A 57671-nucleotide genomic window follows, 5' to 3' on the forward strand; every position below is an offset into this window, starting at 1 on the left:
ATTTACAGCATTTATGGGCACCGACATAAAAAGGACGCTTTTATGAGTACCTCGCTAGTTCAGTCTCTTGAGCAACATTTTGGTTTTAATCAGTTTAGAGCAGGGCAACAACAAACCATAGAGCAGCTGCTAAATGGCCAATCATCACTGGCAATATTTCCTACAGGATCGGGTAAGTCGTTGTGCTATCAACTCACCGCGTTACATTTACCGCATTTAACGCTGGTGGTATCGCCGTTATTGGCCTTGATGAAAGATCAAATTAGCTTTTTAAATAGCAAAGGCATCTATGCCGCCAGCCTCGACTCAAGCCAAGACCAAATGCAAAGTAGCACTGTAATGAACGACGTACGAAGTGGTAAAGTTAAAGTGTTAATGGTGTCGGTTGAGCGCTTTAAAAACGAACGCTTTAGGGAGTTTATAAGCCAAGTGGCGCTTTCTATGTTGGTTGTTGACGAAGCGCATTGTATATCTGAATGGGGGCATAACTTTAGACCCGATTACCTAAAACTACCTCGTTACCGTGAAGAGCTAAATATTCCGTTAGTGCTACTATTAACCGCTACCGCCACTAAAAAAGTAAAACGCGATATGGCCGAGCGCTTTGCTATTGAGCCACAATGTATTGTGCAAACGGGGTTTTATCGCGCTAATTTAGATTTAAATGTGCTGAGTGTTAAAACGGCGGATAAAAACAATGAGCTTACTAAAATTGTCCGTGCGCAAACCGGCCCCGGTATTGTGTATGTCACGCTGCAGCAAAGTGCTGAGCAAGTGGCTAATATGCTCAGCGCGCAGGGCCTACAAGCAGTGGCGTATCATGCAGGGCTTGAAGATACCCTACGCGGGCAAATTCAAGACGATTTTATGGCAGGCAAAATAAATGTAGTGGTTGCTACCATTGCCTTTGGTATGGGGGTTGATAAATCAGACATACGCTTTGTAATTCACTACGATTTACCTAAATCAATAGAAAACTACAGCCAAGAAATTGGCCGCGCAGGGCGTGACGGCAACCCATCAAATTGTTATACCCTGGCTAATTTAGATGGCTTAAATACAGTAGAAAACTTTATTTACGGCGATACTCCAGAGCTCAGCGGTATTGAATATGTTATTAACGATATTCGCCAAGCTCAACAGCAATGGGAAATGCAAGAATATAGCCTTTCAAGCGAGAGTAATATTCGCCAGCTTGCCCTTAAAACCTTGCTGGTACAGCTTGAAATGCAAGGCGCAATAACGCCGCAGTATGCCTATTATGCCGATTTTAAGTATAAATTTTTGGTTGATAAAAATGAGTTGCTTAGCCAGTTTGATGAGCAGCGCCAAGCTTTTTTAACACAAATATTTAGTCATACCGACTTTAAAAAAATATGGGGTACACTTAATTTTGACTCCCTAACGCAAGCCGCGCAGGTTGACCGTAAACGTGTGGTAGCCGCGCTTGATTATTTAGCTGAAAAAAACCTTATCACGCTTGAAACCAAACGTATTACTCACGTGTACAAAGTGCATAGCGAGGTGATTAATAATCCTGCACTTGCCCAGCAGTTACACGATTATTTTACCGATAAAGAGCAAGCGGAAATAAAACGGATTGCTGCTTTGGTGCGCTTTTTTGAGCTGCAATCTTGCTTAAGCTATAACTTAGCCCGTTATTTTGATGATGCGAATGCGCCACAGCAGTGTGGACATTGCTCGGTGTGTCGTGGGGATTCGGTTAAGCTTGAATATTCAATTCCCCCTGCAACGATTGATACAGCGCTTATATGCCAAAAGGTCGATGAGTTTTTAGCCCACATGGCAACTAAAGGCGTGCACAATGTGGGCATTGAAACCCAATGCCGGTTTTTAGCGGGAATGAGCGTGCCACTGTTTGCGCGTAATAAAGTACGTCAACTAAGTGGTTTTGCACTGTGCGAGCAGCAGCGCTACAGCGAAATAAAAGCGACATTACTGCAGTGCAATTGATCGTAGTTCCTGTATCCTAGTGGCTTATCCTAAAAAGTAAGCCACTATGTCGCACACCGTTATTCCCGTTAAAAATATAAACTCAACGCCAGAGCCCGTAACCTGTGCTAATTGCCAAGCATGTTGCTGCCAATTAGAAGTACGCATAGTGACCGACACTGGAGTGCCATTTAATTTTATTGCCTATGATAAATGGGGCAGTGAAGTAATGAAACGCGCTGATGATGGCTGGTGTGAAGCACTCGATCGTAACACGCTAATGTGCTCTATTTACGAAAACCGCCCACTTACGTGCCGCGAGTTTGAAATGGCCTCAAATGAGTGTATTACAGAGCGCGAAATAGCGGGTATTTAATACCAATCCGTAATAATACTTAATCGTTTTCAGGGGTTAAACGTGCCACTATTTGCGTTAAAAAATTCTCATTTAGAACAACTAAATAGCGAATTTTTTGCCTTGCTATCAACACGTTTATCCATCCTCAAAATAGATCACTTAATTATGCGGATTGGCATAATAAAAACATACGTACAAAAAAAGAGGCTTAAAAAGCTCCTTTGGTTTATCTGTGTTTTGTACTTAAGCTAATTAATCGTATTTAGCTTCTAGCTCATTAGCCGTATGAAACTTCTCGTGGCTTTGTAATTGCTCATCATACTTTACAAGGTGTTTAAAGTGCGCAAGCTGGCCTGCATTTTTAACGATTTCAACAATAAACGACATCATAAAATCGGCACCGGTTAGGGTTTCGCCCACTAAATAACGTTTGCCTTCAAGACGGCTGTTAAAGTAGCTAATCACTTTAGCGGTTTCAGCATCAGCATAGCCTTCTAAAAACTGGGTTTTAGCGCCATCTTTTTGCACAAACATTTTAAGTAAAAGCGGTAAAATTGCTGAGCTTTCTGCAAAGTGTAACCATTGCTGGTAGTCAACGTAATCAGGGGTGCCTGCTTTTGGGGCAAATTTACCTTTGCCATATTTAGTGATCAGGTAATCTGTGATAGCGCCAGACTCGGCAATCACTAAGCCGTCGTCTTCTATAACTGGCGATTTACCCAGCGGATGCACATTTTTAAGCTCATCAGGGGCTAAAAAAGTCTCAGTGTTACGTTGGTAAGCAACAATTTCGTAATCGACCTCAAGCTCTTCTAGTAACCAAATAATACGTTTAGAGCGAGATTTATTTAAATGGTGTAGTTTAATCATTTTCTTCCTTATTGAGCTGTGTTGAATTACAACACAGCCTGAATGTTATTATAGTGGGCTGTTAATCTTTACTACGGTTTTACCAAAGTTCTTCCCACTGATCATGTCGTTAAATGCATTGATGGTGTTTTCAATGCCCTCTACCAGATGCTCGCGGTATTGAATTTTTCCGTCTTGTAGCCATTTTTGCATGTCTTGTGCAAATTCGTCATAGCGGTGGCCATAATCATCAAAAATAATAAAGCCTTGCATTTTGATGCGCTTAGTTAGTAATTGTCCCATTAACATGCCCATTCGGTCTGGTCCCTCAGGCAGGCTGGTCGCATTATATTGCGATACCAAACCACAGATAGGCACACGCGCTGAGGTATTAAGCAAAGGTAATACGGCGTCAAACACTTTTCCGCCCACATTTTCATAATAAACATCAATGCCTTGGTCACATGCTTTTTCTAATTGCTCGGCAAAGTTATCGGCTTTGTGATCAATACAGGCATCAAAGCCTAGCTTTTCAACGGCATGAGCACATTTTTCGCTGCCACCGGCAACCCCTACGACTTTACAGCCTTTAATTTTAGCAATTTGGCCAACCGTTGCACCGACAGGCCCTGTTGCAGCAGCAACGACCACGGTTTCTCCTGCTTTAGGGGCGCCAATATCGAGTAAACCCATGTAGGCGGTAAAGCCAGGCATACCCATAATTCCCAATGCGTATGAAGGGTTTGTTGGCTCTTTACCTAATGACATTAAGCCCTCGCCATTTGAGATGGCGTAAGTTTGCCAACCTGTGTACGCTAATACCCATTCGCCTTCGCTAAATTTATTGTTTTTAGATGTTTCTACTTGGCACACCGTTGCACCAACCATTACATCACCAATTTCGACGGGGTCGGCATACGATTTAGCATCGCTCATACGGCCACGCATGTAGGGGTCTAGTGATAAGTAAATTGTACGCAGCAGTACTTCGCCCTCTTTTAACGATGGAAGCTCTTTGCTTTTAAATTCAAAGTTTTCATTGGTAGGGGCGCCATGTGGGCGCGAGGCTAAAGTAAATTGACGGCTAGTTGTAGACATAAAAATCTCCAAAATAAAGTGAAAAAACCACCTATTACCGAATGTTTAAGCTTTAAAACAATACACGGCTCAACAATAATGCGCGGATAGGCAGATAAAATTTGTACCTTGATACACGAGCTTTGGGCGAGAGGGGGTTAATTCAACCTTTGCCAACATTTAATTAGAATAATTACTCTGTTTTTAGCATGCTAAATATATAGCTATCAAAATAGTGACCATTTTTATAAATTGCTTGTTTTAAAATAGCCTCGGTATTAAAGCCACTTTTAAGCAACGCCTTCATTGAGCCAGCATTACCAGCAATACAGCCGCATAAATACGGTTTAAATTAGTACTTTTAAACACTTCTTTAGAATGGCTTGGGTGATAATACCTTGCCCCCAATATTGCTAACTAAGCCAATAGCCTATTTTCGCCACTGCGGCTATACTCAAATTCACCAAGGGTAATACCAATACACCCAACGCACAGACCGTCAACTTCGATGGCTTTAATGATGCCACATTTTGCTCCCTGGTTTACCCACCAATTCGCATCTGCCTGCGTATACGGAAATGGAATTTTAGAGGATAAATAGCGTGCTACTTGCTGAACGTTCAAAATGGTTACTATTTGAAAGGTATCGTGTTGCTTGAACTCACGTAAAATCATCATATGGTAAATAAGTTTATTATTATCAACCAATAACCTAGCAAGCTTTAGGCGTTTAAACAATGAACCTATCTTTTTAAAATTAAAGTGTATACAGCTATAACTTTGCTTTAAACTCTTTTAAAATATAGTAAAAAGTACCTACACAGAGTCACTATGCATCCTCATATCGCCGCCCTTTATAACAGCGCTCAAAAGTCCAGTCGATTAATTATTGGCCTAATGAGTGGTACCTCTTTAGATGGTTTAGATGTGGCGCTATGTAAAATAACCGGAGCGGGTTTGCATACCCAAATAGAGGTATTAAAATTCACCACGGTTGAGTACAACGACGAGTATAAAACTAAAATAAAACAGGTGTTTGCTAAGCGCGAATGCGATTTAGAAGTGCTGACTTTGTTACATCCGTGGGTAGGTAAACTCCATGGTGCTATGGTTAATCAGTGTTTAGCACTGTGGCAAGTAAATCCAGCCGATATTGATGTAATAGCCAGTCACGGGCAAACTATTTATCACTGCCCGCAATCCCAACATAACCACCACGATTTTAACAATGGCACGCTACAAATTGGTGACAGTGATCAAATAGCAGTTACTACAGGCATTACCACGGTAGGTGACTTTAGGCAAAAGCATATTGCTGCTGGTGGTGAAGGCGCACCATTAGCTGTGTATGGAGATTATTTGTTTTTTGCCAGCCCAAATGAAAATCGTATTTTACTCAACATGGGGGGCATTGCTAATTTAACATTTTTACCTAAAAACGGCGATACTGGAGCGGTCTTTAGCTCTGACATTGGCCCTGGCAATACTATTATGGATGCTTATGTACAGCATTATTTTAAAGGGCTGCATTATGATGAGGAAGCTAAACTTGCCAAAGCTGGTAAAGTGAATACAAAGCTTCTTGCTGCGCTTACAGATAACGCGTTTTTTAAATTACCACTGCCTAAAACAACCGGACCTGAGGTGTTTAATTTAGCTTATTTACGGGCGGCACAAATGCATTCAACGACACAAAGACTAAATCACGAAGATGTTTTAGCGACTTTAAATGCCCTTTCTGCCACTACGATTGCTAAGGCGTTAAATGGCTGTGCTCAACATACTCAAGACTGTGTAGTGTATGCCAGTGGTGGAGGTATTCATAATCCGTTATTAATGGAGCAATTACTAATACATTGCCCAAACATTAAGGCGTTCAAAAACACCGAGAGTTTAGGCGTAAATCCTGATGCCAAAGAGGCCGTGCTGTTTGCTATTTTGGCAAATGAATGTTTGGCAGGGCAACGTCAAAGCTTAAATAATAACAACCAAGGTATTTTAGATATCACTATGGGTAAAGTGAGCTTTGCTGATTGAGTAATAAAATCAATAGAAAATTGTGCGCCAATAACTAAAAAAACGAAAGTAAAGCTGTTCCCATATTAGCGAAATACTGACGTACCCGATGCGGCTTAGGCGGTGCTAAATAAGTTGCAGGTGCAGTATAACCTCTACCAAATTGGTTAATATGCATATCAAACTGCAAACTATTTTTTAACGTGCCGTGTTTACCATGCAAAATCATTTGCATCACAAAATCATGACTATGTGCTATTTGACTCAAAGTCAGGTTGACTCGCCTTTGTTCTAAATCAGATAAATTGAGTGTTTTTTCTGTGTAGTATTGAGCCGCTCGTGCATTTGGTAAAGTTGCGCTTAGTGAAATAATATCACTTTCATGGGCCGCTTCAGGTAAAACGCATTGCAGTGTGATTTGATGCTGACTGTTAGCATCCTGCGATAGCGTTTCAAATTCCATGCTGTGGCTCATTGCCGCAGACATAGGATCTTCAAATGACGGTAGTGCAAAGGTTAATTGCACCATAGATTCGCTCATGAGGGTCTTATAAAGCTTTGTTGACTAATAATGCAGCTATTATCACTGATGATTATTGCAAAATTGTGACTAAACTAAAGCGCTTGATGCAAGGGTTAATTTGGCTTGCAGTTTATAACTAAAGCTATTGTTTTAAATCAATATTATATTTAATAACTAAACTATAATAGTCGCTCAATAATCTCTGCGATAAACGTAAATACAGTTTACGGGGTTCAAACGTATACGAGCCTTGTCTTAACAATAAAATAAAACACTTACCAACTTTATTGTTAATTTATTTTATTTTTAATGTTAAATAGTGGTCATTTATTTATGTGTTTTTGTCAACTTTGCAATAAAATAGCTTGAAAATAAACCAAGCTAGCCATAAAGTGCATTTAAGGGCCCGAATACATAACACACTACCAAACGGGTTGTGAGAAATTAGATGGCACTAATAAAAAATAATTTATGGAAACTCTTTTGTTTTTTGCTATTGGGCGGTCTAGTCCTATTAAGCGTTTTGTTGGCTTATGAATGGCGAAATATCGAAAAAGAATACCGCACAAGCTCCCAAAACCGTGTCGAGTTTTCTGCGCAAGCACTTAAAAGTACCCTTAGAAATAAAGAGCTTATGCTGGATCTAATTGGCAGAGACATCCTTTCAAACAATAACTTAACCGAAAAAACATCAACAATTAAACTTCTCGACAATATTTTACTAGAAAACCCTGTGTTATTAGGCTTTGGACTGTTTAATCCCCAAGGGGAAATTATTTACTACAGCTCAAATTTAAATGCCTCAACAATGATTAATCTGAAAGAAAATGAAAAAAACCGCCAAACTTTTTCACAAACCCTTAGCTCAGACAAGATGGTGTTAGGGCAAACTTATTTTAATCAATCGTTACAAGAATGGGTTATTCCAATAAGAAAGTCATTACGAGACAAAAGTGGCACTGTAATTGCCGTAATGACTGCAGGGATGGCGGTATCAAGAGGCGCTAAGTACCTCAATATTTTGCAAAGTAATAGTGACGATTACATAATGCTAGCAAGAGAAATCGATGGTTTTATTCAATACATTTCCGTAAAAAATGCAGATATAGCTAGCTATACAAAAACCAAAATTAAGCAGGCATTAGGGTTATCTGATAATGCTTTGATAAAGCAAACGGGCAAGGATAAAGAAATATTTAAATCCTCAGAAGAGGTGTTTACTATTGATACACATGTAGGTGGTAAGCCTTATTTAACATCTGCAAAATTTGATAATCGCTATCAATTATGGACACTCTCAAATCGGGCAATGCAGCCAATAAAAAGCGTTTTTTATTGGAAGGTATGCTGGTACTTTTTAATCTATTTACTAATTTGTACGCTCTTATATTTTGGTTTTAGGTTTATTGCTCGTGCTGAGCAAAAACGAGTTGATGAACTGTTTTACCTTTCTCGGAACGACGATTTAACAAAGTTACCCAATCGAAAAGCACTGCGTGATAGCTTTGAAGAAAAAAAAGACACATCTTTTAGTCTAGCAATCATAAACATTACCAATTTACGCTCAATGAATAATCGCTTTGGTATGGAGTATGGCGATAAGGCAATTAAAGCCTATGCCGCAATGTTGCAAGCTACATTCGCAGCTCCATACCTAGTTTTTAGAAACAGTGGTAATGAGTTTTGCATTATTACACCGCATTTAGCGGATGAGCAAAATAGGCGCGCTTTTGAACAAATATTAGCATCTTCTATTGAACAATATGAAACCAAAAATACCGAACGTCCTTTAAATATGAGTGTTGGTGTGGCCAACTACCCAGAGCATGGTATAACCAAAAGTAAGCTGGTCCGCAGTGCGCATTTGGCTAATCAATGGGCAAAAGATACAGGGCAATGGCTGTGCCATTACCATGCAGATATTAAACAAGCTTATTTGCGCCGTTTAAAAGTAGAAGAGCGGCTTAATATGGCGTTAAACGAGCAGTCATTGTTTATGGTGCATCAGTGCCAAGTAAATGAGCAGGGTAAAATTCATGCTATTGAAGCACTTATTCGTTGGCAGGATGATGAGCTTGGTATGGTATCTCCCGCTGAGTTTATTGCTATTGCAGAACAAAGTGATTTAATTTTTAAAATTGGTGACTTTGTTTTAGCGCGATCTATTGGTGAGTTTGCAAAAATGCAGCAACACAGCGATCCCCCTCTTGAATTGGCAATAAACATTTCAGTAATGCAATTTCAAAGTAGTGTATTTATTCCTACATTATTACACAGTTTAGAGACGCACAATGTAGCTCCACACAGTATCATTTTAGAAATAACAGAATCCCTCTTTATGGATAATATTGAGCATGTGATTGATACGATAAATAGCTTAAAATCTAGAGGGATACGCTTCTCGATGGATGATTTTGGTACAGGTTATTCATCACTAAGTTTATTAAGGCGCTTACCTATAGATGAACTGAAAATAGATAAAAGCTTTGTAGATGATATTTTGGTGGACTCTAAATCAAATAGTATGGTGCAAAGTATTATTGCCATTGCCAACAGCCATAACTTAAGTGTTATAGCTGAAGGCGTGGAAGAACAGGCACAGTTTGATATGTTAGTGGATATTGGCTGTAAACGTTTTCAGGGGAATTACTTTTATAAACCAATGGCAGCAGCCACTGTTATTGAATACCTAACGGTTAATTAACTTATCCTGCAAATACTGTGGTGGCACGGCTAAGGCGGTCATTCACAGCCCCCCACTTACTGCTTACTGGCGGCTTTTCGATATAAATATTCATCGGTGTTGTCTTATCGATATAATGCAGCGTTTTATACATGTTTTTAGCATACTCAACAGGGCAAGCACTGAGCTTAGTAATATGTTCGGATGGAATGTCGCTCGCTAATAATTGCTGTTGCACTTGAGTCGAATAGATTAAATAGTGACCTTTACCCTGAGAGTTTTCACTTAAAATTTTAGCGAAATCTTCAGTATTAGCCAACATGGCTGGTGCATGAGGCTGATAATGCGCTTTTACATTACCCGGTACCACTTCGTTATGTGAATGTGGCGTGCTGACATGCAGTCCGGTTTTTTGCAAAATATCAGCTGCTGAAATTGGCCCTGGGCGTAATATGCGTAACTGCTCTGAGCTGGCATCAACAATGGTCGATTCAATACCCACATCACATTGACCACCCTCTAATACCGCACTAATTCGGCCATTTAAATCGCGCATAACATGGGCTGTGTTTATTGGGCTTAGTTGTTTGTAGCGATTAGCTGAGGGAGCTGCAAGCCCAAATTGCTCGCCTGTGAGTTCACATGCGCGCTGAGCTTTTGTCAGTGCCGCTGTGTTGGCACTGCCATGACGTTGTACTTCGTGACTAAACATCCCAAGTGTATCGGTATCAAATAAATCAGTAGTGAATACCTTAAAACCAAGTGGCTCTAGAGCAGGGGCCACTAAAGGTGCTTTTTTATGTTTCGTGGCAATGACTATCTTTGGCATAGCTTATATTTGTTCATTAGAGGCTGAAATAGTTGAGAAATATCCATTTTCGAACTGCTCGAGAGTATTATCATCGCCCCAGCGAATGAGAGTGAGCCAATGGTTATCAATCAGCTCCTTCACCATCGTATGCTTGTTATAAATTGCCGCGATTGCAGATTGCGGTGCAGCAATATATACATTAAGGCGAATCGGTTCGTGCATCCATTTATCCCCGTTGTGCAGTGATTGCATGGCTAAGCCAATACGAAGGTCACCGCCATTACCTTCAAATAATCCAATATTACCGCCAACTGCATTGTGGAGTATTTTATTACCACTGCCGTATTTATGGTTGTCGGTAACCGAGGCATTATATTGACTATTGATCCAATGGGTTACTATCATGGGGGCGGTCATGATCAGTTCTAATACCGCAAATTCGTTATCGTTTTCCCATTCATAATCATGTAAAAAGCAGCGTCCTTGTAAGTTAACACTGCGAGTCCATGCTCGTGGTGCAACAATAAAGGCGGCGTTATTAGCAAGCCCCCATTCTGGGCGTACTTGCGACCAATCGCGGGCACGTTGATGATAAGCATGGTTAATTTCATCTGCGGTTTTATTAACTAACTGTGGGTCGATATTTATTAAACGTTCTTGCTGAGCGGTTTGCGTGGCAACGGTTAGCCATTTTTTTAGATTGTCATTAAGCTCGGTATCGTAAGCGGTGATGACATCCGTGGTTGTGTTATGAATAGCGGCAATAAATTGCGTGCTCTGTGCCAGTGTTAGCCCTCGCTCTTTAAGCGCTTGGCGCACTTGGGTATCGTTTAGTAAGTTTGCTAGCACGCGTACATTAACTTCGCCACTTTGCCCTCCACAGGCCCCACATTCTAGGCCAGCGCTGTGCAAGTTATTAGTTGTATGGCTGGCGTGGCCCACCAACATAACATGCGGCGCAAACTCTTTTATTCCTAAGGTGTTAAGCACTTTTTGAGCTAAGTCGGTTTTGTCTTTTAGGGTCAGTTGTTGCTGGTTTTGTGTTAATTGCCAGTTGGTGGTTGCGCACTTTTTAGCTTTACCTTTAGATAAAAAGGTATTTTTTATTAATTTAAATGCATACAGCCAGCCTGCTGATTCAACCATAGAAAACGATGAGGGGGCTGATTTTGACCAACTTTGCCATGTAGCACTATTTTGGCGTGATGCTTCAAGTGTAGCGTCTCTGTGAGTTTGCGTGGCATGTATAGCCGGTTTAAGTAGCCCAGGGAGCTGTGGGCGAGTAATAGCACTACCATTTTCTTGATATTCTAGTGGCAATCCAAAAAAACCGGCAAAGCCGAAGGTTTCTATATTTTTACTTTGCGATTCAAGCGCGCGGCGAATAACCTCTGAGCGTACATCAATACAAAACACCGCTTGTAATTGAGCGTTGTTCACTGGGGTTTTAGTGGCGCTTTGCAGTGCATGATTAAGCGGGTATTGATAGCTTAGCTCCAGTGCTTTTGCCCACACCCATAATGGCTTTTGTGCTAATTTGTGTGCATGCAGGCGCTCAACTACGAGTGACTTTTCTTGCTGCCACTGACTTTGTAGTTGTTTAAATGAAGCACTATCATGATCTGCCAGATACTGCCAAATAACCAAGTCCCATGCCATTCGCATGGCCAGTAGCTGTTTCATATCATCTTTGGGTTTAGCGTAAAGTTGGCCTTGGAATCGCAAATACGCCAACCACGATGCCCAACCGTTAATATCTAAGAGCAATGAGTGCGCGTATAACTCTAACGAGTCGTTATCTATGTTAAGCGTTGAGAGTGTTAGTGCAATCAGTTCATCAGCGCAAGTGGGCAGTTGTTTAAAGTAGCCATTTAAATGCTTTTCATCCATTACAATACTAATGCCTTTATCCGCTTGTATAACGGTTAACCAATGGCGATATAAAGGTGATTGTGGTGATGTGTCATCACCATGAAGCATTGGGCCAAGCTGCTGATAATGCGCGGCACAAAACTGGCTCAATTGATGGGTAATTTCATCATGCCAAGCCATTTTATGTTTATTGCGCTGCTGGTCGAGTAAATCTGCAATGTTGTGCCAATCCACTAAAGGAACATCAATGTGAAGGGTTTGTATGAGTTGCTCATGCGTAAAGTGACTGTTAAGTAACTTGGCTGCATCGGCTAAGTGGTTATCAGTAATAATGCCGTTGTCGTACTTGTGCTGATAAAAGTCTTTAGGCATTAGCATATTGGCATTACATAAGGTATCAATGCGTGCGCTTACATCTTCAATAGGCAGGTGGCGCATTTCCCAAAATGGGTTAACGGCAATCATCTGATCTAAAGGCCAGTTTGGTGCTATGTAACCGCATACTTTATTAAGTATGTTGTTTTCAGTGTCACTTAACGATAAAGCCGTGTGATTTGAATGCGTTTGATTGCTCATTTTGATTCCTCAACGGTGATTCCAGCTGCATGATTTTTTAAATCGGTGTGGCCATTATTAGGTAAATTTATCGGCCATATTTTTAGGGTTAACCGCGTAAACCACTCATCTAAATACAAACCTGCAAATAATAGGGTGGAAAGTGATTTAACCTGTGGTCGCCAAGACTGGTAGCGTAAAAAGTAGCTGGCAATCATTAACGTTAAAATAAGGGCTATTACCCAGCTATCGGCGAGGCTAAATGCAGCTTCGCGCCACTGCTCAAGCTCTAGTGCTAAAGTAAATATATTTTTAGCAACCACATAACTAATAACAACTAATAGTGCGACTAGCAGTTTTTTACTGTAAGTTTGCACGCTAGAAGCGCCATGTTGGTTGGCCAGTAAAATAGTTAAAGCCGATGCTAAAAGTAGCCACACACTGACCGCGCCTTGATAGCCGCTAATGGTCCAAGCAGCGCTAACTAGGGTAATCGACACCAATGCCCCCATTAACCAAGCAAAGCACGTGGGTGATTGTTTTGGAATGTGGCGGCGAATCAGATCTTCGTTTACACCGTTGCCTGAGTTTAAAAATGCAAAGGCTTTATAGGTTGAATGAGTAACAAGGTGAAGCAGAGCCAGTTCAAATAATCCCAGCGCACATTCTATGAGCATTAATCCCATTTGCGCACTAGTAGACCAAGCAAGCCTTACTTTAACGCTTATTCGGGTAGTCATTATTAATGCGCTGATCACTGTGGTTAAACCAGCAATAATTAAAATTAACCATTGTGCTGCGCTAGCTTGAATAAACAAAGGCGCAAATAAAATTAATAAAAAGCCTCCTAAATTAATGATTCCGGCATGTAATAAAGCGCTCACCGGTGTGGGTACTTCAACCACTTTGATTAGCCAGCCATGCATAGGCAACTGAGCACATTTGATTAAAGCTGCAAAAGCGATTAAAAAGGCCGCGAGTTGTTCAGCCAAAGATAGCGGTAGTGTGGTGGTGTGATAAAAAGTAGTGATATCGCTAATGTATAGGCTATTGTGAGTAACCGATAAAATAATAAATGCGACGAGTAATAAGGATTCGGCAACACGTGCCACAATAAACTTTTTATGAGCGGCGAGTACCGCACGAGGGCGCTCAGGATAAAACATTAATAGTTTGTGCAGTGCTAAACTTATCGCCACCCAGCCTAGCCAAAATAGCGCTAAGTGGTTGCTCATAACCACAACTAATACGGCAGTGATGGTAAGTAATAGCCATCGCCAAAAGTAGTTTACGCGTGGCTCACCTTGCATATAGTGTTTGCAAAACCGAATTAATATCAGCGTTATGAACAGGATTAGTCCTAGCATAATGGCGCGGGTCACTGAGAGCGATAAGAAACTCAGTAAATCAAAGGCATAAATACGATAAAGTGCAACGGCACTGATAAATGCAACACTATTTAGTAGCATCACTTTAAACAGTACATTGCCATTTGAGGCACAAGGTTGTCGGCCAATTAACCACGCCGCTAAGAATGTGCTTAATGGCATCATTAGTAATAACAACGAAATAATATACTCGCTCATTCAGTGCTCCTTATTTAGTTATTGGAGTATGACAAACTATATAACTAAATAAAAATAGATATAATGCATATAAACGTTCTATAAAAGAGAACAATAATGAGCCGTTTAAATTATCATCATTTATATTATTTTTGGTCGGTTGCTCGTATTGGTAACTTAACCCAAGCGGCGAAAGAGCTGCATTTGTCGCAGTCAGCGCTCTCTACGCAAATAAAACAATTAGAACACACCATTAATATTGAGTTATTTGAACGTAAAGGCCGCACACTCGCATTAACCGATATGGGAAAGCGGGTGCAAATGTACGCCAACGATATATTCACCAAAGGGGAAGAACTGTCTTCTTTTATTCACAAAGGGCTGATTTCCCAAACCCAGCATTTATCAATCGGGGTGCTTAATACGCTCTCGCGTAACTTTATCGAAGAGTTTATAAATCCCTTAATGAGCAATGACGAAGTGCGCTTTTCGCTGACTGCAGGGCGTATGGATGGGCTGTTAAATGGCTTGGCCGAACACGAACTGGATTTAGTTTTAACCAATAAACCCATCGGACTTGAGCACTACGATCAACTGTGGCAAAGCCAGTTGGTATCTCGTCAGCCATTAGCCATAGTGGGTCCAGCAGATAAAAAAACACGCGGTCAATTTCCTACCGGTTACACAGGTGCACAATGGGTGCTACCCAGTAAAACCTCCGCCATTAGAGACTCATTTAATGCTTTGTGTGCCCGCTGGCAATATCAGCCAAAAATAAAAGCAGAGGCTGATGATATGGCTATGCTGCGATTACTTGCTCGTGATAGTGGTGCACTATCGGTATTGCCATCAGTTGTAGTAAAGGATGAAATAGAACAAGGCCTATTAGTTGAATACCAACGTTTACCCGATGCTTTCGAACACTTCTATGCCATTACCGCGCAGCGAAAATTTGTACCAGACATATTAAAGTCGCTGCTTGCCAAAACCTGCTAATTACTTTTAAAGAATGTTTTTTGCGTAAATACTTTATTTTTAAATAATAAAAACGAATTAAAGCTTTTAATTCGTTGGCCGATACCGTATTTGTATTGTACTGAAGATTAAGGATAATCATGGTTAATAAACTACAAGGCAATTATGCTAACCTAAATGCGTTGCTTGCCCAATCAGTCAATAATTCAAACCAAACCAGTATGCCCACAGGTTTGCAATCGCGTGCTCACTTAGCGCCAAGTTCGGCAACAATCACTGATGAAATGCTTAGTCAGTTTAGTGACCAACAAGTCGATGAAATACTTAATCAGCAATTATCCTCGTTACTCACGATTTCCAGCGCACCCAGTGGCTCAAATTATAAACTCTCCAGTGAAGAGGTTGCGCTGCGAACGGTTATCAGTTCTCAGCAAGAGGGCCTATTAAAAAATGAGCGTAGTGATCAGTTAATTGAGCGTTTAAACAGCTCGGTAAAAAATATTCAGGGCGCTTATGCTAACACTAGCGATATTTTATCAAACTTGGGGCAGCTTGGGTTCAATCAAAAAACCTTTTTAGCGTCTAGTCAGCAGCGTGTTGAACGCTCGCTAGACCCCTTTATGGAAACTTTTAACCGCGAGCGATATGAGGATGATGATAACTATGGGTTTGAGCTGTCGGTAAAAACCAAAGAAGGTGATGTTATCAATATCGCCTTTCATTCTGCGCAAGGTTATGATGAGGAAACAGGCGAAACCACTGACGAATTTAGCATAAGTTATGAAGTAGATGGCGACTTATCTGAGACTGAACACCAAGCATTAACGCAAGTACTTTCTGGTGTTGGTGAAATGGCGGATGAATTTTTTAAAGCTAAACAAAGCGCTTACAGTCGTTATGTACCCGCAAACCAAACTGATTTAGATTTAAGCTTTTTAAGCAATTTTGATAATAAACAGCTTTCGGGTTTTGATTTGTATTTTTCAACGTCAGAGGGAAATACTGCCGAAGCTGATGGAGCGCTCCTTGGAATAGATAATGAGCTTAATTTAAGTTATACCCTTGATGAGGATTCTGAGCAGCAACTACTCGAGTTTGAATCGGTAAACGGACAAAACAATATTGATTTTTCGCTTGATATGTCAACCATTGGCGCGCAAGACAAAAGCCAAATGCAACAATACATAAAAGCGCTCGATAAAAGCTTAGAAGATAGCCAGCTCAATAGCTCTGAGAAAAGTACACGTTCGGCGTTTGGTCACAAAAGTGATGAAGTGATGAAACAAGGGCTCGCTGTTTTTAAAAGTGCGTTTAGCAGTATGTCATCAGCCGCTGAGCGCTATAGTCAAATAGAGTCGGTTGCTACACAGCAGTTTACTAACGGACGCGAGCTAGTAGCTGATTTGGTTGACAATATGATCACCCGTGATCCACGTTATCAAGGACTAGGAAGTAGTGATAAAAACTCCCTAGGCGACGGGATTTCTAAGTTAGCTGATTTTGATGCAAAATTCTCTTTTGCAATGGATCAAGGTGATTACATAGCAACAAGCACCACAAAGCTGAGTCAAAATACAGAATACCAAAAGTCAGCAGAATTAACTGGGGTTACTCAAGATAAAGCGGCGAGCACACGTTTTAATTATGAAGCAGGCAAGCGCTCTGACATCCCACCTGATTATTATGATAAACAAGAAAATTACACTATTGGTACCGCTGTAAAAAATAACGAATTGGTTGCCCTTGATCAGGCTCATGAGGTGAATGTAGATAAAAAAGTGTATCAGTTTAATCCTGAAATATCTCAATACGAACTAAAAAAGGAATTGAAAGAAACAACCACCAGTGAGAGCAATATTCGTCTTATTAACGATATTTGGCTCGAGAAAAATGAAGATCGTTATCGTATGAATGAAAGAAAACGACTCAGTGGTGTGGGGGCGACAAACGAGTTTAGAACAACATCGAGTTATTCACATACGCAATTAGTGACGTTAATCGGTGATTTAGATAAATTAGAACAAAACAAAGAGGCCAAACGTGAGTACTTAGCTGTTTTATCTCAAGTGAATAATTTTATGGATAAAAGTAAGTAAATGTATTCACTTAAGCTCGATTATGGGTATAGTAGCTAAAAGCTAGTTAGGTATAGGTTTATGTTAAAACAATTAATTTTACTCTTTATTTTGACTCTACCACTGGCAGTGAATGCAACGCTCAAGCTACACTCAGACGCTGTTACTGCTGAGCGTTTATTAAGCGATCACGATAAATTTGCCAAGCAATACCAAGCATTTTCGCCTACACCGCAAGACGTTGCATTGATGCAAAAATTAGCAGGTAAAGAGGTGTTAGTGCTTTTAGGTACCTGGTGTCATGACAGTGCTCGCGAAGTACCTCGATTAATAAAGTTACTCGATGAGTCTCAGGTTGAACTTTCGAAAATAACCTTTGTTACAGTAGATTATGACAAGCGGGATGAGGCAGGTATTGCCCTAGCGCATGACTTACAATATACCCCCACTTTTATTGTTAAGCATAACGGGGTTGAAGTTAACCGCGTAGTAGAAAAACCTAGCGGCACACTTGCCCAAGACTTAACCTTGGGCTTATAACGAGAGTCAGCTAGCCAATATCATGTTCGAGGTTTTATTATTACACAGGCCAGTCGGCGGCGTCTAAGTCATCTAACTGTGCATCGCAGTGCTCATTCCCTTGCCATTTGGCAATATATTCACCGTATGGGTCGTATTGCTGGGTTTGTTTTGCCAAATTAAAGTGTCGCCCACCGCGGGGATCGACCCCAACCCCAGCAATATATTGCCAGTTGCCCCAATTAGCGGCTACGTCGTAATCAATAAGTTGTTGTTCAAAGTAAGCAGCGCCATAGCGCCAGTCTAGTTGTAGTTCGTTGACCAAACAGCTGGCTGCAATTTGTCGTGAACGGTTAGTGATAAAGCCCGTTGCGTTAAGCTCTTTCATAATAGCGTTAACTAGCGGATAAGGGGTACTGCCTTGACACCATTTTGCAAAACGGTTCGGGCTAAAAGTGGTAAGTGGCGAGTTTTGTTTTTTACCTTTAAAAGTAAATAACTGATGCTTCACATTAATTGCATGCCACTTAAAATACTCACGCCAGAGCAATTCAAACTTGATCCAGTATGTTGATTCATTTTCCCCATGCTGCGCTTCATAAGCATCTACTGCACAAAAAATTTGCTTGGCACTAATACAACCAAAAGCCAGCCAGCTACTAAATTTAGTCGAGTTATCAAAGCCATCCAACTCATTACGGGTGATTTTATAGCTGCTTGGTAAAGCTGATGAAAAGTACTGTAGACAATGCGCAAGGCCGGCTTTGTGTCCACCTTGGAGTAAAGGGTTTCCTGTTGGCGGCTCTGATATAGGCTGTTTAGCACATAAAATAATAGGCGGTGGAAGTCTTTTTGCTGAGAACGGCACTGCGGATAAACTGATACCAGTGGCTTCGATTTTTTTTCTAAAAGGGGTAAAGCCGGTTGGTAAATCAGCAAGTTCAAAGGGCAGTTGCTGTTGTTGATATAAAGTATCTTGCATCACAGATTTAAATACCACAGTAGTGCATTTTGACTTAAGCGCGCTAATTTGGCGCTGTTCATACACACCTATTTGCTCGCTATATACAACTTCATCAATGCTAAGCTCATTAATACGCTGTGTTAATACCTTTACCGGATCGCCTTCTAAAATATGTAAAGTTTGGCCAAGCTTTATAACAGACTCCTGTAGCCCATATAGGCTTTGCATTAAAAAGCGTTGTTTATGGATGCCATAGGGTTTTTGTTGGTAGTTATTGCTTTTAAACCAAGCCGCATTAATCACAAAGACAAGATCCAACTCACATTGTTGCTGTGATAAATCATTGAGTATGGGGTTGTCGTCAATGCGCAAATCATTTTGCAGCCAATACAGAATACGTTTTTTCATACTTATGCTCTGGTTTTTAAAATCATTTATTTTACGAAGCAAAAGCGAGCAGAGATTAGTTTTAAGGTGTTTAATAGGGCTTTAAAAAAAGGCGGTAACAATACCGCCTCTCAATTTGTTTGCGTTGTATCTTAGATAGCTAATTTCTGCTGTGCTATCCAGTCGTTAATTACATCTTCAAGTACCGCCATAGGAAGTGAACCTTGACCAATAATGGTATCGTGAAAGCTGCGTATATCAAATTGTGCGCCTAGTTCTTTTTCGGCTTTTGCACGAAGTTCGCGTATTTTAATTTCGCCCATTTTGTATGAAAGCGCTTGGCCTGGCCATGAAATATAACGATCTATTTGATCTTCCACAGCGCTTTGTGGCAAGGCGGTATGATCAGCCAAATAATCAATTGCCTTTTGGCGGCTCCAGCCAAAGGCATGAATGCCGGTATCAACCACTAAGCGCACAGCACGCCACATTTCGTAGCCTAAACGACCAAAGTCACTGTATGGACTTTGGTAAAAGCCTGCTTCTTTGCCTAAACGCTCTGTATACAGTGCCCAGCCTTCGCCAAAAGCCGAGTGGCTAAGAGTGCGTCTAAACTCAGGAACGTCTAACTCCATTGCAATGGCGTTTTGTAAATGATGCCCAGGTATGGCTTCGTGCAGGCTAAGTGCTTCTAAATTATATAAAGGCTGCAATTTAGGAGTTGAGGCTAAAAAGTAAGTGCCGGGCGAGCGGTTATCAGCAGGTGGCATATAAAACGCACCGCGACTCGCTGAGCCTTTTATAGTAAAGGTGTTACGCGGTAAATGGCCAAAGTATGTGGGGAGTTTGCCATACATTTTTTGGGTTATAAAAGCGGTCTTTTCTAGCAAGTCTTGGGGATCGGTTGCGTAAAATTGCTCATCGGTTGCTAAAAATTCTAAAAAGTCACTGTAGCTGCCATCAAAACCAACGCTATCAATAATGGCTTGCATTTGTGCTTTAATGCGCGCCACTTCTTTAAGGCCTAGTTCGTGTATTTGTTTAGGTGTGGCGTTAGTGGTGGTGTAGTAATTAACCGTGTACTTGTAATAATCAAGGCCCCCTTTGATGCTTGCAATACCCGGCTGCGATCTACAATGTGGCATGTATTCGTTTTCAAAAAAGTCGTAAAAGTGCTGATAAGCAGGCACAACTTTTGAGGCAATTAATGTTTTAGCTTTATTTTGGTAAGTTTCTTTTTGCGCTGCGCTAAATGTATTAGGGATACGGGTAAATGGCTCATATAAGGCGCTATTCTCAGGTTGTTTAACTATATGGGCGCTAATACTTTGGCCATAATTTTTAAACGTTTCGCAGTAGTGGGTAAAACCAGTTTGAATGCCTTTTTTCATTAAATTAATGTTTTGCTGATTAAAACGCGGGTAATCACCAAGGCTAACTAAAAATGCATCGTAATCCTCGGGGGTTAAAAAGGCCATGTTAGCTGGCGCTTCTGCAAAGTAAGTATGCCAGCCACTTAAAAAATTAACCGGAAAGTATTTATCTTGGTAAAGGTAGCTTTGCTGCTCGGTTTCGCGCTCATATTTAAATAAGCGGTAGTTCATTAGCTGCTCGCTATTGAGTGTTTTAGGATCAATGCTGGCTAAGCTTTTTAGTACGCTGTTGTTGTAAGCTTGGCGCTTAGCAATGGCTTGCTCGCTCCAATCGGGTAGGGTACCGTTGGGCTTCCAACCATCAGGATCGGTTCTAAAAAATATTTTTTCAGCTTTGGCGTTTTGCCAGTGGTTATCAATAATGGTTTTTAAATCGCTGTTACTGTCGGCTAAGCTTGGCAGCGAGGTGGCTGCTAAGGCAATAGCTAAGATTGTTTTTTTAAACATGTTGAATTTCACTTTTTAGAGTTTTAATTGTTATATGCGTGCCTATTTTACGATAATAACAAGTTCACTCAATTAATGCGTTGGTTTTATAACATTAAGGCGTGTGTTTAATTGCTCTCCTTACTTATTTTATTTATATAAACAATGGAGAAATAATTTTTTAAGAATAATGATTTAAACAGCACATAGAAAGCTTACCAAGGGTATGTGGGGCAACCATACGCTTTGCACTTTGATGTCAAATAACCCTTTTACGAGTACTGTTACTTTATTTTAGATAAAAAAATAGCGTACTTTTATTGTACGCTATTTAATTTTGACCTAGCACCTAGCACCTAGCACCTAGCTTTTATTGCGGTTTTCTTTACTAAACGCGCGAATTTTACGTTTTTGCGACAAGGTTACTTTATTAGTACGCCCTGCAAATGGATTATCGCCTTCTCTAAACTCAATTTTGATTGGCGTACCCATAATCTTAAGTGCTTTACGGTAGTAGTTCATTAAGTAGCGTTTGTAGCTATCAGGTAGGTCATGTACTTGGTTACCATGAATAACGATACGTGGCGGGTTGTAGCCCCCAGCATGCGCATACTTAAGCTTAACACGACGTCCACGAACAAGTGGCGGCTGGTGGTCGGCCTGTGCCATGTCCATAATACGACGCAACATAGCAGTACTAATTCGCTTAGTTGCTGACTCATACGCTTCGTCAACTGATTCAAATAAATGACCAACACCGGTACCATGCAGAGCAGAGATAAAGTGTAGGCGGGCAAAATCAATGAAGCCTAAGCGACGATCAAGCTCAGTTTTAATACGATCTTTAACGTAGTTATCTAGGCCATCCCACTTATTCACGGCAATAACCAATGAGCGTCCTGAGTTAAGCGCAAAACCTAACAGGCTTAAGTCTTGATCAGAAATGCCATCGCGAGCATCAATCACTAGTAGCACAACGTTACAATCTTCAATTGCTTGTAGTGTTTTAATGACTGAGAATTTCTCAACCACGTCACTTACTTTTTTACGTTTACGCACACCTGCGGTATCGATAAGAATATATTCTTTGTCGTTACGGGTCATCGGAATGTAAATTGAGTCGCGGGTTGTACCTGGCATGTCGTATACAATAACACGGTCTTCACCTAGTATGCGGTTAGTAAGGGTTGACTTACCTACATTTGGACGACCAATAATTGCCAGCTTTACCGGTTTATCGGCAAATGCTTGGTGATCGGTGTCATCTTCTTCACCTTCTTGATATAAGTCGATAAGTTCTTCATCGTCATCGGCTACATCTTCATCAAGAGCGGCAAGCTCAGCAATAACAGGCTGAAGAGTTTGCTCAAGCAGTAAAGTAATACCACGGCCATGTGCGGCAGCGATATGATGAACTTCACCAAGTGAAAGTTGGTAAAACTCAGCACAGTTTGAGTCGGCATCAATGCCGTCTGTTTTATTGGCTACCACAAAGCACTTTTTTTCTTGCTTACGTAAGTGGTTAGCAATAGCTTGATCAGCCACTGTCATACCCACGCGAGCATCAACTAAAAATAAAACAATATCCGCTTCTTCAATGGCTAGTAATGACTGATCAGCCATTTCGGTTTCGATACCTTCTTCTGAGCCATCAATACCGCCCGTATCTACCACGATAAATTCAAAGCCATCGTAATTTGCTTGGCCATATTTTCTATCACGCGTTAAGCCAGGAAAGTCGGCAACGAGTGCATCACGAGTACGTGTTAAACGGTTAAATAATGTGGATTTGCCCACATTGGGTCGCCCTACAAGAGCGATCACGGGAAGCATAAACTACCTCTTTAAAAAACAACAAAAGGCTTCGCAGTGCGAAGCCTTACAAAAAATATTTAACTATTAGTGCCTTACACTAATAGTAGACAGTTAGTTCGGTATTTTTACCGCGCTAACTTCACCATCGCGGGTGTATAAAATCAATTTATCGTCAGCGACAACGGGCTCAACAAAAAAACCTGAGCTGTCAAAGTCTTCACGAGATACTAGCTCGCCAGTTTCTTTATTTAACCAATGCAAATTACCTTCTTGGTCACCTAACGCTAAATAATTACCGGCAACTGCTGGGCCTGTTAAGTACCAGCCACGTAGAGCGGGTTGGCTCCAACGTTCAATGCCCGAATCTTTATCAAGTGCATAAACAACGCCGTTACTATCAACAACGTAAATTGTTTGCAAATCCATGCTAATTTCACGGTAGCTGCTGTATTCACGTTTCCATACAACATTACCTGAACGAATATCTACTGCTGATAAGTTACCATTGTATGCAATAGCATAAGCAAATGGACCGCTAATGATCGGCTGCGTATCTACATCAACTAAACGTTCAAACTCTGATGCGCCTTTAGGCACTGCAATTTCTGCACTCCATGCCGAGTAGCCACTCTCAGAAATTAAAACACTGAGCTTACCTGTTTCAAGGCCAACCAATACACCACCGTTAGCCACAGTAGGTGAACTTTGACCGCGTAAAGTCAGCGGTGGCACTTCTTGCTCAAAGCTCCAGCGTTCTTCACCAGTATCTGGGTGAAGCGCAAGTAACTTACCTGAGGCTAAATTAACAAAGATTAAGCCATCGCCTGCAGCGGGTTTAGAGAGTGATTCGCCAGGTACTTTTTTACGCCAAACTTCTTTACCAGTCTCACGGTCAAGTGCAATGACATAGCCATGTTCTGAACCTAAATAGATTTTACCATAAGCTTGTAATATTCCACCTGATAATTTTGCATTTTCGTTATCGCTCCAAGGCCAAAACGATAAATCTTGACGAACGTCGGTTTCCCATTGGGTATCGCCATTGGCAAGTGATAAGGCTTCTACTTGGCCTTCACGGCTAGCAACATACACTGTCTCTTTATAAACAGCGGGTGATAAGCGTGAAAAGTAATGCTCTACACCGCTACCAATAGATTCTTGCCATACTATGTCAGTTTCGAATTGATTGGCTATTTCTGGAAGCACCAGTTCTTCTTCGTCATCACTTGAAGAGCATCCCATTAGGGTTGCCATACATAGAGCGAGCGTTGCTGTTGTTATTTTTCTCATGCCTAAAACCTTATGCCGCTGGGCTAGTTACTGCTAGGTCATCTAACTTAATTTGTAAAAGGGGATTACTCGTTAATCCACCGGCATCAACAGCAGCTTGATAGGCTACGCGTGCTTGCTCTTTATTGCCTTGCTGAATGTAAATGTCACCTTTTAATTCAGCCACATTTGCGTTAAATGCTTCAGGAAAAGGGGCATTTAATGTGCTTAATGCATCATCGTATTGCTGTTGAGCAATTTGCACACGCGCTAAACGTGTCGTTGCAATGGCTTTAAGCTCTGCGTTATCAACGTTAGTTACAATCCAGCTTAGTTTTTCATTTGCTACATCTAATTTTTGTGTATCTACCGCTTCTTTTGCTGCAACAAACGCCGCTAAAGTTGCGTAATGAGTGTCTTTGTTTTCACTGATAAATGCATCAGCAGACGCTAATACGCTGTCGCCTTCGACAAGTTTAGTGTAAGCATCAGATGCTTGCTCTGCAGTCGTTATTTGATTTTGGTTGTATGCTTTCCAGCCATATAAACCACCTAAACCAACAATAACGCCTAATGCTAGTGAAAGGCCGTTTTCACGAAAAAAGCGCTTAATCGCTTCTGCTTGTTGTTCTTCTGTTGAATAAATTTCCATGCTTACCTCTGTTAAAGCGCTTAACTACTTACGCTTTATATAATTTTAGCTATTAATCAGTTCTGCAAGTAGCGTTTTAGCTTGTTCTAATTCTAGTGTGACTTGTTCTTTACGTTCACGTAAGTATTTAATAGTCACAACGCCTTGCTCTAATTCATCTTCACCAATAATGACTGCGACGAGCGCATCGCTTTTATCAGCACGTTTAAGTTGTTTTTTAAAGTTACCACCGCCAGCGTGCACCATAACGCGTAATCCAGGTACATCACGACGTAACGTAGATGCAATAATAGGGGCTTGAATGCTGGCTTTATCGCCCATAGCTGCTAAATATACATCAGCACTACGACGTATGTCACCTACACACTCAAGTGCTTGAAGCAGTAAAACTAGGCGCTCTAAACCCATTGCAAAACCTACCGCAGGGGTTGATTTACCGCCTAATTGTTCTACTAAGCCATCATAACGACCACCGGCACATACAGTACCTTGTGCACCTAAGCTGTCGGTTACCCATTCAAATACCGTGCGGTTATAGTAATCTAAGCCACGTACCAGCTTTTCATTAACCGTGTATTTGACGCCTGCGGCATCTAATCGTTCACATAAATTTTCAAAATGTTCTTTTGATTCAGCATCTAAATGTTCAGATAGCTTTGGTGCATCGACTAAGATTGCCTGAATATCTGGGTTTTTAGTATCCAAAACGCGCAGTGGGTTAGAGTACATACGACGTTTTGAATCTTCATCTAGGACATCGGTATGTTGTTCTAAAAAGGCGATTAAGGCATCGCGGTACTGTGCGCGCGCTTCGTTTGAACCTAATGAATTAAGCTCTAAACGCACATGATCAGTAATGCCAAATGCTTCCCAAAGTTGCGCCGTGAGTAAAATAACTTCGGCGTCAATATCGGCGCTGGCAATACCAAAAGTCTCTAAACCAAATTGATGAAATTGACGGTAGCGACCTTTTTGTGGGCGTTCATGGCGAAACATAGGACCCATGTACCAAAGGCGTTGTTCTTGATTGTATAACAGGCCATTTTCGTTACCTGCACGTACACACACTGCAGTCCCTTCAGGGCGCAGAGTTAAATTGTCGCCGTTACGATCGGCAAAGGTGTACATTTCTTTTTCTACTATATCGGTTACTTCACCAATAGAGCGTTTAAATAGGTCGGTTGATTCTACAATTGGAAAACGAATTTCTTGATAACCAAACGATGATACGGTCTCGCGTAAAATGTGTTCTACTTTCTGCCAAACTTGCGTATCGCCTGGCAGGCAATCGTTCATACCGCGAACTGCCTGAATTTGTTTTGCCACTGATAAATCCTAAATCTGTTTATGTGCAGCCCTAGGCTGCAACCACGTAAAACTAAAAAATCGACCCTGCATTATAACCCTAACTATAAGGTAATTGCGAGCGCAGCGGGGTGTACGTAATTTATACTACGTTGTGAATGCCGCGATTAAAAAAGGTCAATAAAATACATAGTGCCTGTAACAACGCATCACTCTACGATTTTTATATCAATAGGAGTTTGCTTTTGCTTGTGTTCAATGAAATCGCGTACATAGCCTTCGAGTTGATCAACAATATTGTTGTTATCAATGCGTGCTTTTTGTCGCTCACCATTAATGTATAAACCTGAGCGACGGTTTGCGCCGGCAAGACCAATATCACTCACTAATGCTTCACCTGGCCCGTTAACCACACAGCCAATGACTGACACTGAAACTGGCTCAATAATATCTTCTAAACGCTCTTCAAGTTGATTCATGGTGCTCACTACATCAAACTCTTGGCGCGAACAGCTAGGGCAAGCAATAAAATTAATGCCGCGAGAGCGAATACGCAATGATTTTAATATATCAAAGCCTACTTTTATTTCTTGAACTGGATCCGCTGCGAGTGATACACGCAGTGTGTCACCAATACCTTCAGCCAATAGCATGCCTAAACCAACAGCCGATTTAACTGAACCAGAGCGCATGCCGCCTGCTTCAGTAATCCCTAAATGCAGTGGCTGGTCGATTTCTTTTGCGAGCAAGCGATACGCGCCAACCGCTAAAAATACGTCTGACGCTTTCACCGAAATTTTAAATTGGTCAAAGTCTAAGCGACGTAATATATCTACATGGCGCATAGCCGATTCAAGTAAGGCTTCAGGTGTTGGCTCGCCGTATTTTTCTTGTAGGTCGCGCTCAAGTGATCCACCATTTACGCCAATACGAATTGGAATGTTGTGCTCACGGGCTGAGTCGACAACCGCTCTAATACGTTCTTCACTGCCAATGTTGCCTGGGTTGATACGTAAACAATCAACGCCATACTTTGCTACTTTTAATGCAATGCGGTAGTCAAAGTGAATATCAGCAACCAGCGGTATCGATACCTGCTCTTTAATACTTTTAAATGCTTCAGCGGCATCCATAGTTGGTACAGATACACGCACTATGTCAGCACCGGCATCTTGAATCGCTTGAATTTGAGCTACTGTGGCATCAATGTCCATTGTGTCTGTGTTAGTCATTGACTGCACGGCAATTGGTGCACCATCACCAATAGGAACATTACCCACATTTATGCGGGTGGATTTTCTGCGTTTTATAGGAGATTCTGAAAACATAGCGACTACTCTGCTAAGGGTAATTTAAATTTAGCTAAACGGTTTTTAGGAAAGGCCGAAATATCAACTGGCTCACCATTTAGGGTAATACGAACAACATCATGCTTGCCTAATACCACTGAAAAAGGCGCTACTCCGGTTAGGGTCATTTCGTAGCCTGCTTTTTTTACACCAAAAGCAATTTTTTCATCATTGGCATCGTGAATTTCTACCCAGCTCTCATCGTTAAACATCATAAAAATGGTGCTTAAATCACTGTTTTTTGGTTCACTGGTGCTCTGTGCATCATTAACTGGCGCGGCTTGAATTTTTTGTTGCTCATTTTGTAATGCTGAATTCACTTCTTCTGCAGATTCACTGTCATTTAAAAGTGTCTCGTCGGCGGCTTCAGCTAACAGTTTTGTGTTTTCTTGTTGCTCCGAAATAAGCGAGTTATTAGCATTAATAGTGTTAGTTTGTTCATCAATAGGCGTTGCATTTTGCCACCACCATACAGCTGATGAACCAATAACAATGGCTAGTATTAAATAGCTTACCGTCATCAGTCGACTGTCATGCGCTTCTTTTTCTGTGCGCCTTGAAAAGCTTTGCATATCTACTAGCTTATCTGATGTGCTAAAAGCAGGCAGCATGGCTAAAATAGCGCTGCTATCTATGCTTAGTGTGCGGCAATAATTTTTTATATAGCCTTTAACGAACGTTTTTGCACCGAGTAAATGATACTCGTCGCTTTCAATATGCTCAACTTGTGATTCTGTTAGCTTTAATAGCGAGGCGATTTCAGCAAGGCTGATATTTGCATTTTCTCTATGCGATTTTAGCATTTGTCCTACAGAGGGTCCGTCGCTCTGCGGTTGTGTATTATCTTCATTCATAATATGTATGAGTCTGGATCCACGAGTAAAAGTTAATGTTTTGGCTTAATAACCAGAGTAAGACTTTGTTTTTATTTTTAGTGTTCGTTTATTCTTGCTACTGGAATGCACGCTTTTAAAGGGTATCATCAGCTGCGGTTTTATAAAAACGTTACTATTGTCCTTTTAAAATTTTTGCTGTTTTTATTTTTAAAGCCCTTTAATGCACCTAACATATAGCAGTTTAGCATTGAATCACACTGAAATGCTAAATTGGTTTACAGCAAAACGAGCGATATCAACCGATACACTCGTTTTTACTCTTATTTTACTAAAAGGTATTTGTGTCTTTGTTGTATTTTTGCAGCTTACTTTACTGAATCATCAGAGCTTACTGCAGATGTTGGACTTTTTTTACGAATAATTTTTATTTTTGGCTCCACAATAATTTGATTGTTATTACTGCTTTCTTGTAATTCATCAAGTTGTGCTTGGCGGTACTTTTCGCGCAGCACTTCAAACTCTGTTTGCCTTAATTGGTTGTCACGAATGGCGTTAGCTTGAATACTATTTGGGTATGTTTGCAAAATAGTAGCTGCAATTTTTTCAGCATCTTCTATTCTACCCATACGCTGTTTAATTAAATAACTAAGTAATAAAGCCCGTGCAGACACACGGCCAGTATCGTCATGGTGCTTTAAAACGTCGCTGGCTTTATGTAAGTCACTTTTAGCATAAAAAAGGGCGGCTAAGCTAATTAGGGTCGATGTACGCTGCGAGCTGTGGTTTAGCGCTTGTTGAAAGTAGCTTTCTGCATTTGTAAAGTCATTAAACTCAATGGCGCATAAGGCTAAATTTTCATAGCTTTGTGCTACACGAATATAACTTGGAATTTCAATCGCTTTTAAAAATTGATCGGTAGCGCGATCATACTCATCAATACTACATAAAAACGTACCGTAGTTATTTAGGGTATTCGGATCGTCAGGCTTAATCGTCAACGCTTTTTGATAGGCTTTGTCGGCTAATGCATTTTCGCCAACTTGTTGGTAGTAATAAGCTAAAGAATAATGAACTTCGGGGAGGTTTGGTGCATATTCGCTCGCACGCTCAAGGTTATATTTTGCTTGGGAATTATTGCCGGTGTTTAAATATTGTAATGCCAAAGCAATGCGGGTACGCGCTGCGCCTGCGTTGTTTATTTTATTTTCAACGACGGGTTTGTCACTGCCGTTGTAACTATTTTCAGTAACACAACCGCTTAAAAGTAGTGTTGATAGTGCTAAAGCAAGTAAAGATCGCATTACCTTGTCTCTTTATTTATTTCCATAGCCTCTATCTTACCGCAAAGCCTTTGTGTTGCATCATTTATTTAAAATAAACGATTTATCACAAAGGCACCAGAGTCTTTTATAACGTTTAGGCTTGATGAATATTTACTGCAATTGCATTGTCATCACGCATTTTCTTTTTAGCCATACGTTTTGTTCTATCAACCACATCGCCAGCTAATTGACCACAGGCAGCGTCAATGTCGTCCCCTCGTGTACGACGAACAATACAGGTAATCCCCGCAGCTTGTAATACCTTTGAAAAACGGTCAATTCGGCTGTTGCTAGAGCGCGTGTATTCGTTACCCGGGAACGGGTTAAACGGAATAAGGTTTACCTTAGATGGCGTCCCTTTTAACGTTTTAACCAGCTCATGTGCTTGGTCGGTGCTGTCGTTAACGCCATTAAGCATAACGTATTCAATAGTCACGTCTTTATTGGCTTTAGAGCCATCGATATAACGACGACAGGCCGCTAAAAATTCTTCAATTGGGTACTTTTTATTAATGGGTACCAAAATATCACGCAGTGCGTTATCAGGGGCGTGAAGTGAAATAGCCAGTGCTACGTCGATTTTTTCTTTCAATAAATCAAGGGCAGGTACTACACCCGAGGTACTTAATGTTACGCGGCGCTTAGATAAACCAAAGCCCCAGTCGTCCATCATCAGCTCCATCGCTGGTACGACGTTTTTGACGTTAAGTAATGGCTCGCCCATCCCCATCATAACGACGTTAGTGACAGGGCGTTTTTCACTGTTGCCATCAAGGCCAATGTCTTTGGCTACACGCCATACTTGGCCAATAATTTCCGACACTTTTAAGTTACGGTTAAAGCCTTGTTGTGCCGTTGAGCAAAAAGTACATTCCAGTGCGCAACCCACTTGAGACGATACACATAAGGTGGCGCGATCTTTTTCTGGGATCCAAACTGCTTCTACTTCTTGGCCGCCTTCTAGTACTAATGCATATTTAATAGTACCGTCGCTGGCTTGCTGGCGAACTGAAATTTCGGGTGCAACGATTTCACACTCGTTTTTAAGCTTTTCTTTTAGCTTTTTGTTTACGTTGCTCATTTCGTCGAAATTATCTACGCCAAAATGATAAATCCATTTCATCACCTGATCGCCACGAAATGGCTTTTCACCGAATGATACAAATAACTCTCGCATTGCATCTCGGTTTAAATCTAATAAGTTAATCTTTTTTTGCTCGGTCATGTAACAACCTCAATCGGTGGCGGTGATGGTAAAAATTTACAAGGGCGAATTGTACACAATTTACCCACTATAATCATTAAGTAAAACATCATAAATAAACGATTAATACTTTACGTAATGACTAAAAAAGGGCTCGAAAGCCCTTTTCATACTTTGCATCACAGGGTTAGCTGTGAACTCGAATTAACGAGTACGTGGGCAAAGTTCTTCGTCAGCGAAGAAGTACGCGATTTCGCGAGCAGCAGATTCAACAGCGTCTGAACCGTGAACCGCATTTTCGTCGATGCTATCAGCGTAGTCTGCACGTAAAGTACCCGCTAGCGCTTCAGCTGGGTTAGTAGCACCCATGATTTCACGGTTTTTAAGAACAGCGTTTTCGCCTTCAAGAACGGTAACCATTACTGGGCCAGAAGTCATGAAAGATACTAAAGCACCAAAGAAAGGACGCTCGCTGTGCTCAGCGTAGAAACCTTCAGCTTTCTCTTGTGAAAGGTGAACCATTTTAGCTGCAACGATTTTAAGACCTGCAGTTTCGAAACGGTTGTAGATTGCGCCGATGTGGTTTTTAGCAACTGCATCAGGTTTTATGATTGAAAAAGTACGCTCTAAAGCCATCTTTGTGCTCCAATAATTTTTAAGTGAAAGTGTGAATATTAACGGGCGCGAATTATACGCGTTTTAACGAAAAAAACCTAATTTATTATATCAACCATGTTATTTTGATTTAAGGGCGTTTAATTTTGAGCTTATAACCATGCTATTACGTATATTAGTTTTAAATACTTCCGCTATATTCACGTCTATGTTAAAAAATGGTTTTAGTTGTTAATAATAATTACAATAAACGCTCAATGTATAGTTCATACATCTCAATACTAGGATAACCATATGTTTTTTAACCAATCTTTAAAAAATCAAGTTGCTGATTTACAAAACAAACTTTTAGTTAGAGAGCAGGTTAGACAAAGCTTAGACAGTGAAATGCTAGTTTTAGAGCTTGATATGCAAGGTCATGTTATAAGACAAAATAAGAATTTTGAACGTACATTCAGCTATTCAAATAGTCAGTTGCTTAACCAGAATATTATTAACTTTATTCCTGAAAATGCACGGAATAATCCTGATTTTAATTTATTTAAACAAGCAATAAGTAAGCGTGAGCACTATGTAGGTGCTATTCAGTTGCTACACCAAAACGGGCAACGAGACTGGTTACGCTGCATTTTACATCCTATAAAAAACGAGCAAGGCCAGCTTGAGTATTTAACCCTGCATTGCACTGTGCTTACACAAATAATTGAAAGCTCAAGAGAAAACGAAGATTTAATTAAAGCCTTGCATCGTTCAACGGCGGTTATTGAGTTTGATACTCAAGGTATGGTGCTGCGTGTTAATGACAACTTTTTAAAAAGTATGGGTTATTCAAAGCAAGACGTGGTGGGCAAGCATCATAGTATGTTTTGTGATGAGCAAGTAGCGAGTAGTAAAGAGTATCAGGCCTTCTGGCAACGTTTGCGTAATGGCGAGTTTATTGCGAGCAGATTTAAACGTATTGATAAACACGGCAATGTAGTTTGGTTAGAGGCTTCATATAATCCTATTTTTAATGAAGCAAATGAGCTCTATAAAGTAGTTAAATTTGCCACAGTGATCACTGATCAAGTAAAAAGAGAACTGGCTACAGAGCAAGCGGCGAGTATTGCACATGGCACGTCTATCGAAACCGATAACAACGCGGACAAAGGTGCTGAAGTGGTACAAAAAACAGTGCAGGTTATGAACGAATTGTCGGTGCAAATGGAGCAAGCTGCTCAAGAAATTTCAGCATTAGATAAACAATCGCAACTCATCGCGAGCATAGTGCAGAGCATTAGTAGTATTGCTGATCAAACTAATTTATTGGCACTAAATGCGGCTATTGAGGCCGCGCGCGCCGGCGAGCAAGGCCGTGGATTTGCAGTGGTGGCTGATGAAGTGCGTTTACTTGCCTCAAGAACCAGTAAAGCGACTGAAGAAATAGTGGATGTTGTACAGCAAAACCAAAATTTAACCCAATCAACGGTGGCTGTAATTGAGCAAGGTAAAAATAAAGCGCAACAAGGCCTAGCACTCTCCAAAGAATCTGGTGATGTAATGAGTGATATTAAAAAAGGCGCGCAACAAGTTGTTGATGCGGTTAGTCAATTTTCGAACCAATTAAGCAGTAAAAAATAACTTAAATCTGCTGCTCTTCATTTATTAGCGCACAAGAGAAATTTTGATGATCTTGATCAAGGTTTCTCTTTTGCCCCCTCATTATACTTGCGCGGTTTATTTTCCTTAATACCAATTCGCTTAATTAAGTGGTCTATTTTGAGGCTGTAAAAACGTGTTGATAGCTAGGCAAAAAAATTGCTATTTAGTTGTTCTCGGCAATTGCTCCTGCATTGCTCTACCTTCTGCATCCATGCAGTCGTAAATGAGATTTTTTTAACGAAGGTAGTGACACGTTTAGCCCCGTAAAATGATTAAGTATTATTGCGGGTTGGTATAATTATTCATGCAACCGACTTGAACTCGGTTCGATGTATGGAGCGCACATGTCAGCTGTTTCTTCCTCAATCCCGTTTATTCCTGAACTACTTTGCCCTGCAGGCAGCTTAAAAAACATGCGTTATGCCTTTGCCTATGGTGCCGACGCGGTTTATGCCGGTCAACCTCGTTACAGTTTGAGGGTTCGCAATAATGAATTCGATTTAGATACATTACAAATAGGGATTAACGAAGCACATGCGCTAAATAAAAAGTTTTATGTAGTGTCTAATATTGCCCCACACAATGCGAAAGTAAAATCGTATTTACGTGATATAGAACCTGTTATTGCCATGAAACCCGATGCGCTAATCATGTCAGATCCTGGGTTAATTATGTTAGTGCGTGAAAAATGGCCCGGTATGCCAATTCATTTGTCGGTTCAAGCCAATGCAGTGAACTACGCAAGCGTACAGTTTTGGGCCAAACAAGGTATTGAGCGGGTGATTTTGTCTCGCGAGCTATCGCTTGAAGAAATCAGCGAAATACGCACACTGTGCCCAGAAACAGAACTAGAAGTATTTGTTCATGGCGCGCTGTGTATGGCTTATTCAGGGCGTTGTTTACTCTCAGGCTATATTAATAAGCGCGATCCTAACCAAGGCACCTGCACTAATGCGTGTCGTTGGGAGTATGATGTTAAACCCGGCACTGAGAACGAAACCGGCGAAATGGTACATAAAATTGACCCTAAAACGGTTATACCTACGTTAGGTGAAGGCGCGCCAAGTAACGATGTATTTATGCTAGAAGAGCAAGGTCGCCCGGGTGAATATATGCCTGCATTTGAAGACGAGCACGGCACTTATATCATGAACTCAAAAGACTTACGCGCCGTGCAATACGTAGAGCAGCTAACAAAAATGGGGGTGCATAGCCTTAAAATAGAAGGGCGTACTAAGTCATTTTATTATGTTGCGCGTACCGCTCAGGTGTATCGCAAAGCGATTGACGATGCGGTTGCAGGTAAACCATTCGATGCTGATTTATTTAAAACTCTTGAGAACCTTGCTCACCGCGGTTATACCGAAGGTTTTTTAAAACGCCACGCCCATCAAGATTACCAAAATTACGAATACGGCCATTCAGTTTCTACCAAACAGCAATTTGTAGGTGAAGTGCTAGGGCGTGATGAAAACGGATTTGTAAACATAAACGTTAAAAACAAATTTTGTGTTGGCCATGTTTTAGAGTTAATGACGCCACAGGGCAATATCACCTTTGAGCTTACAGGTATGCAAAATAGTAAAAGTGAGCCTATTGTTGATGCGAAAGGGTCTGGGCATAGCGTAAAAATTCTATTAGATGAGAGCATTAACCTAGAGCATGCTATTTTAATGCGTAATTTGGAGCCACATCAAGATACCCGTGATCCGCATAAAACCGTATGTGCAGGGTAAGCCAAAGCAGTCGTTCTCAATAAAATATGTATTAACGTTAATGGCGATATGATCTGTTTTAATTAAATGATTAAGGAGCATTAATTAATGCTCCTTACTCTGCTGATTGAACAAAGCGCTTTATGGTAAAAAGCTGAGACTTGGTATTCACGGCTTGAGCTCTGTATCTAGTAGGCGGCCAAGCATAGCATTAGCGTAAATAAGCACATGGGAGTCACTTTTTTAAAATGTGCTAGTTTAAATAGCTGTTAGTCATACTCTTTGGTTCCATGGCATCAGGGCGATAAGCCTAGCCAGACCACAAAAACCTGTAGAGCCGGCAACAAACAACCCTGTAGCTATAAATATAATGGGCCAAATAAACTGGCTCGACACAGTTAAAGTAAACACAGAGAACAGCAATAGTAGGGTGCTAATCGATAACTGTACTTGCCGGTCTAGTGGAAGAACCGATTTTTTACCTTTATTAATATCAAAGCCTTGCTCTTGTCAACTTTCGATACCGCCGCTGATGTTAAATAGGCTCAAATTTGGGTTTTGAGAAAGTAGCTTTTCACAGGCGTTTTTACCTCTACCGCCCTTTTGGCAGTAAATTATATGGGCTTTTTTCTCTAGATTAATAGCAGTTTCATTAATAGTGCCTAAAGGGTGTAATTTAGAACCACTAATATGAGCTGAGGAGTGCTCTGCCGGCTCTCGTACATCAATTAATCCAACATCCCCATTTTTCATAATCTGAAAAGCTTCTGCTGCGGATATTTCGTTTATTGCCATATTTATTTCCTCACGATGAAGTAAAGAGTTATATTAGGGAGTTCTAATACAATCTTTAATATTAGAATTGTCTAATGTAATTACCTTTTAACTCTCAGGCCCCGCATTCAGGAAAACATAATGGGTGGGGAGTGATTTTTAGCTCTTTGCAATACATACGCTTTTATAGATTATAATTTTTTGCAATTAGTACGTTGTGGATTATAAACGTGTGCTGCCTAGTTACGTAGAGTAATCTTCATTGATTGAAATCAACAACTCAGCAAAGGGAAATAGGCATAATTTGCGGTTTTTGCTTACACCTAGAACTAAAATGATTTTAATTAAAAAGGCTACAAATGGCTCTATTTATTAGTAACAAGTGCATTAACTGTGATGTATGTGTAGATGAGTGCCCAAATAGCGCTATTTCTATGGGTGAAAAAATATATCAAATAGACCCAAGCAAATGCACCGAGTGCGTTGGCCATTATGATAAACCAACCTGTGTAGTTGTATGCCCCATTAACTGCATTAAAAGCGATCCTTTTAATAGGGAGTCACTTGAGCAGCTAGCTCAAAAGTATGTAAACCTAGTTGAAAGTGAAGGCTGAGCACATACAAAGGAACACATGCTTACAAATTTAGCTTAAACTACTTATTAGTTATCGCGTTATCATGAATACCTCCTATAATGGAAATAACTTGATTTAGTGTTTTTTGATAGAGAAATTAATGTTTTTTTTCAAAAGGTAATCAAAACGAAATAGCCGCTTTAAAAGCCCAGTTGTACCCTTTAGAGCAAGTGTGGGAAGGGCTTTACAAAGAAATGGTGGTAATTAATGTACTTTATGATGGGCGAATTTCGCATGCTAACGATAACTTTTTAGATGCATTAGGTTATAACGAAGATAATTTAACAAATAATCAGCTAAGCGATTTTATTGCTGAACACTCCCGTTTATCACCTGCATACACAGAACTTGAAAAAGCACTCCAAGAAGAAGGCCACTGGAGTGGAGCAATTGAGTTTGTTCGTGAAGATGGTAATAAAGAGTGGTTGAGGATAGTTGTGCACCCAGTGGTGGGAGAGCAAAATCAGTTATTGTATTTTTCTGTTTTTGGCACCGTACTTACTAAAACAATTGCAACCTCGCGTGAGCAAAAAGACACAATAAAAGCAATTTATCGCTCTATGGCGGTGATTGAATTTGATTTAGAAGGGCATGTATTAACGGCGAACGATCAATTTTTGTCAGCCATGGGATACAATGAATCAGAAATAATTGGTCAGCATCACCGCGTGTTTTGTGAAACTGAAGAAGCAAACTCCGCTGAATATCAGGCATTTTGGAGTAAATTAAGGCAAGGCCAATTTATTGCCGATAGGTTCAAGCGTATAGATAAATTTGGCAACGTGATTTGGTTAGAAGCCACTTATAACCCTATATCGAATGATGCGGATGAGCTTTATAAGGTAATGAAATTTGCCACAGTGATCACTGAGCAAGTGAACCGTGAAATGGCTATTTCACAAGCAGCTGAAATAGCCTATGGCACCTCTACAGAAACAGACAAAACCGCAGAGCGGGGCAGTAGCGTGTTACAAGAAACTGTTTCTGTTATGAATGAGCTTGCTATCAATATGGAGCAAGCGGCGAGTGAAATATCGGCGTTGGAACAACAGTCTCAACAAATAGCCAATATAGTGCAAAGCATAAGTAGTATTGCTGAGCAAACCAACTTACTTGCACTAAATGCGGCCATTGAGGCTGCCCGTGCCGGAGAGCAAGGGCGTGGTTTTGCAGTGGTTGCTGACGAAGTAAGGCATTTAGCATCAAGAACATCAAAAGCAACAGAAGAAATTGTGGAGGTTGTGCAGCGCAATCAGTCACAAACACAAAGTACCGTAGCCGTTATTGAACAAGGCAAAGAAAAAGCAGAGCAAGGTTTAGCGCTTTCTAAAGAATCGGGTGAGGTTATGGCAGAAATTCAAGATGGTGCTCAAAAAGTAGTGAATGCTGTTGGGCAATTTACTAGCCAATTAAACTCAAGCAACTAATTAGCAGCGCTTATTACTCGTAAATAGGCTTGGGTAAGTTTAACCTTTTGAATAAATTCAAATACAGTAAGTCCCTGCGACTGCTTAAATTGTTTTTGTAATGTTGAAACAGTCATATTCATCCGTTTAGCGAGTTCTTCTATACGATGCTTTTCTCGAACATTGCTGCGGATGTAATCACATAAACTAGAAAACTTGTGTGCTTTTGTCCTTGTTTGCACAATATCATCAGAAGGAAAAATTGGTTGTTTATGAAAGTGGTTTACTGCTTCAATAATTAAGTTTAAAGCACAGGCTTCCAGCTCTAAAGTATGTGCTTGCCTATTCATTGAAGAAATGAATAGCATTTGTCTTGCAACCTCAGATAGTTGTTTACTTGCTTTCCAGCCTAGCATATATAAATGGGGAAGTTGGTTAATGACGGCATACTGCTTAAATGCTTCATTCATCCACTGTTCGCTGATACCAATACTAATCCTTTGGCAATAATTATCTTTAATTGATTTTCGTGAAAAGGACTCTTCATGATGCAGCGATACTAAAGCGATATTGATATTAAAATCTTCACCGAGAGTGAGCTGTTTATCGCCAATAGTGAGAAGGGATACACCTTTTAAAACAACAATGAGTCTAAACCGATCAGCCATGGCGCCAAAATACTCTGCATCTTCAGTTTCGGTCACATCACCAAAGTGAAAATTGAGTCCTGTACGCAAATGCTTGTCTTCTTTAGGATGCTTTAAATCCCATTGCTGTTTTTTCACGATATTGAATTAGTTATAATTTTATGTGGCTAGCTTAGTGTTTTTCAGGCTCGCTCGCAACCGGCCTTGATAAGACATACCAAGCTGACAATAGCATAAACAAAGCGACTGTTGTTGTAAGCGGCCATGATGGTGACGCACCAAGATAAAATAATATGAAGCCTATTGCCATCCCCACACAGGCAATACATTTAACTTTACGCGAAATCGCGCCATATTGTTGCCAGTTTCTTAATGTTGGTCCGTAATGGCGATGATTTAAAAGCCAGGCTTCGAACCGCGATGAAGAGCGCCCAAAGCAATAAACAGCAACAATTAAAAAAACAGTCGTAGGCATCACGGGTAGAATCGCACCTATAATTCCAAGACCTGTAAAAATTAAACCTGTGAGAAAGAATAGTGCCTTGAGTACTTTGGAACCTTCATTCATTCCGTGTGCGTTTTTTATTTTGTTGCTGCTCATTTTTATTTTAGGCTTATGCAAATGTTTTATCGACTAGCTCACGAACAAACGAAAATGCTTGTTGAGCAGCAATAAGCGCATTTTTTCTTTGTAAATCATCAAGCTCTATTTTATTGATTGAATTAGAAAACTGTTGCCATGCAGCACCGCGGCCTTGTTCGGCAGGTGCTAAATGTCTAGCTCCAAATGTCTCCGATAAATCAATACGTTTAGCGGCTTTTAATAAGTATTCTGCACCGAGGTTTGAGCCTTCAACTACATACAACCACGCTAAGCCTTGTTCAAATGTGAATGTGCGCTTATCAGAGTATTGCTTACGAATTTCATCGGCCTGCTGCTTAAATGATAAATCGCATAAATCATCGTACACAGCATCTAAGCGCTGCATACCTGCAAGCCCTGCAATGCAATCTTGAAACCTTTTATCATGATATAAAGGGGCGACCGTAATATGAAATGCTAGCTGTACTTGTAAAAACAATGCATAGCGTTCAATGCTTGAAAAAGGCCTTTTAGTCATAATCGCTTTATCTAAACCATCATGAATAGAAGATGTTTCTGCTTTAAACTGGGCTGTTAAAGTGTTCTCTTTAATTGTTTCCATATCCAATGAAGACATGATTAACTCCGTGTAACTAATATTTAATTTATAAAAAACTCAACAGGTAAGGTGAGCGTTAATGTAGTACCTGTTATTTCGTCTGGGGGTAAGGGTAATGGTTCTGCGCGTTTGACCAGAGCAAGTACCTCTTCATCAAGGGATGACACACCGCTTGCTCTAAATAAAGAGACTGCAATTACTTGGCCTTCTCGATCCATTGTAAATTTGACCCAAGGCACGCCCTGCTGACGTTTCAGTTTTGCCATTCGAGGATAGCGTTTACGTCTTTCAAGGTGAGCTGATAATTGCATTTGCCAGCGCTGCTTAGCCTCAACTTGTTGCTTGCTAAATACATTATTTACTGGCCCTGTACGCTGTTCTGCTGGTGCTGCATCAATTGATTTTGGTGCAGTTGTCTGTGCAACAGCGCTGTCGTTCTGGGAATTTTGTTTTGTCTGTTCAACTTTCTCTTTAACAGGCTTAGCATTATCAACAGCTGTTTCTAGCACTTTTTCAACTTTAGCTACTTTGGGTTTTTTAGTTACTTTAGGCGTTGTAATTTTAATCTCAGACTGCTTGGCTATAAGCTCTGGTTGCTCGACTTTAGGCTGTTCTTTTGGTTTGGGTTTAGGCTTACTCTCAGCTGAGGATTGACTTGCCATCTGTTGTTCAGGCCCCTCAGGTAGTGCATTTTTGGGTACTTTAGGTGCGGCTACCATACTAATGACGACGGCATCAGGCATTGCTGCATTTGCAGTTTGTGTTATTGCAACTGCTGGGCTCATAATAAAGTAAGCTGCAACCAATAGATGAGCAACTAATACTGTTGAAACACAGAGTAACTGTAATTTACGATAGCCTGTTCTAAGCGTTGGCTGGCCAGCTATCATGCTCATTACTGCTGACTCGCTTGTGTTTTTTCTAGCCCAACTAACGCAATGTTCTTATAGCCTGCTTTAGAAAGAATATTCAGTAAATCAACAAAGTCCCCGTAATCCACACTGCGATCTGCGCGGATCAAAATTGCGTGCTCATGAGTGATTTTTTGCTGCAATAACGCTTCAACTAGTTCGGTTTTCGCGACAGACTGCTTTTCACCAATAACCAAAGACAAATCTTTTTGTAATGTAAGGTAAGTTGGTTTTTGTTCAGAGGCTTTCGTTTCAGAATCAATACTGGGTAGTTCAACAGGCACGCTAACTGTTGCTAATGGTGCAGCAACCATAAAAATAATCAGTAAAACCAACATAACATCAATAAACGGCGTGACATTAATGTCATGTTGTTCAACTAGTTCTTCATCATCTTGTTGTAAGTTAAAAGACACGGCTTTATTTCCCTGCAGCTTTGATTTGCTGATAGTCAATTAACTGCTCTAGTGGTTTTGCTTGAGTATCTTTTGCTGATAAATCTCGGCTAAGGATTGTCATTATGACAGTCACTGTGTCTAACAATTGCGATTTATAGGCTGTTATAGAGCGTGAAAAATAGTTGTACATCACAACTGCGGGTATTGCTGCAACTAAACCAAGAGCTGTTGCAAGTAATGCTTCAGCTATGCCTGGCGCGACAACAGCAAGGTTGGTTGTTTGTGTTTTGGCGATGCTAATAAAGCTATTCATAATCCCCCAAACAGTACCAAACAAACCAACAAATGGAGCAACAGAACCAATGGTTGCTAAAACCCCCGTTCCTTTGTTCATATCTGCAGATAGCTCGGCTTTTACCCTATCTAATCGAGCTGCAACACGCTCTTTTAATGCATCACTTGTCGTTGCGTTATTACTACTTAAGTTAAGCTCATGTAGGCAAGCTTGAATTAATAGTTTTGCCGTACTTGGCTCTTGAGTTAAACCTTGTTCTGCCATTTTTAAGTTATGACTATTTAATAGTTTGACTAATAAAGCCCTGCCTTCACGTTTACTTTTATTAAGATAAATAAGCTTCGCGATAAAAATACCCCAACACACAATTGAAGCTAGTAGTAGGGCCAATCATAACGGTTTTAACAATCACATCGGCCGCTAAATACATACCCCAAGGCGACAGATCATGACTAACAAAAGCTGCGCTATCGGCTAATTGTGGGTTATCTAATTTAGTTACTTGGCTTACTATTTCATTTACTGGGTCTTGCTCAGATGAATAACTATGCCCGGAAAAAAAGCCAACAAGAGCCACAAAAAGCACTACTCCAAATTTCATTAAATCTACTCCAGCCAACTGACAAAAATGGCGAAAAAAATAAACGTCATATTTAATAAGACGCACCAAAATCATTTTCCCGTAATAAAAATTAAAATTTTTTGTCGACGGCGGGCATTTGCCTTAAGCGATTCGTTGTAATTCTCTGATAGAATGGAATATTTTGAAAAGAGATTAGCCAAAAGTAGTAATTATCATATTTTAAACAACAAACTTGCCTTGAATAAATAACAATGATACGGTAATGATAATTGTTATCATTTGCCGTTGTTGGTAGGGAACCGCAGTGCTTAATTACACCGGTATGGATCTATTTGTTCGCGACAATCAATTTTGGTTATTAAGGTTTTTACAGAAGAAACTTAACCTTCATTGCCATCATGATGCACAAGACCTTTCACAAGACACATTTATTCGTGCTCTGACTTCGTCAATTGATTTATTTGAAGTGAAAGAACCCCGTGCTTACCTTGCTACAATTGCAAATCGTTTAATTATCGATAAAGCAAGACGTAAACGCATTGAGCAAGCCTACCTTGAAGCTCAGTTAGAGTCTTCACAAGAATATGCCCCTTCGTGTGAAGAAGTGCATGAAATGATTCAAAAACTAGAGGCGTTATCGCGCTTGCTTGAAGGGTTAGCAGATAAACCAAGGCGCGCATTCTTAATGGCAAGGTTAGATGGTCTGAAGTATCAAGAAATTGCTCAGGAACTGAATATATCGGTGAGTATGGTGCAAAAATATATCGCTCAAACATTGCTTCATTGTCACAGTCAATTACTCGATTAAGCCATAATGTCCGTACAGTACCCAGACTACAAATCTAAGCTTGAACAAGCCGCAAATTGGTGTGTTTTACTCAATTCTGACAACTTCACCGATGCCGATATTCAAGCCCATAGTCAGTGGCTCAAAGCCGATCCTGAAAATCAAAAAGCTTACTCAGAATTGCAAGCACTGTGGTGCGAATTTGACAGCACTGATAACAGCCATTTTGATTCGAAAATCCTCAATAGGGTACTAGATAAAGATAAGCCTAAGTCTAATCATTTTGCTAAATCGGTCGTTTTATCGGCACTTTTTGTCGGGTTTGGTCTCATAGCCAGTCATGTAGGTCTAACAGGAATCAGCTCTGATTATTACACTCTAAAAGGGGAGCAAAAAACTGTTGAGCTTAAAGATGGCTCCATACTGACTCTCAACGCGCAAACCCAAGTGGATATAGAATTTAGTTCTAAGCAACGATTGATTAAGTTGAATCAGGGAGAGATACATTTAGTGGCAAAAACTAATTCAAGTTGGCCATTAGTGGTGGAAACAGATAAAGCAACGGCAACAGCCTTGGGGACACAATTTACTGTTAAACGCCACGAACAAGATACCTTTGTCGTTGTGAGTGAATCAAAAGTAGAGCTGTGCTATTTACCTGCTCAAAAATGTGTCGTAGGTAAGGAAGGTCAAGCAATGTCAGTGGCTAATAGTCACCTCATTGGGCCAACAGCTACAAACCCCGATATAGAATTAGCATGGTTAAATAATAGGTTAGTTGCTAATAATATGAGTTTAGCTAGGTTATTAAGTTTGCTTGAGCCTCATTATCAAGGCGTGTTTATTTACAACCAATCCGCACTTGAACATATCCGAGTTTCAGGTGTTTACCCAACAGACAATATTGCTATGGCGCTACAGATGATAGCGTCAGAACCCGCGGTGACCCATACCTCTGTCACTAAGTATTTTGAATATATCTCATTGAAATAAAATAAGTTATAAAATTCTTTTCATTAATTAATAAATTTTATTACTGCTTTTTGATTTTGCAGCGTCCTATTAATAGCTCTAAAAAATAATGAGAACTATTTATGTTACAAGGCCGCTTATCGCGTTTAATTTTTACAGTCTTGCTATGCTTGCAATTTACATTTTCTGCAAAGGTGTTAGCGGATCAAGCCCACCAACTTGATATACCGCAAGGTAGTTTGGCTGAAGCACTTAATACATTTGCCCTCCAAACAGGCATCTTGCTGCAGTTTGATCCTAAGCAAGTTGGCGATCTGCAATCAACTGGTCTAAAAGGTGAATTCGAACTTGATAAAGGATTCCAACAGCTTCTCTTAGGGACTGGCTTGTATGCCAAGAAAACGGCTAATGGAAGTTATGTTATACGTGCACTCTTAGCCCAATCAAATGGTGAGATTTTACTCGATACCTTAGAGGTTCAGGCTACATCTAATAAGCGTATAGAAATTTATCAATCAGCCTCTTCAAATACTCAACTTGATCAAGCTCAGCTCCAACGCATTGCCCCACGTGATACATCAGATATTTTCTATAACGTTTCAGGTGTTACCACTTCCCAAACTCGGCAGGAGCCTGGGGTTGCAGTAAATGTTCGTGGCTTACAAGATTTTGGTCGAGTTAATGTGATGATTGACGGAGCTAGGCAGAACTTCAAACGCAGTGGTCATGGTGCCAATGGGATGGTTTATTTAGATCCTCAATTACTGTCGAGTGTCGAAATTGCAAAGGGACCAGTAGGCGAAAGTGGTGGTGCTGGCGCGATTGCTGGTGTTGTAAATTTTAAAACGCTTGAATTTGATGATTTGGCGGCTCCAGGTAAAGATCATGGTACTAAGCTAGCCATTTCATCTGGCAACAATGCCTATCATATGCAGGGCTTATTAGCGTCTACTGTGCGTGTGGGAAAAGACCTAGAACTTGTTGCTGCAGTAGGGCATAAGAATGTTGGCCGTTTTAAGCCAGGCCAACATGGCGGTAATGCTGATTCTAGTAGTTACTTTAGTGCAATGAGTAACTTTACCGAGCAAGATAACTGGTCGTCATTGCTCAAAGCTGATTACACAATAAATAAAGAGCAGTCAGTAAAGCTTAGCTATGTCGGTTTTTATGGCAACTTTGAAGAAGGCTCAGCGACATCAGTAGATGCAGAGCCCGAAAGTAGCAGTTCACTCAATAACGATACGATTAAATTAGATTACACATGGGCTGCAAACTCAAATTACCTCAATCTTAATGCCAGTGTTTATTACAACCGCACTCAAATGCGTCAGCATGTTTATGAAATGGGAGAAAGCAGCAATCCCTACGGCGAGTTTGAATTGCAATATGAAACCAACACCCTAGGAATGGTTGTTGATAATCTTGCCTTTTTTAGCCTCAAGCATGATTGGTTAACACAACATGAGTCATTGTTATTACTTACTTTAGGTGGCGAATATTTTAAAGATTGGACAGAGCCTCAAGCAATACAGCAAACGCCAGGAACTGGCGATCCATCTTGGTTTACAGGTGCAACCCCTGAAGGTGATCGCTCTCTAGGCAGTGCTTATATTCAAGCACAATGGCAATACGGCGAGCATTTTTCTTTTGAATCAGGTTTGCGCTATGAGCAATTTTCACTGCAAGGAGGTGGAGAAATATACTCTGGTTACATTCTTAACCCTCCCGGAGTTTCGCCTAGTCGCACTTTGATCTATACCGACTTTGACGTTGACCGGCATGAAAATTACCTTTCACCAAATATGCGTTTAGCCTATCGCTTTAACGATAAAATACAAGGCTACTTAAGTTCAGCTCAGGCAGTCAGGCCGCCTGAAATCACAGAGACCTTATTATTTGGTGCTCATGTTGGTAACTCTTTCCCTTTTTACCCAAACCCTGGACTTGAAGCTGAAGAAGCTTGGAATAATGAAATTGGTCTTAATTTTGAGTTGCTTGATATAGCCAAAGGCCACGATTTATTCATTAAAACAGCATGGTTCAAAAATACCATCGATAACTTTATTGTCCAAGGTCGCGTGATGAGACCTACTTCTATTGATGACAATGGAATGACGCTGAGTTATGTCAATTTACAAGATGAGATCCGTTTTGATGGCCTTGAACTGCAAGCTGATTATGAATCAAAAAGGCTATTTGCTGAGCTTAATTACACCAAAATGAATGTTGACCTTGGCAAGGGTGGCTATGATCCATTTCCTCTAGGCAGCCAAGTAGGTTATCCAGAAACAAGTATGGGTCAAGCTGGATCGGGAAGCTTGAACTATATCCCTCCACCAAAACACAGTGGTGCATTGACCCTAGGCTTAAAGTTATTTGAAGACACTTTAAAGTTAGGCGCTCGAATGCGTTACGAAGATAACGACGGTCGTGGTGGCAGCGCTTATGAAGACGTTGTTGACTGGCAAGTTTATGACTTTTGGTTGGAATATCAATTCACATCACAGTTTAAATTACGTATGTCGGTCGACAACCTGACCGATCTCAATTATGCCGAAGCAAATGGTACTTCATATTGGATTGCGCCTGGGCGCACCGCCACTGCTCAATTAACCGCAACATTTTAAATAATAAAGGAATAAAAATGCGACATACCTTTAAGCTAGCCCTTATTGCCAGTGCATTATTTAGCGCAAATCTTGCAAGTGCCGCTGAAATTAACCTACAACAATTACATGCATTTGGTACACCGCCGACCATTATGATGGGCGGCGATAAAGGCATGATGCCTGCAAAACCACCGACATTAAATACTCATAATGGTAAATTAATAGGTACTTTTCTTTCTGGTGGTGGTAGTGACTTTGCCACGCTAACGCAGTCGGGTATTTATAGCTTCACTCCCCAATTAACTGAAGGCGAGTTAACCGACTACACCACATATATAAACGAAGTTAATAACGACACGCTAGCCTTTGTAACGAATACCGTGGTTGATAGTCAGGGAATTGTTTACGGTGGCGCAAACAGAACATTATTCAAATGGAGTGAAGGCGAAGTAATAGAGGATGCACTATCGCATTTGGATCTCTCTAGTATTAATGGCGGAGACTTCCGAGTACAAGGCTTGATGACGATAGATGCACAAGACAACATCTATTTTGCCGCTTATGAACGAGGTAGTGATTATAGTGCATTACTGCGCCTTAATAGTGAAGGTGAAATCGCTGTACTGATTGACTTTAGCCGTGATGAATATAAACAGGGCAATATTTTTACTAAAGGTGAAGCGCCTGCCTCATTGATATACAGTGAACAAGATAATGCGATTTATGGCCTTGCACATAAATCTTCAAAGTCTGATGGAGCAGGCAGTACCGAAGGCTTAGAAGATGGCGACTTCCCAAGCGGCACCTTGTTTAAGCTAGATTTAACTAATGCTAAAACGGATGGCAGCTCAGAAGTACAAATTTTAAAAACCTTTTCTAATAACCTACATGGTCTTATCGATGACCATACCTTAGCAACCAACTCGTTAGTAGAAAGCGCTGATTGGTTATACGGAACGTCAGCTAAAACAGTATGGCGTGCCCACAAAACCAATTTAGACGCATTTACCGTGTTACATACATTTGGTTCAGAACAAGATGAAGCAGAAACAAACCTAAATGGTAAAACGCCAGCGGGTCCACTTGTAGTTGCAGCAGATGGAAATATTTACGGTACAACAACCGCCGGAGGCAGTGACGATAATTCAGGTGTACTATTTCGTATTAATCTAAGTACAGACGCACGTGACCTTGATAAAGAGCAAGACAATTTTCAGCTTGTACTCCACTTTGCAGATCAAGCTTCACCTTTACCAGTAGGTTTAACTGCTGGTGCGCTAGTGAATGGCGAACAAATTATTTACGGTGCCACCAATGGCGACGCGGTAAACGACACAGGAAGCGTATATCAATTCACTGTAAAAGAGCATGCCTTGGAGTTTAATACTCAAACCACTGAAATAACTTTAGGAGAGAGTGTTGAAGTCAACTGGCAGTCAACCAACTTAAGCCAATGTACTGCCAGTGGCGATTGGCAAGGTGAAAAAGAAGCCAGTGGTACTGAATCAATTGAGCCAAGCTCTGAAGGTGAAAAATCTTATTTATTAAGTTGCCAAGACACTGACCAAAAAACACATGTTCAGTTAGTTAATGTGGTTGTAAATCCAAAACCAGAGCTGAACTTTACTTCTTCAGTTACCGAAATCACCTTAGGAGAAAGCGTAGAGTTAAATTGGCAAACATCTAACTTAAGCCAATGTACGGCTAGTGGTGACTGGGAAGGTGCAAAAGAAACCAGTGGTACTGAATCAATTGAGCCAAGCACTGATGGCAACAAATCATACATTCTAACTTGCCAAGATAACGACCAAACTGACTATGTTCAGACAGTGAACATTGTGGTTAATTCAAAGCCAGAGCTGAATTTTAGTTCATCAGTAACTGAAATCACCTTAGGAGAGAGTATAGAGGTAAGTTGGCAAACATCTAACTTAAGCCAATGTATGGCTAGTGGTGACTGGGAAGGTACAAAAGAAACCAGTGGTACTGAAACTATCGAGCCAAGCAGTGATGGCACTAAATCATACGTTCTAACTTGCCAAGATAATGACCAAACTGACTATGTTCAAACTTTGGATATTTTAGTTAATCCTGAGCCAGAACCAGAACCAGAACCAAAAGATAATAGCAGCAGTGGTGGTGCATTTGGCAGCGTAATCTTGGCTCTTGGCTTATTAGTTGGTAGGCGCTTTCGTAACAAAGATTAAAACTCGTTGCATAATCTAACTGCACTGCAGCTTTGCTGCAGTGCTACTTAATAGCAATCGACTTAAATGTTTAGTCATTCTAGCGTGTTAAATAAAGCGTTAACGGCTTTATAAATTTTTAATGTAGACAACTACATGTCGAAATTTATGCCTTGTTATCACTCTATTTATCTGTCGCTAGAAATGGTTAATAACTTAACACGATTGATATAAAATTTATTGAGCTAGCTATGAAAACACTCTGTATTTTTTTATTCACTTTGCCGCTTTGTTGTTTTGCTAACACAGCGGTTGACGATGTTAGTGTAAATTACCTGACTTCACTTCATTATAGTGGCCCTGAAGGTTGGCCTACGGCAGGGAAACCCTATGCACCCCCTATCTATAATGCTGAGCGAGACCAACTGCTGGGAATATCTTCCACAGGACATGTAGATATTTTTGGTAACGACACTAGGGCAGCAAATATGTGGGGGCTGGCGCCGATGCAAGGTCATTATTTTTCATTGGCTAAAGATATTAAATCATACGTGGGTTTTGCTGAGCATCCACAGCTCGATAGGCTTTATAGTATTGATTTAGATGGTAACATTTTTTATGTCCACTCAGATGGCAGTAATAAAAATATTGTTTTTGATAACAGTGAGAAAGAGCTTAGCAGTCAACCTAACGTTCAGCCCATTTTTGATCAGCAGGGGCGGCTACTGTTTATAGACACAGACGGCGAATCTTACTCGCGGTTAATGCGCTTAGACGCCGATAATACCCTGATTGAAATGCACCGTTTTAACAATAACCCGCATGGTTATTATACTGGTGCGGGAGGTATGTTATTGAGTGGTAATACATTATTTGGCTATTTGGCTTACCCCAGAGGCACACCATTTTTAGATACACTCTCGATTGATGATGATTTTATTGTCGGCGCCCTCTACGCAATGGACTTAAGTAACTACCCAGTACAAAGCCCTGAAATTATACACGAGTTTACCTTAGCCGAGGGAGAAGTTCCGTGGACAAGAGGTGAAGCTGCGCGTATAGCCACCTATTTGGTTGAAGACCAACAAGGTTATTTATACGGCACCACGTCAGTAGGTACGTGTAAAACAAAAGGAATAATCGTTAACAATCAGCAAGAGGCAAAATTTGATAATGGCATTTGTGGTGGTAGCTATGCCTTATATTCTGTGACCGATAAAGAAAATCTCATCCATACAGAATATCCTCATTATGATGGCAGTAACCCTTTTGGCTCTGTATTTAGAGTAAAAAAAGATGGTTCTGATTTTGTGTTAGTGCATACATTTAGTGACCTAGATGGCAGTCAGCCCCGCGGACCAATGGCGATTACGGGCAATGGCTACCTTTATGGTACAACGATGGGGGGCGGTGTTCATAAAGATGAAGTTATAAGCGTAAAGCAAGGCAACCCCTACCCCTCACAATTCGGGGAAGTAACCGGGAATGGCACCATTTATCGTATTAGCCTCGCAGATATTAAAGTTGAAAATGGCGTGGTCGTTGAAAGTGGTTTTGAACATGTACACTCTTTTAAAGCGGGGATAGATGTTGATGCCGACGGCAAAGTGCCAACCGGTATTATGTTAGCTGCAAACGGTAACTTATACGGCACCACCTTATATGGTGGCCGAGGGTACACCGATAATTCTGGTAATAAATACCTCAATGATAAATTCGGCACTGTATTTGAAGTAGATTTAAGTGCTCAACAGCCGACAGGCTCAGTGTCAATCAGCATAACTCCAGGGACTATAAAGCAAGGAGAGCAAGCCGAAGTTACTTGGTCCAGTTTCAATGCAACAGACTGTAAAGCAACGGGGGAAACAGTAATTGGCGACTGGCAACCTGATTCGCCATTAGAGCCGCAGGGCAGTATGGTTATTTCGCCACAGGCAGGGGTTTATACATTGACAGTTAATTGTAAGGATAGCGATGTGAATAGTCGTTTTGCTGCCCTAGCAACCTTGTATGTGGATGCAGAAGCAAAAGCAAAAGACAGTGAGTCACTTAGCTATGGTAATGGCGGCAGTTTAGACTGGCGTTGGCTGTTTTTGTTAACTGCGGCAGCATTGTTTAAACCAGTTCGTACAACGAGGTTTAAATAATCGCTTCGCAAGCGCTTAGTAAACCACTTAAAGACGCTTTAAAGCTGCAAATGCGCAGTTTTTTATCATGTTCCAGGGTTTAGTGCGGTTATTAATGTATTAATGCTGTTGCCTGCAATCTACATGTTGCAGGTTTATGAGCGCGTTTTGAGCTCAGCAAATTTAGACACCTTATGACTAATCTCTTCGATGGTTGCGGTATTTTTCTTATTAATGGGGGGCTGGAGTGGATCCGGAGCCGAGTATTAATAAGCATTAGTCAACAATTTGATAAAACTTTACACAACCGTGTATTTAATGCGTTATATCAGCATCAGCTTAAAACTGGTAACGCTAACTCAGGACTACTGATTAACGATCTTAATCAAGTTCGTCAGTTTATGACTGGGAGTAGCGTGTTTGCCTTTTTATTGCTTATTTACCACAGAATGTGAACCTTTTTGCAGGCAGTATCGCGCAAAAAATTGCACGATTTGGCGAGGTGGATGATCACTTGGTGATTAATGTTAAACAAAGAAAATCCTGTTTTTGAAGGGCTTTGGTCAATTGTCGAGCCTGATGTTTATACCAATAAACAACTCAACTATCGTGGTGTAAAAGTACTGTTTTATAAAATGATGGTTTTTCTGCTTGAAGATATTCAGGAGGGCACCTTTGATTATTCGGATTATGATAATCAACCTTGCAACGAAACCCCTGAGCGCTTTGATGCATTATCTCCCCAATATCGCTCTTGGAGGATCTTAAACACTTTTAAAATTGATATAGATCAAAGAAACTTCACTCGCAGGAATCTATATTACGCGGCTGCAATTTTCACCGCTTTTTGAAATCTTGATTAGCTTTTAAAGGCAATACTCCATCATCGTGCTTAAAGGTGTGTCATGGCATTACTCATCAATAACAAATGCATTAACTGTGATATGTGTGACCCCGAGTGCCCAAATGAAGCCATTTATATGGGCGCCAAAATCTACCAAATAGACCCTACAAAATGCACTGAATGTGTGGGCCACTACGACAAGCCGACCTGCGTGAGCGTATGCCCCATTGACTGCATAAAGCCCGACCCTAATCATCGTGAGAGCTTAGATGAACTGGCTGAGAAATATGTCAAATTGACGGGGTAGTTTGTTGATTGGTTTTTTATGTTTCATCGGGTTACGAAGCTAAAGTTGCGACACTGTCGCAACAATTAAACTGCTCGCATATTACGTATTGTTATCGATAAAAACCTCCTCATATATTTTATAATTAAAACTCAAAAACCCACGACCTTTGCTGTATGATAAGCCAATAAATTATATTGATATTCTTGCAAAGAGAGACCACATGGACGCTGCATCAAAAAAGCCTGCTACAAAAAAAACCGCAAAAAAAACACAAGTCGGGTTTGAAGAGTCCCTTTGGGATGCCGCCAATAAACTGCGTGGCAGTGTTGAATCAGCCGAATATAAGCACATTGTTTTAAGCTTAATCTTTCTTAAATTTATTAGTGACAAGTTTGAAGCGCGTAAAAAAGCCATTATTGCCGAGTACGGCGACGAATACATCGACATGGTCGACTTTTACGCGATGGATAACGTGTTTTACCTACCAGAAGACGCACGCTGGTCGTACATTCAAGCCAACGCTAAGCAAGGCGATATAGCCGTTAAAATAGATACCGCACTACACGCGGTTGAAAAAAACAATAAATCACTCGCCGGTGCATTGCCCGATAACTACTTTTCACGCTTAGGGCTTGATGCCAGTAAGCTTTCAGCGCTTATCGACACCATTAATAATATCGACACCATTGCCAACCAAAACGAAAAAACAGAAGAAGACTTAGTTGGTCGTGTTTACGAATACTTTTTAGGTAAATTTGCCGCATCTGAAGGTAAAGGCGGGGGCGAGTTCTACACGCCTAAGTCAATTGTTACCCTTATTGCCGATATGATAGAGCCATTCGAAGGCAAAATTTACGACCCTTGTTGTGGCTCGGGCGGTATGTTTGTGCAATCGCTTAAGTTTATTAATAGCCATAACGGCAACCAAAAAAATGTGTCTATTTACGGGCAAGAGTACACTAACACCACTTATAAACTGGCTAAAATGAACCTTGCCGTGCGCGGTATTTCGGGCAACTTAGGCGATGTAGCAGGCGATACCTTTTTTAAAGATCAACACCCCGACCTAAAAGCCGATTACATCATGGCAAACCCACCGTTTAACCAAAAACAGTGGCGCGCCGATAACGAATTAGTCGACGATGCCCGTTGGGCAGGTTACCCAACACCGCCTACCGGTAATGCCAACTATGCGTGGATCATGCATATGATCTCAAAACTCAGCGAGCATGGCACCGCAGGCTTTGTACTAGCTAATGGCTCAATGAGTTCAAACACCAGTGGCGAGGGCGATATTCGCCAAAAAATAATCGAAAACGACTTAGTCGATTGTATGATAGCCCTACCAGGGCAACTGTTTTACACCACAACAATTCCAGTTTGTTTATGGTTTATAAGTAAAGATAAACGCGGTAATAACGAAAAAGGCCTACTAAAACGCCGCGACCGCCAAGGCGAAACCCTATTTATAGACGCCCGCGAAATGGGCTCTATGGTTAACCGTACCTTAAAAGAGCTAACTAACGACGACATCGCTAAAATTACCCAAACCTACCACCTTTGGCGCGGCGAAGAGCTTGTAACAGATAACGAGCAAAAATATGAAGATATCGCCGGTTACTGTAAATCAGCCACCCTTGCTGATATTAAAGCAAACGACTACGTACTGACCCCAGGGCGCTATGTCGGTGCTGCCGATATTGCAGACGACGGTATTCCGTTTGAGACTAAAATGACCGAGCTCAGCCAAACCCTTTATAGCCAAATGAGCCAAAGCGATGAGCTTGATAAAGCCATTCGTAAAAACTTGGAGGCGCTGGGTTATGGGGAGTGATTGGCCATTGGTTTCTTTAGGTGATTATTGTGTGAAAATTGGTAGTGGTGCTACACCAAGAGGCGGAAGTAGTGTCTATAAAGAGTACGGTGAAATATGCTTGATACGAAGTCAAAACATCTACAACGATGGGTTTAAACCTCAAGGACTTGTTTACATAGATGAAGATGCTGCAAAAAAATTAAAAAATGTGGTAATCGAAAAAAATGATATTTTATTAAACATTACAGGTGATTCAGTTGCTAGGGTATGTCTTGCAGTAGAGAGCTATTTACCTGCAAGGGTAAATCAACATGTCGCTATTATCAGACCAAACCCCAAAGAGTTTGATGCGAGGTATTTACGTTATGTGATTTCAAGCTCATTTATGCAAAAGGTTTTATTAAATCTTGCTAGTGCAGGGGCTACGAGAAATGCTTTAACTAAAACGATGATTGAAACATTAGAGGTTTCTAAACCACCTTTAATAATTCAAAAAAACATTGCGGATTGCCTTGAATCTCTTGACGATAAAATATTTTTAAACAACCAAACCAACCAAACCTTAGAACAGATGGCGCAGGCGTTATTTAAGAGTTGGTTTGTTGATTTTGATCCCGTGTTCGACAACCTACTTGCGAGCGTTAATTTTAAGTTAGAAAACCTTGAAACTAGTCTGCCTGACGAGTTAAAACAAAAAGCACAGCGCCGCTTAGCGGCACTGAACAGCTTACACAATGCGGCCGAAATAAAAACCTCACTCAGTGCGCTTGCTCACGAGTTACAAGCACAGTTACCTACAAAAGAAGCAACAAAAGACGCAACACAATCAGCAGTGCAAGTATCAGAAAAAGCCGCTGAAACACCCGTTAAAGCAAACTTTAACGCCAACCCTACAATATTAGCGCAACACGCAAACACCCACGCCCACTTCCCCAATGAGTTCGAGCACAACGAACAACTAGGCTGGATACCAAAGGGTTGGGAAGTGGAGTCAATTTATGAATCAATTGATATAGTATACGGTGCTCCGTTCAAATCTAAGCAATTCAACAATGATGCTATAGGGTATCCTATTATTCGTATTCGAGATTTAAAAACAGGGTCTCCACAAAATTGGAGTGATGAACTACATCCAAAGCGGACGCTAATAAAAGCAGGGGACATTGTTGTTGGAATGGATGCAGAATTTAGAGCGACAGTCTGGTCAGGAGAAGATGGTTTTTTAAACCAGCGCTTATTTTTAGCTAAAGGAAGAAAAAAATATATTAGTAATTTATTCATTAAATACTCATTAGCTCCACTTTTAGCATTTCAAGAACATACTCAAGTTGGTACAACTGTTGCGCACTTGGGTAAAAAAGAAATTGATCGTTTCGAAATTCTAATGCCTTCAAATTCGATTCTTAAGCAATCTTCTGATTTTTTTGAAGATATTAAAGATAAAATTGTTCAGAATTATAAGTCTACGACTCAGCTAACAAAACTCCGTGACACGCTACTACCCAAGCTCATCTCTGGCGAATTACAAATACCCGATGTAATCACAGATGAAGAAGTAGTCGATTAATAACCTTAGCTGAGCGTTTAAAGGCAAAATAAAAAGAATAAGGATGTTTGATGAAATTTACTGAAGCCAAATTAGAACAAGCGGTGGTTGAGTTATTAGGCGAGCAAGGCTACCCGCATTTATTAGGTGGTGAGCTTACTCGTAGTAACAGCGAAGTATTAATTAAAGACGACCTCCGTGCTTTTTTAACCAAGCGTTATGCTAAAAATAATATTACCACGGGTGAAGTAGACTCAATAATTGCAAAGCTCGAAAAACTCCCTGCCAGTGATTTATACGAAAGTAATAAAACCTTTTGTAAGTGGCTGAGTGATGGCTTTTTGCTTACACGCGAGCGAGGCAGGGTTGCAGGCAGTGCAGCGCAAAAAGATTTGTATGTTCAGCTGCTAGATTACGATAACGTTGAGCAAGGTATTAAAAGTAGCATAATAGCAGGCAGTGCTATGGCTACTTTAGATAAAGTAAGTGAAGCCAGCGTTACTTACCTGCAAGACGACAATATTTACCGGTTTGTTACCCAGTTAGAAATAGAAAGCCCCACCAGTTACGACAACATTGAACTGCGTATTCCTGATGGCATTTTATATGTGAATGGCTTGCCATTAGTGGTGTTTGAATTTAAAAGCGCAATACGCGAACAAGCCCCAATTTTTGAAGCGTATGAGCAGTTAACGGTACGCTACAGGCGCGCTATTCCGCAGTTATTTGTGTTTAATACCTTGTGCGTTATAAGCGATGGCGTAAACAATAAAATGGGTAACTTATTTGCGCCGTATCAGTTTTTTTACTCGTGGGGAAAAGTAACGGGGCAAGAGCTAACCGCGCAAGAGGGGATTAACTCGTTACATACCTTATTGCAGGGCTTGTTTGATAAAGCGCGTTTGCGCGATGTAATGCGCAACTTTGTGTTTTTCCCGGATTCTGATAATAAAAACGCAGGCAAAAAAGAGATAAAAATTGTGCCGCGTTACCCGCAATATTATGCGGCTAATAAACTGTTCGAAAATATAAAACGCCACTTAAAGCCACAAGGCGATGGTAAAGGCGGTACGTATTTTGGCGCAACGGGTTGCGGTAAAAGTTACACCATGCAATTTTTAACACGCTTGTTGATGAAAAGCGTTGAGCTTAAAAGCCCCACCATTATTTTAATTACCGACCGAACCGATTTAGACGATCAACTTTCGCAGCAATTTGGCAATGCTAAAACCTACATTGGCGACGATACGGTAAAAACAGTGACCAGCCGTACTCACTTACGTGAGTTACTTGAAGGGCGTAACAGTGGTGGGGTATTTTTAACCACCATTCATAAATTTACCGAAGATACCCAGTTATTAACCGACCGCACTAACGTTATTTGTATTTCTGATGAGGCGCATCGTAGCCAAGTAAATCTTGATCAAAAAATTACCATTACCGACAAAGGCGTAAAAAAGACCTTTGGTTTTGCTAAATACCTGCACGATTCACTGCCAAACGCTACCTATGTTGGTTTTACCGGCACCCCAGTAGACGCCACGCTTGATGTGTTTGGTGAAGTGGTTGACTCGTACACCATGACTGAGTCGGTTAAAGATGAAATAACCGTACGCATTGTGTACGAAGGCCGCGCCGCCAAGGTGTGTTTAAACAATAGCAAGCTGGCCGAAATTGAAGCTTATTACAAAGAGTGCGCCGATGCAGGCAGTAACGAACTGCAAATAGAAGACAGTAAAAAAGCCACCGCTAACATGAATAGCATTTTAGGCGATCCTGACCGCATACGTGTATTAGCAAGGGACTTTGTTGAACATTACGAAAAACGCGTTGAGGAAGGTTCTACCATTGCAGGAAAGGCGATGTTTGTGTGTAGCTCGCGTGGCATTGCCTATCAGCTGTATCAAGAGCTAGAAGAATTACGCCCACAGTGGTTTGATGTAGTAGATACCGAAGACGCGCAAACACTATCAGATACCGAGCGAAAGCGCGCTATTAGCGAGGGCCGTATTGCAGCCCCCTCTGAAAAAGTAAAAATGGTGATGACCCGTGGTAAAGACGACGTTGAACGCTTATATAATTTACTTGGCAGTAAAGACGAACGTAAAGAGCTTGATAAGCAATTTAAAAACAAAAACTCAAACTTTAAAATAGCCATAGTGGTCGATATGTGGCTAACCGGTTTTGATGTGCCATTTTTAGATACCATGTACATAGATAAGCCATTGCAAAAGCACAGCTTAATACAAACTATTTCGCGGGTTAACCGCCAGTTTGAAGGCAAAGATAAAGGCTTAGTGGTTGACTACATTGGTATTAAATCTGAAATGAATAAAGCGTTAGCGCAGTATTCAAAAACTGACGAAACCAATTTTGAAGACATTACCGCCTCGGTTATTGAGGTAAAAAACCACTTGGCGTTACTTGCCGAGTTATTTCATAAATTTGACAGCAGCCCCTACTTTACAGGCGAAGCCGTTGCCCAGCTAAACTGTTTAAACCACGCCGCTGAGTTTGCGCTAATTACCGAAAAACGCCAAAAGCGTTTTATGGATTTAGTAAAGCGTTTAAAAGCCGCTTACGATGTATGTTGTGGCAGTGAAAAAATAAACGAAAACGAGCGAAACCACATTCACTTTTACCTTGCCATTCGTTCTATTATTTACAAGTTAACCAAAGGCGAAGCGCCCGATACCGCGCAAATGAACGCCAAAGTACGTGAAATGATAAGCGAGGCCCTACAAAGCGACGGCGTAAAAGAAGTATTTAAACTCGGTAATGAAGACGGCGGCGAAATTGATATTTTTAATGACGACTACATCGCTAAAATAGAAAAAATAAAACTCCCCAATACCAAAATAAAAATACTGCAACAAATGCT

General features: G+C 40.7%; 46 protein-coding genes and 2 pseudogenes (1 of these 48 running past the window's edge). 21 read left to right on the plus strand and 27 right to left on the minus strand.

The window, feature by feature from the left end; all coding sequences use genetic code 11:
- The first annotated feature begins 42 nt into the window (after positions 1 to 42).
- Together LOC50_RS15665 and LOC50_RS15670 are read left to right on the plus strand one after the other, a co-directional pair.
- The gene (locus tag LOC50_RS15665; protein ID WP_250654156.1) at positions 43 to 1974 is read left to right on the plus strand and encodes a RecQ family ATP-dependent DNA helicase; all 1932 of its coding nucleotides are present in this window, start codon (positions 43 to 45) and stop codon (positions 1972 to 1974) included.
- Positions 1975 to 2020: 46 nt separating this feature from the next.
- Positions 2021 to 2329 carry a YkgJ family cysteine cluster protein gene (locus tag LOC50_RS15670; protein WP_250654157.1) on the plus strand — a complete coding sequence of 103 codons (309 nt, stop codon included), beginning with the start codon at positions 2021 to 2023 and terminating at the stop codon, positions 2327 to 2329.
- 234 nt (positions 2330 to 2563) lie between these two features.
- Here LOC50_RS15670 and LOC50_RS15675 read toward each other — a convergent pair whose 3' ends face one another.
- The 3 genes and pseudogenes from LOC50_RS15675 to LOC50_RS15685 all read right to left on the minus strand — a co-directional run bounded on the left by LOC50_RS15675 (position 2564) and on the right by LOC50_RS15685 (position 4915).
- The gene (locus tag LOC50_RS15675; protein ID WP_250654158.1) at positions 2564 to 3181 is read right to left on the minus strand and encodes a glutathione S-transferase family protein; all 618 of its coding nucleotides are present in this window, start codon (positions 3179 to 3181) and stop codon (positions 2564 to 2566) included.
- A 48-nt stretch (positions 3182 to 3229) separates the two neighbouring features.
- Positions 3230 to 4258 carry an NADPH-dependent curcumin/dihydrocurcumin reductase gene (gene curA, locus LOC50_RS15680; RefSeq protein ID WP_069439089.1) on the minus strand — a complete coding sequence of 343 codons (1029 nt, stop codon included), beginning with the start codon at positions 4256 to 4258 and terminating at the stop codon, positions 3230 to 3232.
- Between the two features lie 172 nt (positions 4259 to 4430).
- Positions 4431 to 4915: pseudogene (locus LOC50_RS15685) on the minus strand (GNAT family N-acetyltransferase).
- Positions 4916 to 5068: 153 nt separating this feature from the next.
- On the opposite strand from LOC50_RS15685, the gene LOC50_RS15690 reads away from it, so the two are divergent.
- Positions 5069 to 6274: an anhydro-N-acetylmuramic acid kinase gene (locus LOC50_RS15690; RefSeq protein ID WP_250654159.1), complete on the plus strand. Its 1206-nt coding sequence runs from the start codon at positions 5069 to 5071 to the stop codon at positions 6272 to 6274.
- A 34-nt stretch (positions 6275 to 6308) separates the two neighbouring features.
- Here the strand turns inward: LOC50_RS15690 and LOC50_RS15695 are convergent, their stop codons facing one another.
- Positions 6309 to 6794 carry a hypothetical protein gene (locus LOC50_RS15695; RefSeq protein WP_250654160.1) on the minus strand — a complete coding sequence of 162 codons (486 nt, stop codon included), beginning with the start codon at positions 6792 to 6794 and terminating at the stop codon, positions 6309 to 6311.
- A gap of 430 nt (positions 6795 to 7224) precedes the next feature.
- Here LOC50_RS15695 and LOC50_RS15700 point away from each other — a divergent pair, with 430 nt between their 5' ends.
- Entirely contained in the window at positions 7225 to 9480 is a 2256-nt protein-coding gene (locus LOC50_RS15700; protein ID WP_250654161.1) for a bifunctional diguanylate cyclase/phosphodiesterase, read from the plus strand.
- A 1-nt stretch (position 9481) separates the two neighbouring features.
- On the opposite strand, the gene LOC50_RS15705 is transcribed toward LOC50_RS15700, so the two are convergent.
- Genes LOC50_RS15705 through LOC50_RS15715 form a run of 3 tightly spaced genes read right to left on the minus strand, consistent with a single transcriptional unit; the run spans position 9482 to position 14283 of the window.
- Positions 9482 to 10288, minus strand: coding sequence for an L-threonylcarbamoyladenylate synthase (locus LOC50_RS15705; RefSeq protein WP_250654162.1), 807 nt, complete (start codon positions 10286 to 10288; stop codon positions 9482 to 9484).
- A gap of 3 nt (positions 10289 to 10291) precedes the next feature.
- Positions 10292 to 12718: a DUF2309 domain-containing protein gene (locus LOC50_RS15710; protein WP_250654163.1), complete on the minus strand. Its 2427-nt coding sequence runs from the start codon at positions 12716 to 12718 to the stop codon at positions 10292 to 10294.
- Positions 12715 to 14283, minus strand: a complete 1569-nt coding sequence (locus LOC50_RS15715) for an NADH-quinone oxidoreductase subunit L (RefSeq protein WP_250654164.1) — start codon at positions 14281 to 14283, stop codon at positions 12715 to 12717. Before LOC50_RS15715 ends, LOC50_RS15710 begins: the two co-directional genes overlap by 4 nt.
- Positions 14284 to 14379: 96 nt before the next feature.
- On the opposite strand from LOC50_RS15715, the gene LOC50_RS15720 reads away from it, so the two are divergent.
- The 3 genes from LOC50_RS15720 (at position 14380) to LOC50_RS15730 (ending at position 17852) form a co-directional block, all read left to right on the plus strand.
- Positions 14380 to 15258 carry a LysR family transcriptional regulator gene (locus LOC50_RS15720; RefSeq protein ID WP_214552371.1) on the plus strand — a complete coding sequence of 293 codons (879 nt, stop codon included), beginning with the start codon at positions 14380 to 14382 and terminating at the stop codon, positions 15256 to 15258.
- 119 nt (positions 15259 to 15377) lie between these two features.
- Positions 15378 to 17333, plus strand: coding sequence for a hypothetical protein (locus tag LOC50_RS15725; RefSeq protein ID WP_250654165.1), 1956 nt, complete (start codon positions 15378 to 15380; stop codon positions 17331 to 17333).
- Positions 17334 to 17393: 60 nt separating this feature from the next.
- Positions 17394 to 17852 (plus strand): TlpA family protein disulfide reductase, encoded by a 459-nt coding sequence (locus LOC50_RS15730; RefSeq protein ID WP_214552372.1) that lies wholly within the window; start codon positions 17394 to 17396, stop codon positions 17850 to 17852.
- 40 nt (positions 17853 to 17892) lie between these two features.
- On the opposite strand, the gene LOC50_RS15735 is transcribed toward LOC50_RS15730, so the two are convergent.
- The 11 genes and pseudogenes from LOC50_RS15735 to ndk form a co-directional block, all read right to left on the minus strand.
- Positions 17893 to 19203 carry a DASH family cryptochrome gene (locus LOC50_RS15735; RefSeq protein ID WP_250654166.1) on the minus strand — a complete coding sequence of 437 codons (1311 nt, stop codon included), beginning with the start codon at positions 19201 to 19203 and terminating at the stop codon, positions 17893 to 17895.
- A 131-nt stretch (positions 19204 to 19334) separates the two neighbouring features.
- Entirely contained in the window at positions 19335 to 21062 is a 1728-nt protein-coding gene (locus LOC50_RS15740; protein ID WP_250654167.1) for a DUF885 domain-containing protein, read from the minus strand.
- Positions 21063 to 21404: 342 nt separating this feature from the next.
- Entirely contained in the window at positions 21405 to 22874 is a 1470-nt protein-coding gene (der, locus tag LOC50_RS15745; protein ID WP_069439096.1) for a ribosome biogenesis GTPase Der, read from the minus strand.
- A 93-nt stretch (positions 22875 to 22967) separates the two neighbouring features.
- Positions 22968 to 24146, minus strand: coding sequence for an outer membrane protein assembly factor BamB (gene bamB / locus LOC50_RS15750; protein WP_036983701.1), 1179 nt, complete (start codon positions 24144 to 24146; stop codon positions 22968 to 22970).
- A gap of 10 nt (positions 24147 to 24156) precedes the next feature.
- Positions 24157 to 24777 (minus strand): YfgM family protein, encoded by a 621-nt coding sequence (locus tag LOC50_RS15755; RefSeq protein WP_036983702.1) that lies wholly within the window; start codon positions 24775 to 24777, stop codon positions 24157 to 24159.
- A gap of 45 nt (positions 24778 to 24822) precedes the next feature.
- On the minus strand, positions 24823 to 26103 hold the full coding sequence (hisS, locus tag LOC50_RS15760; protein ID WP_008111350.1) for a histidine--tRNA ligase: 1281 nt from the start codon (positions 26101 to 26103) through the stop codon (positions 24823 to 24825).
- A gap of 188 nt (positions 26104 to 26291) precedes the next feature.
- Complete coding sequence (gene ispG / locus LOC50_RS15765) at positions 26292 to 27410, minus strand: flavodoxin-dependent (E)-4-hydroxy-3-methylbut-2-enyl-diphosphate synthase (protein WP_036983705.1); 1119 nt, start codon at positions 27408 to 27410, stop codon at positions 26292 to 26294.
- Positions 27411 to 27415: 5 nt separating this feature from the next.
- Positions 27416 to 28285 carry a RodZ domain-containing protein gene (locus tag LOC50_RS15770; protein ID WP_250654168.1) on the minus strand — a complete coding sequence of 290 codons (870 nt, stop codon included), beginning with the start codon at positions 28283 to 28285 and terminating at the stop codon, positions 27416 to 27418.
- A gap of 377 nt (positions 28286 to 28662) precedes the next feature.
- A pseudogene (pilW, locus tag LOC50_RS15775) lies at positions 28663 to 29568 on the minus strand (type IV pilus biogenesis/stability protein PilW); the annotation flags it as partial.
- 115 nt (positions 29569 to 29683) lie between these two features.
- Positions 29684 to 30814, minus strand: a complete 1131-nt coding sequence (rlmN, locus tag LOC50_RS15780) for a dual-specificity RNA methyltransferase RlmN (RefSeq protein ID WP_010389431.1) — start codon at positions 30812 to 30814, stop codon at positions 29684 to 29686.
- 183 nt (positions 30815 to 30997) lie between these two features.
- Positions 30998 to 31429, minus strand: a complete 432-nt coding sequence (ndk, locus tag LOC50_RS15785; RefSeq protein ID WP_036983708.1) for a nucleoside-diphosphate kinase — start codon at positions 31427 to 31429, stop codon at positions 30998 to 31000.
- 273 nt (positions 31430 to 31702) lie between these two features.
- On the opposite strand from ndk, the gene LOC50_RS15790 reads away from it, so the two are divergent.
- A complete protein-coding gene (locus LOC50_RS15790) occupies positions 31703 to 33028 on the plus strand; it encodes a methyl-accepting chemotaxis protein (RefSeq protein WP_250654169.1) in 1326 nt (441 codons plus the stop codon).
- 365 nt (positions 33029 to 33393) lie between these two features.
- Positions 33394 to 34785 (plus strand): prephenate-dependent tRNA uridine(34) hydroxylase TrhP, encoded by a 1392-nt coding sequence (trhP, locus tag LOC50_RS15795; protein WP_250654170.1) that lies wholly within the window; start codon positions 33394 to 33396, stop codon positions 34783 to 34785.
- Positions 34786 to 35037: 252 nt separating this feature from the next.
- Here trhP and LOC50_RS17540 read toward each other — a convergent pair whose 3' ends face one another.
- Positions 35038 to 35256 (minus strand): YgaP family membrane protein, encoded by a 219-nt coding sequence (locus LOC50_RS17540; RefSeq protein WP_350309936.1) that lies wholly within the window; start codon positions 35254 to 35256, stop codon positions 35038 to 35040.
- An 18-nt stretch (positions 35257 to 35274) separates the two neighbouring features.
- Positions 35275 to 35559, minus strand: coding sequence for a rhodanese-like domain-containing protein (locus LOC50_RS15800; protein WP_250654171.1), 285 nt, complete (start codon positions 35557 to 35559; stop codon positions 35275 to 35277).
- A gap of 338 nt (positions 35560 to 35897) precedes the next feature.
- Between LOC50_RS15800 and LOC50_RS15805 the strand changes: the two genes are divergently transcribed.
- Positions 35898 to 36152: a YfhL family 4Fe-4S dicluster ferredoxin gene (locus tag LOC50_RS15805; RefSeq protein WP_250654172.1), complete on the plus strand. Its 255-nt coding sequence runs from the start codon at positions 35898 to 35900 to the stop codon at positions 36150 to 36152.
- 173 nt (positions 36153 to 36325) lie between these two features.
- A complete protein-coding gene (locus LOC50_RS17400; RefSeq protein WP_502934588.1) occupies positions 36326 to 37600 on the plus strand; it encodes a methyl-accepting chemotaxis protein in 1275 nt (424 codons plus the stop codon).
- On the opposite strand, the gene LOC50_RS15820 is transcribed toward LOC50_RS17400, so the two are convergent.
- From LOC50_RS15820 to LOC50_RS15850, 7 genes are read right to left on the minus strand one after another with little or no spacing between them, the layout of a single operon-like run.
- Positions 37597 to 38364 (minus strand): AraC family transcriptional regulator, encoded by a 768-nt coding sequence (locus LOC50_RS15820; protein ID WP_250654173.1) that lies wholly within the window; start codon positions 38362 to 38364, stop codon positions 37597 to 37599. The two genes, LOC50_RS17400 and LOC50_RS15820, sit on opposite strands and share 4 nt — an antisense overlap.
- Before the next feature lie 34 nt (positions 38365 to 38398).
- Entirely contained in the window at positions 38399 to 38794 is a 396-nt protein-coding gene (locus LOC50_RS15825) for a YbaN family protein (protein WP_250654174.1), read from the minus strand.
- 46 nt (positions 38795 to 38840) lie between these two features.
- Positions 38841 to 39446, minus strand: coding sequence for a biliverdin-producing heme oxygenase (locus LOC50_RS15830; RefSeq protein ID WP_250654175.1), 606 nt, complete (start codon positions 39444 to 39446; stop codon positions 38841 to 38843).
- Between the two features lie 23 nt (positions 39447 to 39469).
- A complete protein-coding gene (locus LOC50_RS15835) occupies positions 39470 to 40324 on the minus strand; it encodes an energy transducer TonB (RefSeq protein WP_250654176.1) in 855 nt (284 codons plus the stop codon).
- The gene (locus LOC50_RS15840) at positions 40324 to 40755 is read right to left on the minus strand and encodes a biopolymer transporter ExbD (RefSeq protein ID WP_054553556.1); all 432 of its coding nucleotides are present in this window, start codon (positions 40753 to 40755) and stop codon (positions 40324 to 40326) included. The genes LOC50_RS15835 and LOC50_RS15840 overlap by 1 nt, the downstream gene beginning before the upstream one ends.
- Before the next feature lie 4 nt (positions 40756 to 40759).
- The gene (gene exbB / locus LOC50_RS15845) at positions 40760 to 41398 is read right to left on the minus strand and encodes a tonB-system energizer ExbB (RefSeq protein WP_250654182.1); all 639 of its coding nucleotides are present in this window, start codon (positions 41396 to 41398) and stop codon (positions 40760 to 40762) included.
- Entirely contained in the window at positions 41358 to 41633 is a 276-nt protein-coding gene (locus LOC50_RS15850) for a hypothetical protein (RefSeq protein WP_250653936.1), read from the minus strand. Before LOC50_RS15850 ends, exbB begins: the two co-directional genes overlap by 41 nt.
- Before the next feature lie 286 nt (positions 41634 to 41919).
- On the opposite strand from LOC50_RS15850, the gene LOC50_RS15855 reads away from it, so the two are divergent.
- The 10 genes from LOC50_RS15855 to LOC50_RS15900 all read left to right on the plus strand — a co-directional run.
- A complete protein-coding gene (locus tag LOC50_RS15855) occupies positions 41920 to 42423 on the plus strand; it encodes a sigma-70 family RNA polymerase sigma factor (RefSeq protein ID WP_200909101.1) in 504 nt (167 codons plus the stop codon).
- A 6-nt stretch (positions 42424 to 42429) separates the two neighbouring features.
- Positions 42430 to 43395, plus strand: coding sequence for a FecR family protein (locus tag LOC50_RS15860; protein ID WP_250653937.1), 966 nt, complete (start codon positions 42430 to 42432; stop codon positions 43393 to 43395).
- Between the two features lie 101 nt (positions 43396 to 43496).
- Complete coding sequence (locus tag LOC50_RS15865) at positions 43497 to 46001, plus strand: TonB-dependent receptor (RefSeq protein WP_250653938.1); 2505 nt, start codon at positions 43497 to 43499, stop codon at positions 45999 to 46001.
- Positions 46002 to 46018: 17 nt separating this feature from the next.
- Positions 46019 to 48190 (plus strand): choice-of-anchor tandem repeat GloVer-containing protein, encoded by a 2172-nt coding sequence (locus LOC50_RS15870; RefSeq protein WP_250653939.1) that lies wholly within the window; start codon positions 46019 to 46021, stop codon positions 48188 to 48190.
- Between the two features lie 230 nt (positions 48191 to 48420).
- Positions 48421 to 50316 (plus strand): hypothetical protein, encoded by a 1896-nt coding sequence (locus LOC50_RS15875; RefSeq protein ID WP_250653940.1) that lies wholly within the window; start codon positions 48421 to 48423, stop codon positions 50314 to 50316.
- Between the two features lie 503 nt (positions 50317 to 50819).
- Positions 50820 to 51146, plus strand: a complete 327-nt coding sequence (locus LOC50_RS15880) for a hypothetical protein (protein ID WP_250653941.1) — start codon at positions 50820 to 50822, stop codon at positions 51144 to 51146.
- Positions 51147 to 51200: 54 nt separating this feature from the next.
- Positions 51201 to 51446, plus strand: a complete 246-nt coding sequence (locus tag LOC50_RS15885) for a YfhL family 4Fe-4S dicluster ferredoxin (protein ID WP_250653942.1) — start codon at positions 51201 to 51203, stop codon at positions 51444 to 51446.
- 202 nt (positions 51447 to 51648) lie between these two features.
- Positions 51649 to 53262 carry a type I restriction-modification system subunit M gene (locus LOC50_RS15890; protein WP_036983737.1) on the plus strand — a complete coding sequence of 538 codons (1614 nt, stop codon included), beginning with the start codon at positions 51649 to 51651 and terminating at the stop codon, positions 53260 to 53262.
- On the plus strand, positions 53252 to 54811 hold the full coding sequence (locus LOC50_RS15895) for a restriction endonuclease subunit S (protein WP_036983739.1): 1560 nt from the start codon (positions 53252 to 53254) through the stop codon (positions 54809 to 54811). The genes LOC50_RS15890 and LOC50_RS15895 overlap by 11 nt, the downstream gene beginning before the upstream one ends.
- Before the next feature lie 50 nt (positions 54812 to 54861).
- On the plus strand, positions 54862 to 57671 hold the 5' portion of the coding sequence (locus LOC50_RS15900; protein WP_036983740.1) for a type I restriction endonuclease subunit R. It continues 496 nt past the right edge of the window; the window shows 2810 of its 3306 coding nt (coding positions 1–2810); its start codon is at positions 54862 to 54864; its stop codon lies beyond the right edge, outside the window.

The sequence above is a fragment of the Pseudoalteromonas sp. SCSIO 43095 genome, from assembly GCF_023650455.1.
Lineage (GTDB): Bacteria > Pseudomonadota > Gammaproteobacteria > Enterobacterales > Alteromonadaceae > Pseudoalteromonas > Pseudoalteromonas tetraodonis.

Bases quoted from the DNA above. Each gene is read 5' to 3' on its own strand.
- LOC50_RS15665 (WP_250654156.1), top strand. From the start codon at position 43: ATGAGTACCTCGCTAGTTCAGTCTCTTGAGCAACATTTTGGTTTTAAT.
- LOC50_RS15670 (WP_250654157.1), top strand. From the start codon at position 2,021: ATGTCGCACACCGTTATTCCCGTTAAAAATATAAACTCAACGCCAGAG.
- LOC50_RS15675 (WP_250654158.1), bottom strand. From the start codon at position 3,181: ATGATTAAACTACACCATTTAAATAAATCTCGCTCTAAACGTATTATT.
- curA (WP_069439089.1), bottom strand. From the start codon at position 4,258: ATGTCTACAACTAGCCGTCAATTTACTTTAGCCTCGCGCCCACATGGC.
- LOC50_RS15690 (WP_250654159.1), top strand. From the start codon at position 5,069: ATGCATCCTCATATCGCCGCCCTTTATAACAGCGCTCAAAAGTCCAGT.
- LOC50_RS15695 (WP_250654160.1), bottom strand. From the start codon at position 6,794: ATGAGCGAATCTATGGTGCAATTAACCTTTGCACTACCGTCATTTGAA.
- LOC50_RS15700 (WP_250654161.1), top strand. From the start codon at position 7,225: ATGGCACTAATAAAAAATAATTTATGGAAACTCTTTTGTTTTTTGCTA.
- LOC50_RS15705 (WP_250654162.1), bottom strand. From the start codon at position 10,288: ATGCCAAAGATAGTCATTGCCACGAAACATAAAAAAGCACCTTTAGTG.
- LOC50_RS15710 (WP_250654163.1), bottom strand. From the start codon at position 12,718: ATGAGCAATCAAACGCATTCAAATCACACGGCTTTATCGTTAAGTGAC.
- LOC50_RS15715 (WP_250654164.1), bottom strand. From the start codon at position 14,283: ATGAGCGAGTATATTATTTCGTTGTTATTACTAATGATGCCATTAAGC.
- LOC50_RS15720 (WP_214552371.1), top strand. From the start codon at position 14,380: ATGAGCCGTTTAAATTATCATCATTTATATTATTTTTGGTCGGTTGCT.
- LOC50_RS15725 (WP_250654165.1), top strand. From the start codon at position 15,378: ATGGTTAATAAACTACAAGGCAATTATGCTAACCTAAATGCGTTGCTT.
- LOC50_RS15730 (WP_214552372.1), top strand. From the start codon at position 17,394: ATGTTAAAACAATTAATTTTACTCTTTATTTTGACTCTACCACTGGCA.
- LOC50_RS15735 (WP_250654166.1), bottom strand. From the start codon at position 19,203: ATGAAAAAACGTATTCTGTATTGGCTGCAAAATGATTTGCGCATTGAC.
- LOC50_RS15740 (WP_250654167.1), bottom strand. From the start codon at position 21,062: ATGTTTAAAAAAACAATCTTAGCTATTGCCTTAGCAGCCACCTCGCTG.
- der (WP_069439096.1), bottom strand. From the start codon at position 22,874: ATGCTTCCCGTGATCGCTCTTGTAGGGCGACCCAATGTGGGCAAATCC.
- bamB (WP_036983701.1), bottom strand. From the start codon at position 24,146: ATGAGAAAAATAACAACAGCAACGCTCGCTCTATGTATGGCAACCCTA.
- LOC50_RS15755 (WP_036983702.1), bottom strand. From the start codon at position 24,777: ATGGAAATTTATTCAACAGAAGAACAACAAGCAGAAGCGATTAAGCGC.
- ispG (WP_036983705.1), bottom strand. From the start codon at position 27,410: ATGTTTTCAGAATCTCCTATAAAACGCAGAAAATCCACCCGCATAAAT.
- LOC50_RS15770 (WP_250654168.1), bottom strand. From the start codon at position 28,285: ATGAATGAAGATAATACACAACCGCAGAGCGACGGACCCTCTGTAGGA.
- rlmN (WP_010389431.1), bottom strand. From the start codon at position 30,814: ATGACCGAGCAAAAAAAGATTAACTTATTAGATTTAAACCGAGATGCA.
- ndk (WP_036983708.1), bottom strand. From the start codon at position 31,429: ATGGCTTTAGAGCGTACTTTTTCAATCATAAAACCTGATGCAGTTGCT.
- LOC50_RS15790 (WP_250654169.1), top strand. From the start codon at position 31,703: ATGTTTTTTAACCAATCTTTAAAAAATCAAGTTGCTGATTTACAAAAC.
- trhP (WP_250654170.1), top strand. From the start codon at position 33,394: ATGTCAGCTGTTTCTTCCTCAATCCCGTTTATTCCTGAACTACTTTGC.
- LOC50_RS15800 (WP_250654171.1), bottom strand. From the start codon at position 35,559: ATGGCAATAAACGAAATATCCGCAGCAGAAGCTTTTCAGATTATGAAA.
- LOC50_RS15805 (WP_250654172.1), top strand. From the start codon at position 35,898: ATGGCTCTATTTATTAGTAACAAGTGCATTAACTGTGATGTATGTGTA.
- LOC50_RS15825 (WP_250654174.1), bottom strand. From the start codon at position 38,794: ATGAATGAAGGTTCCAAAGTACTCAAGGCACTATTCTTTCTCACAGGT.
- LOC50_RS15830 (WP_250654175.1), bottom strand. From the start codon at position 39,446: ATGTCTTCATTGGATATGGAAACAATTAAAGAGAACACTTTAACAGCC.
- LOC50_RS15835 (WP_250654176.1), bottom strand. From the start codon at position 40,324: ATGAGCATGATAGCTGGCCAGCCAACGCTTAGAACAGGCTATCGTAAA.
- LOC50_RS15850 (WP_250653936.1), bottom strand. From the start codon at position 41,633: ATGAAATTTGGAGTAGTGCTTTTTGTGGCTCTTGTTGGCTTTTTTTCC.
- LOC50_RS15860 (WP_250653937.1), top strand. From the start codon at position 42,430: ATGTCCGTACAGTACCCAGACTACAAATCTAAGCTTGAACAAGCCGCA.
- LOC50_RS15865 (WP_250653938.1), top strand. From the start codon at position 43,497: ATGTTACAAGGCCGCTTATCGCGTTTAATTTTTACAGTCTTGCTATGC.
- LOC50_RS15870 (WP_250653939.1), top strand. From the start codon at position 46,019: ATGCGACATACCTTTAAGCTAGCCCTTATTGCCAGTGCATTATTTAGC.
- LOC50_RS15875 (WP_250653940.1), top strand. From the start codon at position 48,421: ATGAAAACACTCTGTATTTTTTTATTCACTTTGCCGCTTTGTTGTTTT.
- LOC50_RS15880 (WP_250653941.1), top strand. From the start codon at position 50,820: ATGTTAAACAAAGAAAATCCTGTTTTTGAAGGGCTTTGGTCAATTGTC.
- LOC50_RS15885 (WP_250653942.1), top strand. From the start codon at position 51,201: ATGGCATTACTCATCAATAACAAATGCATTAACTGTGATATGTGTGAC.
- LOC50_RS15890 (WP_036983737.1), top strand. From the start codon at position 51,649: ATGGACGCTGCATCAAAAAAGCCTGCTACAAAAAAAACCGCAAAAAAA.
- LOC50_RS15895 (WP_036983739.1), top strand. From the start codon at position 53,252: ATGGGGAGTGATTGGCCATTGGTTTCTTTAGGTGATTATTGTGTGAAA.